Origin of the sequence: Streptomyces mutabilis (assembly GCF_046628145.1) — a bacterium.
Taxonomy (GTDB): domain Bacteria; phylum Actinomycetota; class Actinomycetes; order Streptomycetales; family Streptomycetaceae; genus Streptomyces; species Streptomyces mutabilis.
The window spans coordinates 2,712,969-2,770,639 of sequence record NZ_CP176874.1 but is presented as its reverse complement, the minus strand read 5'-3'; the positions used below and the strand labels follow the sequence as shown (position 1 = coordinate 2,770,639).

At 74.2% G+C, this 57,671-nt stretch carries 44 protein-coding genes, 1 tRNA gene and 1 pseudogene (1 of these 46 only partly in view); 21 read left to right on the top strand and 25 right to left on the bottom strand.

From position 1 onward, the window contains the following. The first annotated feature begins 160 nt into the window (after positions 1-160). A complete protein-coding gene (locus tag ACLIN4_RS12285) occupies positions 161-727 on the top strand; it encodes a tyrosinase family oxidase copper chaperone (protein ID WP_289903163.1) in 567 nt (188 codons plus the stop codon). Further along, on the top strand, positions 711-1,577 hold the full coding sequence (locus ACLIN4_RS12280; RefSeq protein WP_100049214.1) for a tyrosinase family protein: 867 nt from the start codon (positions 711-713) through the stop codon (positions 1,575-1,577). Before ACLIN4_RS12285 ends, ACLIN4_RS12280 begins: the two co-directional genes overlap by 17 nt. A gap of 64 nt (positions 1,578-1,641) precedes the next feature. Here the strand turns inward: ACLIN4_RS12280 and ACLIN4_RS12275 are convergent, their stop codons facing one another. Then, positions 1,642-1,938, bottom strand: coding sequence for a chaplin (locus tag ACLIN4_RS12275; RefSeq protein WP_100049217.1), 297 nt, complete (start codon positions 1,936-1,938; stop codon positions 1,642-1,644). 298 nt (positions 1,939-2,236) lie between these two features. On the opposite strand from ACLIN4_RS12275, the gene ACLIN4_RS12270 reads away from it, so the two are divergent. Beyond that, the gene (locus tag ACLIN4_RS12270) at positions 2,237-2,854 is read left to right on the top strand and encodes a DUF2087 domain-containing protein (protein WP_382088515.1); all 618 of its coding nucleotides are present in this window, start codon (positions 2,237-2,239) and stop codon (positions 2,852-2,854) included. Here the strand turns inward: ACLIN4_RS12270 and ACLIN4_RS12265 are convergent. Together ACLIN4_RS12265 and ACLIN4_RS12260 are read right to left on the bottom strand one after the other, a co-directional pair. Next, positions 2,827-3,873, bottom strand: coding sequence for a D-2-hydroxyacid dehydrogenase family protein (locus ACLIN4_RS12265; RefSeq protein ID WP_411576752.1), 1,047 nt, complete (start codon positions 3,871-3,873; stop codon positions 2,827-2,829). The genes ACLIN4_RS12270 and ACLIN4_RS12265 overlap by 28 nt on opposite strands. A 29-nt stretch (positions 3,874-3,902) precedes the next feature. Continuing rightward, positions 3,903-3,978, bottom strand: a tRNA-Arg gene (locus ACLIN4_RS12260). 321 nt (positions 3,979-4,299) lie between these two features. On the opposite strand from ACLIN4_RS12260, the gene ACLIN4_RS12255 reads away from it, so the two are divergent. From ACLIN4_RS12255 to ACLIN4_RS12225, 7 genes are all read left to right on the top strand, one after another. After that, on the top strand, positions 4,300-5,907 hold the full coding sequence (locus ACLIN4_RS12255) for a dynamin family protein (RefSeq protein WP_289903165.1): 1,608 nt from the start codon (positions 4,300-4,302) through the stop codon (positions 5,905-5,907). Positions 5,908-6,576: 669 nt separating this feature from the next. Then, positions 6,577-8,355: a YfjP family GTPase gene (locus ACLIN4_RS12250; RefSeq protein WP_354671064.1), complete on the top strand. Its 1,779-nt coding sequence runs from the start codon at positions 6,577-6,579 to the stop codon at positions 8,353-8,355. A gap of 261 nt (positions 8,356-8,616) precedes the next feature. Further along, positions 8,617-9,084, top strand: coding sequence for a single-stranded DNA-binding protein (locus ACLIN4_RS12245; RefSeq protein WP_107478205.1), 468 nt, complete (start codon positions 8,617-8,619; stop codon positions 9,082-9,084). A 263-nt stretch (positions 9,085-9,347) separates the two neighbouring features. Then, entirely contained in the window at positions 9,348-10,757 is a 1,410-nt protein-coding gene (locus tag ACLIN4_RS12240) for a Cys-Gln thioester bond-forming surface protein (RefSeq protein WP_411575775.1), read from the top strand. 564 nt (positions 10,758-11,321) lie between these two features. Further along, entirely contained in the window at positions 11,322-12,986 is a 1,665-nt protein-coding gene (gene ettA, locus ACLIN4_RS12235; protein ID WP_100048824.1) for an energy-dependent translational throttle protein EttA, read from the top strand. Positions 12,987-12,992: 6 nt separating this feature from the next. Then, positions 12,993-13,403, top strand: coding sequence for an acyl-CoA thioesterase (locus ACLIN4_RS12230; RefSeq protein ID WP_100048825.1), 411 nt, complete (start codon positions 12,993-12,995; stop codon positions 13,401-13,403). Further along, positions 13,400-14,089 carry a hypothetical protein gene (locus ACLIN4_RS12225; protein ID WP_289903170.1) on the top strand — a complete coding sequence of 230 codons (690 nt, stop codon included), beginning with the start codon at positions 13,400-13,402 and terminating at the stop codon, positions 14,087-14,089. Before ACLIN4_RS12230 ends, ACLIN4_RS12225 begins: the two co-directional genes overlap by 4 nt. A 26-nt stretch (positions 14,090-14,115) precedes the next feature. On the opposite strand, the gene ACLIN4_RS12220 is transcribed toward ACLIN4_RS12225, so the two are convergent. From ACLIN4_RS12220 to ACLIN4_RS12205, 4 genes are all read right to left on the bottom strand, one after another. Continuing rightward, positions 14,116-15,072, bottom strand: a complete 957-nt coding sequence (locus ACLIN4_RS12220) for an ABC transporter ATP-binding protein (protein WP_289903171.1) — start codon at positions 15,070-15,072, stop codon at positions 14,116-14,118. Between the two features lie 208 nt (positions 15,073-15,280). Beyond that, positions 15,281-18,001, bottom strand: a complete 2,721-nt coding sequence (locus ACLIN4_RS12215; protein ID WP_411575774.1) for an FtsX-like permease family protein — start codon at positions 17,999-18,001, stop codon at positions 15,281-15,283. Beyond that, positions 17,998-21,372 carry an FtsX-like permease family protein gene (locus ACLIN4_RS12210; protein ID WP_411575773.1) on the bottom strand — a complete coding sequence of 1,125 codons (3,375 nt, stop codon included), beginning with the start codon at positions 21,370-21,372 and terminating at the stop codon, positions 17,998-18,000. Before ACLIN4_RS12210 ends, ACLIN4_RS12215 begins: the two co-directional genes overlap by 4 nt. Positions 21,373-21,524: 152 nt before the next feature. Then, positions 21,525-21,938, bottom strand: coding sequence for a globin (locus tag ACLIN4_RS12205; RefSeq protein WP_100048829.1), 414 nt, complete (start codon positions 21,936-21,938; stop codon positions 21,525-21,527). A 63-nt stretch (positions 21,939-22,001) separates the two neighbouring features. Between ACLIN4_RS12205 and ACLIN4_RS12200 the strand changes: the two genes are divergently transcribed. Continuing rightward, a complete protein-coding gene (locus ACLIN4_RS12200; protein WP_411575772.1) occupies positions 22,002-22,979 on the top strand; it encodes a methyltransferase domain-containing protein in 978 nt (325 codons plus the stop codon). Positions 22,980-23,010: 31 nt separating this feature from the next. On the opposite strand, the gene ACLIN4_RS12195 is transcribed toward ACLIN4_RS12200, so the two are convergent. The 11 genes from ACLIN4_RS12195 to ACLIN4_RS12145 all read right to left on the bottom strand — a co-directional run bounded on the left by ACLIN4_RS12195 (position 23,011) and on the right by ACLIN4_RS12145 (position 39,705). Next, a complete protein-coding gene (locus ACLIN4_RS12195) occupies positions 23,011-24,777 on the bottom strand; it encodes an FHA domain-containing protein (protein WP_411575771.1) in 1,767 nt (588 codons plus the stop codon). 48 nt (positions 24,778-24,825) lie between these two features. Next, positions 24,826-26,172 carry a VWA domain-containing protein gene (locus tag ACLIN4_RS12190; RefSeq protein ID WP_100048831.1) on the bottom strand — a complete coding sequence of 449 codons (1,347 nt, stop codon included), beginning with the start codon at positions 26,170-26,172 and terminating at the stop codon, positions 24,826-24,828. A gap of 115 nt (positions 26,173-26,287) precedes the next feature. Next, positions 26,288-27,853, bottom strand: coding sequence for a PP2C family serine/threonine-protein phosphatase (locus ACLIN4_RS12185; protein WP_411575770.1), 1,566 nt, complete (start codon positions 27,851-27,853; stop codon positions 26,288-26,290). A 3-nt stretch (positions 27,854-27,856) separates the two neighbouring features. Beyond that, positions 27,857-30,586: a serine/threonine-protein kinase gene (locus ACLIN4_RS12180; RefSeq protein ID WP_411575769.1), complete on the bottom strand. Its 2,730-nt coding sequence runs from the start codon at positions 30,584-30,586 to the stop codon at positions 27,857-27,859. A 22-nt stretch (positions 30,587-30,608) separates the two neighbouring features. Further along, the gene (locus ACLIN4_RS12175; protein ID WP_398010756.1) at positions 30,609-31,949 is read right to left on the bottom strand and encodes a hypothetical protein; all 1,341 of its coding nucleotides are present in this window, start codon (positions 31,947-31,949) and stop codon (positions 30,609-30,611) included. A gap of 72 nt (positions 31,950-32,021) precedes the next feature. After that, positions 32,022-33,071, bottom strand: coding sequence for a glutamate ABC transporter substrate-binding protein (locus ACLIN4_RS12170; protein ID WP_107480362.1), 1,050 nt, complete (start codon positions 33,069-33,071; stop codon positions 32,022-32,024). Between the two features lie 59 nt (positions 33,072-33,130). Further along, positions 33,131-34,588, bottom strand: a complete 1,458-nt coding sequence (locus ACLIN4_RS12165; protein ID WP_411575768.1) for a hypothetical protein — start codon at positions 34,586-34,588, stop codon at positions 33,131-33,133. Positions 34,589-34,769: 181 nt separating this feature from the next. Further along, positions 34,770-35,741 (bottom strand): N-acetylglucosamine kinase, encoded by a 972-nt coding sequence (locus ACLIN4_RS12160; protein WP_289903180.1) that lies wholly within the window; start codon positions 35,739-35,741, stop codon positions 34,770-34,772. Further along, positions 35,732-36,997 (bottom strand): 6-phospho-beta-glucosidase, encoded by a 1,266-nt coding sequence (locus ACLIN4_RS12155; protein WP_289903181.1) that lies wholly within the window; start codon positions 36,995-36,997, stop codon positions 35,732-35,734. Before ACLIN4_RS12155 ends, ACLIN4_RS12160 begins: the two co-directional genes overlap by 10 nt. Before the next feature lie 197 nt (positions 36,998-37,194). After that, positions 37,195-38,409, bottom strand: coding sequence for an ROK family transcriptional regulator (locus ACLIN4_RS12150; RefSeq protein WP_411575767.1), 1,215 nt, complete (start codon positions 38,407-38,409; stop codon positions 37,195-37,197). Positions 38,410-38,607: 198 nt separating this feature from the next. Continuing rightward, complete coding sequence (locus ACLIN4_RS12145) at positions 38,608-39,705, bottom strand: mechanosensitive ion channel family protein (protein ID WP_107479998.1); 1,098 nt, start codon at positions 39,703-39,705, stop codon at positions 38,608-38,610. Positions 39,706-40,014: 309 nt separating this feature from the next. On the opposite strand from ACLIN4_RS12145, the gene ACLIN4_RS12140 reads away from it, so the two are divergent. Further along, positions 40,015-40,551 carry an HNH endonuclease gene (locus tag ACLIN4_RS12140; RefSeq protein WP_100049383.1) on the top strand — a complete coding sequence of 179 codons (537 nt, stop codon included), beginning with the start codon at positions 40,015-40,017 and terminating at the stop codon, positions 40,549-40,551. A 58-nt stretch (positions 40,552-40,609) separates the two neighbouring features. Here ACLIN4_RS12140 and ACLIN4_RS12135 read toward each other — a convergent pair whose 3' ends face one another. The 3 genes and pseudogenes from ACLIN4_RS12135 to ACLIN4_RS12125 form a co-directional block, all read right to left on the bottom strand. Further along, positions 40,610-40,738, bottom strand: coding sequence for a hypothetical protein (locus ACLIN4_RS12135; RefSeq protein ID WP_289903183.1), 129 nt, complete (start codon positions 40,736-40,738; stop codon positions 40,610-40,612). 163 nt (positions 40,739-40,901) lie between these two features. After that, on the bottom strand, positions 40,902-41,558 hold the full coding sequence (locus ACLIN4_RS12130) for a class I SAM-dependent methyltransferase (protein ID WP_382024394.1): 657 nt from the start codon (positions 41,556-41,558) through the stop codon (positions 40,902-40,904). A gap of 321 nt (positions 41,559-41,879) precedes the next feature. Next, positions 41,880-42,171: pseudogene (locus ACLIN4_RS12125) on the bottom strand (ABC transporter permease); the annotation flags it as partial. Between the two features lie 238 nt (positions 42,172-42,409). On the opposite strand from ACLIN4_RS12125, the gene ACLIN4_RS12120 reads away from it, so the two are divergent. Genes ACLIN4_RS12120 through ACLIN4_RS12110 form a run of 3 tightly spaced genes read left to right on the top strand, consistent with a single transcriptional unit; the run spans position 42,410 to position 45,354 of the window. Next, positions 42,410-42,715: a hypothetical protein gene (locus ACLIN4_RS12120; protein ID WP_043372889.1), complete on the top strand. Its 306-nt coding sequence runs from the start codon at positions 42,410-42,412 to the stop codon at positions 42,713-42,715. Positions 42,716-42,724: 9 nt separating this feature from the next. Continuing rightward, positions 42,725-45,049: a 4-alpha-glucanotransferase gene (malQ, locus tag ACLIN4_RS12115; RefSeq protein ID WP_411575766.1), complete on the top strand. Its 2,325-nt coding sequence runs from the start codon at positions 42,725-42,727 to the stop codon at positions 45,047-45,049. Between the two features lie 23 nt (positions 45,050-45,072). After that, on the top strand, positions 45,073-45,354 hold the full coding sequence (locus ACLIN4_RS12110; RefSeq protein ID WP_100047322.1) for a hypothetical protein: 282 nt from the start codon (positions 45,073-45,075) through the stop codon (positions 45,352-45,354). A 120-nt stretch (positions 45,355-45,474) separates the two neighbouring features. On the opposite strand, the gene ACLIN4_RS12105 is transcribed toward ACLIN4_RS12110, so the two are convergent. Then, positions 45,475-45,987 carry a MarR family winged helix-turn-helix transcriptional regulator gene (locus ACLIN4_RS12105; protein WP_107476630.1) on the bottom strand — a complete coding sequence of 171 codons (513 nt, stop codon included), beginning with the start codon at positions 45,985-45,987 and terminating at the stop codon, positions 45,475-45,477. A gap of 104 nt (positions 45,988-46,091) precedes the next feature. On the opposite strand from ACLIN4_RS12105, the gene ACLIN4_RS12100 reads away from it, so the two are divergent. The 3 genes from ACLIN4_RS12100 to ACLIN4_RS12090 are packed head-to-tail and all read left to right on the top strand — an operon-like array spanning position 46,092 to position 48,933. After that, the gene (locus ACLIN4_RS12100) at positions 46,092-47,042 is read left to right on the top strand and encodes an EamA family transporter (RefSeq protein ID WP_107476629.1); all 951 of its coding nucleotides are present in this window, start codon (positions 46,092-46,094) and stop codon (positions 47,040-47,042) included. A gap of 35 nt (positions 47,043-47,077) precedes the next feature. After that, positions 47,078-48,001, top strand: coding sequence for a DMT family transporter (locus ACLIN4_RS12095; RefSeq protein ID WP_100047325.1), 924 nt, complete (start codon positions 47,078-47,080; stop codon positions 47,999-48,001). Between the two features lie 29 nt (positions 48,002-48,030). Continuing rightward, complete coding sequence (locus ACLIN4_RS12090; RefSeq protein WP_107476627.1) at positions 48,031-48,933, top strand: LysR family transcriptional regulator; 903 nt, start codon at positions 48,031-48,033, stop codon at positions 48,931-48,933. A 160-nt stretch (positions 48,934-49,093) separates the two neighbouring features. On the opposite strand, the gene pepN is transcribed toward ACLIN4_RS12090, so the two are convergent. Continuing rightward, positions 49,094-51,676, bottom strand: a complete 2,583-nt coding sequence (pepN, locus tag ACLIN4_RS12085) for an aminopeptidase N (protein WP_290014228.1) — start codon at positions 51,674-51,676, stop codon at positions 49,094-49,096. A gap of 113 nt (positions 51,677-51,789) precedes the next feature. Here pepN and ACLIN4_RS12080 point away from each other — a divergent pair, with 113 nt between their 5' ends. Continuing rightward, the gene (locus ACLIN4_RS12080) at positions 51,790-52,281 is read left to right on the top strand and encodes a DUF1203 domain-containing protein (protein ID WP_107476632.1); all 492 of its coding nucleotides are present in this window, start codon (positions 51,790-51,792) and stop codon (positions 52,279-52,281) included. On the opposite strand, the gene ACLIN4_RS12075 is transcribed toward ACLIN4_RS12080, so the two are convergent. Beyond that, positions 52,278-53,294 (bottom strand): aspartate-semialdehyde dehydrogenase, encoded by a 1,017-nt coding sequence (locus ACLIN4_RS12075; RefSeq protein WP_289903185.1) that lies wholly within the window; start codon positions 53,292-53,294, stop codon positions 52,278-52,280. The two genes, ACLIN4_RS12080 and ACLIN4_RS12075, sit on opposite strands and share 4 nt — an antisense overlap. A 354-nt stretch (positions 53,295-53,648) precedes the next feature. On the opposite strand from ACLIN4_RS12075, the gene ACLIN4_RS12070 reads away from it, so the two are divergent. Further along, positions 53,649-54,179 (top strand): RNA polymerase sigma factor, encoded by a 531-nt coding sequence (locus ACLIN4_RS12070; protein ID WP_100047338.1) that lies wholly within the window; start codon positions 53,649-53,651, stop codon positions 54,177-54,179. A gap of 1 nt (position 54,180) precedes the next feature. Further along, the gene (locus tag ACLIN4_RS12065; RefSeq protein ID WP_411575765.1) at positions 54,181-55,071 is read left to right on the top strand and encodes a hypothetical protein; all 891 of its coding nucleotides are present in this window, start codon (positions 54,181-54,183) and stop codon (positions 55,069-55,071) included. A gap of 90 nt (positions 55,072-55,161) precedes the next feature. Here the strand turns inward: ACLIN4_RS12065 and ACLIN4_RS12060 are convergent, their stop codons facing one another. Then, positions 55,162-57,671, bottom strand: the 3' portion of a protein-coding gene (locus tag ACLIN4_RS12060) for a S8 family serine peptidase (protein WP_411575764.1). Its footprint extends 787 nt past the window's final position; 2,510 of the gene's 3,297 nt are visible here — the last part of the coding sequence; its start codon lies beyond the right edge, outside the window — the gene reads right to left on this strand; the stop codon is at positions 55,162-55,164.

Here is a 57,671-nt window from a genome sequence, read left to right as displayed (position 1 = left end):
CGTGAGAAACCCCCGGCGTACACGCCGGGGGCCGAAGCGTGTACCCGAGTACTTCCGCCGGGGTCGGCGGCCGGTGCTCCGTGCGGCCCCACGAGCGGTGACCGCGGGGGCCGCCGCTCGGCCGGCGGTAGGGGCACCGGAAACGGACGAGGAGCGAGCCATGATCGTCGATGTGGGCGGAGCAGCGAGCGGCGCGGCAGGGGACGCGACGGCTCCCGCGAGAGGCGGGCCCGGTCACGGGACACGGCGCGGGATGCTGCGGGGACTGCTCGCCCCGGCCCTCGCCATGACACTGACCCCCTTGGTCGCGGCCTCCCGGCCCTCCCCGGCGCCCGGCGCCGCCGAGGACACCGTCACCAGGGCCGGCGCACGGCCCGCCCGCCCCGAGCCGCACGCCGCAGGGTCCGCCGGGAGTGCCGGGAGCGCCGCGTTCGACGAGATCTACCGGGGCCGCCGCATCCGGGGTGCCAGGGCGGTCGCGGGGCACGCCGTCGCCGCCGGTGCCTGGCATGTCACCGTGGACGGCCGGCCGCTGCATCTGATGCGCCGGGCCGACGGCGGCTGGCTGAGCATGATCGACCACTACCGGTCGTACCCCACCCCCCTCGACGCGGCCCGCGCCGCCGTGGACGAACTCGGCGGCGAGCGCCTGCGCGAGGCACCGGCCGGTGACGGCCCACACCACTTCGGGCACGGTTCTGGGGGGCACCGTGGTGTACACGCGTAAGGACGTCACCACGCTGACCGGCACCGAGAAGCGGCGGTTCGTCGACGCGCTGCTGGAGACGAAACGCCGCGGTGAGTACGACGAGTTCGTGCGCATCCACATCGAGTACTACGTTTCCGACGGCGAGCACGGGCTGCGCACCGCCCACATGGCCCCGTCCTTCCTGCCGTGGCACCGCAGGTTCCTGCTGGACCTGGAGCAGGCGCTGCGCCGGATCGACTCGTCGGTGACGGTGCCGTACTGGGACTGGACGAAGGACCGCACCACCTCGTCCTCGCCCTGGACCGCCGACCTCCTCGGCGGCACCGGGCGCCGCTCCGACCGCCGGGTCACCACCGGGCCGTTCGCCCACGCCACGGGCAACTGGACCATCAAGGAGAACGTCACCGGCACCGAGTACCTCACCCGGGACCTCGGACGCTCCGGCGACCCCATCGAGCTGCCCACGAAGAGCGACCTGGAGTGGGCGCTCGACGACCCGGTGTACGACACCGCGCCCTGGGACTCCACGGTCCGCAAGGGGTTCAGGAACAAGCTGGAGGGATGGGGCACCGGCCGCGGCAGCGCCTCCTGGCGCAACCACAACCGCGTGCACCGCTGGGTCGGCGGTGCCATGGTCGGCGGCGCGTCCGTCAACGACCCCGTGTTCTGGCTGCACCACGCCTTCGTCGACCTTCAGTGGTCCCGCTGGCAGGCCCGGCACCGCGACACCCGCTACCTGCCCGCCGAGCCGCCCGGCCCGGGCGACGCCCAGCACGGTCGGGTCGTCGCGCGGCACGAGCGGCTGCCGCCCTGGGACGTGACGCCGGACGAGCTGGAGGACCACAGCCGGATCTACCGGTACGCCTGAGCGGACGAGGCGGACACGGGAGAGCCCCGGCCTGGCCGGCCGGGGCTCTCCTGCACTACGGGACTCAGCCCTTGTGGCCGCCGTGCTTGCCGTCCTCGCTGTGCTTGTCGTCCTTCTCGACGTCACCGTTCACGCAGGTGTTGCCGAAGGCCGGGTTCAGCGCGCCGACCAGGTTGACGGTGTTGCCGCACACGTTGACCGGCACGTTGACCGGCACCTGGACGACGTTGCCGGACAGGACACCGGGCGAGCCGACGGCCGCCCCCTTGGCGCCCGCGTCCGCCATGGCCAGGCCGGTGCCGCTGAGCACGACGGCACCGGCGCCGAGCGCGACACCGGTGGCCTTCGCGATGCGAGACATCACGTTCTCCTTCTGACTCGGGTAGTACGACGGCAGGACGCGCCACCGCACTGCCGGTTCAACGCGACGGGTCGGAGAGGGGTAACGGGGGAATGTGAGGATCACCCTTTTTGAACAAGAGTGTGGGGGAAGAGGGTATTTGGGCGCGTGGGGACTCCGGGGCGGCTTCGGGGTCTCTGGACCTCTGGCGCGACTGGGGCGACTGGGGCGAGGGTGCCTGGGCGCCAGAGGCGTCGGAGTCGTCGGTGGGCCGAAAACCGTTCGGTCCCGTGCCGGGGTGTCCATTAGCCTCCCGGGCATGACTGACGACCTACCCGACCAGGCCGGCCCGTTCCCCGGCGTCGTCGCGCAGTCCGGCGTGACCGCGCTGCCCGCCCTGTTCGCCGACGAGGGCCGGGTGCGCGCCTTCGCGGCCGTTGCCCTGGGGGCGGGCAGCGCGGCGGAGGTGGCCCGGGCGGCCGGCCTGACCTCGAAGGTGACCGCCGCCGCACTGCGCCGGCTGCGGGAGCACGGTCTGGTGACGTCCGGGGACGGCGGCGGCCTCGTCGTCGCGCACGAGCGTTTCGGGGAACTGGCCCGCGCGGGCCGGCCGGCCGCGGAGACCGCCGGGCACACCGGGGCCGACGACCGGGCGGGCCTGATCGTGCGGACCTTCGTCAAGGACGGGCGACTGGTGCGGCTCCCCGCGCGCTGGACGCGCAAGAAGGTGGTGCTGCGGCACATCGCCGAGCAGACCTTCACGCCAGGCGTGGAGTACCCGGAACGCACCGTCGACGAGAAGCTGCGCGCCTGGTGCGACGACGGCGACGTCGACCATGTGACGCTCCGGCGCTATCTGGTGGACCTGGACCATCTGCGCCGGAGCGGCGGAACGTACTGGCGGCCGGATCAGTCCGTCCGGGCCGGAATCGCCTGAGCGTCCGGGCCCTGGGCGTCCGGGGCCGCGGCGGGGGCAGCGGGAGCAGGTGCCGGTGACGTGGGCAGGCGGCGTACGGGGGAGCCCGCGAGGTAGGCCCGGATCGCCTCGACCGCCTGGCCGTAGTACGTGGCGTAGTTGGCGCGCGAGACGTAGCCCAGGTGCGGCGTCGCGAGCAAGCGCGGGGCGGTGCGCATCGGGTGGTCGGCGGGCAGTGGCTCGGTGTCGAAGACGTCCACGCCCGCCCCGGCGATCCGGCCCTCGCGCAGCGCGGCGAGCAGGGCGTCCTGGTCGACGATCGCGGCGCGCGAGGTGTTGATCAGGTAGGCGGTCGGCTTGAGCAGGGCCAGTTCGGCGGGGCCGAGCAGGCCGCGGGTGCGGTCGCCGAGGGCCAGGTGGACGGAGACGAAGTCGGCCGTGGAGAGCAGGGCCTCCTTGGAGGGGGCGAGTTCGACACCGACCTCGTCGGCGCGCTCCTCGGTGAGGTTCTGACTCCACGCGCTCACCCGCATGCCGAAGGCGAGGCCGACCCGCGCCACCCGGCTGCCGATCTTCCCCAGGCCCAGCAGCCCGAGCCGGCGGCCGTGCAGGTCGGCGCCGACCGTCCGCTGCCAGGGGCCGCCCTCGCGCAGTCCGTTGCTCTCCTGGACGATGCCCCGGGCCAGGCCCAGCAGCAGGGCCCAGGTCAGTTCCACGGGCGGGGTCGAGGAGGACGCCGTGCCGCACACGGTGACGCCGTGCGCCTCGGCGGCGGCGTAGTCGATCACGCTGTTGCGCATGCCGGAGGCGACGATCAGTTTCAGCCGGGGCAGCCGGGCGATCAGCGACGCGGGGAAGGCGACGCGTTCGCGCAGCGTGACCACGATGTCGACGTCGGTGAGCGCCGCGGCGAGGGCGTCCTCGTCGGTGAAATGGGTGTCGAAGGACACGACGTCGACATCGTCCGCGACCGGCGACCAGTCGGCGATCTCGGTCGCCACCTGCTGGAAGTCGTCGAGCACCGCGCAGCGCAGTCGCACGTCGTCCGGTCCCTCCGCCAAACGGGCAGTGGCGCCCCCGGCAGGACTCGAACCTGCGGCCAAGCGCTTAGAAGGCGCCTGCTCTATCCACTGAGCTACGGGGGCCTGGTGTGGTGGCCTCGTTCGTGGTGCCCGGGTGTGGGCTGATCCGTGACGTTGCCGGGGACAAGGATAGGGCTCCCGGCTCCATGTCCCTGATGCTTCCCCTCCGTGGCTCGATGTGGAGGTTCGGTGAAGCGGTTCCGATAATCGCAGGCAGGTACGAATCGTGCATCGCTTTTGACGTCTCACGCATCGGGTGTTGTGCACTCGTTATGCCTGGACTGTGCTCGCGTCCCAGTAATCCCTTCCGCCTGAAGTGTCCGGTCGGCGCGCAGGCATACTCATATGCTTCAGAATTCCCCTGAAATTGGGCATTCTTCACATGTGGTGACCTTGGACGTACGGCCTCAGCTGCTCGACGCACTCTCCGCCCTGCGCGACCGTGTCGCGGCCGCACGCTTCCCGCTGCCCCTGGCGGGGGCCCCACGCGCGCGTGCCAACCGTGACGAACTGCTCGCACAGCTCGACGACTACTTGGTGCCCCGGCTGAAGGAGCCCGAAGCGCCCCTGCTGGCCGTCGTCGGCGGCTCCACCGGCGCCGGGAAGTCCACGCTGGTGAACTCCCTGGTGGGCCGCCGGGTCAGCGAGGCGGGCGTACTGCGGCCCACCACCCGCACGCCGGTGCTGGTCTGCCATCCGGAGGACCATCACTGGTTCAGCGGTATGCGGGTGCTGCCCGACCTGACGCGCGTGTGGGTGCCCCACCGGGAGCCCGACGACGACCTGCTCCTGCCGGGCGAGAATCCCACGCGCGTCCTGCGCGTCGAGACCGCCGACAGCCTCCCGCCGGGCATCGCCCTCCTGGACGCGCCGGACATCGACTCCCTCGTCGCCGACAACCGCGTCCTGGCGGCCGAGCTGCTCTGCGCCGCCGACATCTGGGTGATGGTCACCACGGCCGCCCGGTACGCCGACGCCGTCCCGTGGCATCTGCTGCGTACCGCCAAGGAGTACGACGCCACCCTCGTCACCGTCCTCGACCGGGTGCCCCACCAGGTGGTGGCCGAGGTGTCGCGGCAGTACGCCGCGCTGCTCACCAAGGCCGGGCTCGGTGACGTCCCCCGCTTCACCGTCCCGGAGCTGCCCGAGTCGGCCTGGGGCGGCGGGCTGCTGCCGGCCAGCGCCGTGGCGCCGCTGCGGACCTGGCTCGCGCACCGGGCGCAGGACCTCGGTGCCCGGCACGACGCCATGGCCCGTACGGCCCACGGCATCCTGGACTCCCTCAAGTCCCGGATGCCCGAACTGGCCGGTGCCACCGCCGCGCAGTACGCCGCCGCGCTCCGGCTCACCGCCGCCGTCGACGGCGCCTACGACGGCGAGCACGCGCGCGTACGGGGCAGGTTGCAGGCGGGAGCCGTGCTCGCCGGGGACGCGCTGAAGCGGTGGCGGGCGTTCCCCCTCGACTGCACCCCTGAGGAACTGCTCGACTCGCTGGTGGAGAGCCTCACCGCCCTGCTGCTGTGCTCCGTGACCGCCGCCGACGAACGGGTCGACGAGGCCTGGCGGCGCGAACCGGCCGCCGCCGCCCCGGAACTCGCGGGCCGCGACCCGGCGCCGGAGAGCGCCGAACACCGCATCGGGATGGCCGTTCGGCGGTGGCGCCGGGAGCTGGAGGAGTACGCCGAGGACGAGGTCCGCGAGCTCGACCGGAACCTGGCCCCGGACCCCGCCGTCGTGGCCGCCCTGGTCGCCACCGTGCTGCTGGGCGGACGGCGGGGGCGCAGCGCCGGGGAGCGGCTCGCCGAACGGATCGGCGCCCACGGCGCGCTGCGGCTGCGTGACCGGGGCGGGCGGCTGCTCGACGAACACGTGGACCGGGTCCTGCACGTCGAGCGCGAGCGCAGGCTGGCACCGCTCGACGGGCTCGAGGTCCATCCCGAGCCCCAGGCCGAACTCATCGCCGCGCTGTCCGTACTGCAGAAGGAGAGGTGACCGGTGACCGCCGTCACTGATCAGGACCCCACCGAGCACACCGGCCACACGACCGGGGAGGCGGGCCGGGCAGCCCGGCCGGACCAGGCGGGTCGGGCGGACCAGGCCTCGGCCCAGGGGAGCCGGGCGGAGCAGGCCTCGATCCAGGAGGGACGGTCGGAGCCGGCCTCGGCCCGGGCGGGTCGGGCGGACCGGGGAGGCCGGTCGGGTCAGCCATCGGCGCGGCCGGCCGACGAGCCGGGCCGGGCGGGCGCGACGGGCCGGACGGGCCGGACGGGGCCCGGGAACGGCCGGGAGCCGGACCGGGACGCCACGGAGCGTGCCACCGCGCGGGGGGACGATGCCGGGGACGCGACCGGAGAGGACGCCGAGGGCACAGGGCGGGGCGCGCCCTCGCAGGAGCGCGGGGGCGAGCGCCACTCACACGGGTTGCACGCGCGTGTGACGGACGCGGCGGTGTCACGGCGTACGGAGCGTGACCGGGGGCGGGACGGGGCGTGGGGCCGGATCGGGGAATCGAGCCGGGACCGGAACGGAGATGGGGGCGCGAAGCGCCGGGCGGCTTCGGAGCGTGAGGCGGCCGCGGGGCACGAGTCGGTCTCCGGGCATGCGGTGACTTCTTCCGGGCGTGCGGTGGCTTCCGGGCATGCGCTGACTTCCGGGCGCGCGGTGGCTTCCGGGCACTCGGCGGTCTCCGAGCGCGCGGTGGGTGGACCGCTCGGTTCCGCGGACGGAGGCGAGGGCGCCTGGGGCGACGGACTGATCGCGCGGCGGGTGGACGAGAAGAACGGCGGAACGGACCCGTACTCCGTCGTACCGAGCAGGCCCGCCGGTTCCTCGGCCGCCCTGATGCCGTTGGCGTACGACGGACAGCTCAGGTCGCGGCTGGACGCGCTGCGCGAACTGGTGGGCCTGTCCCGTACCCGGCTGGACACCGAAACGCTGGGCGAGGCGGGCCGGGTCCTGGACGAGGCCGCCGCGCGGCGCAGGCTCTCCGGGCAGCACACCGTCGTCGCCATCGCGGGCGCCACCGGCAGCGGCAAGTCGCAGCTGTTCAACACGCTCGCCGGGGTGACGATCTCCGAGACGGGCGTCCGCCGGCCGACCACCGCGGCGCCCATCGCCTGCAGTTGGAGCGACGGCGCGGCCAGCCTCCTGGACCGGCTGAGCATCCCCGGCCGGCTGCGCCGCCGCCCGATCCAGCACCCGGATTCCGAGTCGCCGCTGCGCGGGCTGGTCCTGATCGACCTGCCCGACCACGACTCGGCGGCCGTGCAGCACCGCGAACAGGTGGACCGCATCCTGCGGCTCGTCGACGCCGTGATCTGGGTGGTCGACCCGGAGAAGTACGCCGACGCCGTGCTCCACGAGCGCTATCTGCGGCCGATGGCAGGCCACGCGGAGGTCACCTTCGTCGTCCTCAACCAGGTCGACCGGCTGCCCGGGGAAGCCGCCGAACAGGTCCTCGACGACCTGCGGCGCCTGCTCGACGAGGACGGCATCGCGCTCGGAGAGCACGGCGAACCCGGAGCGACCGTGCTCGCCCTCTCCGCGCTGACCGGCGAGGGCATCGGCGAACTGCGCGAGACGCTCGGCCAGTTCGTCGCCGAACGACAGGCTCCGGCACGCCGCATCTCGGCCGACGTGGACGCCGCCGCGCGCGACCTGCGGCCCGTGTACGTCACCGGACAACGGACCGGGCTCAGCGAGGAGGCGCGGGAGGAGTTCGCCGACCGGCTCGCGGACGCGGTGGGCGCCACCGCGGCGGGCGAGGCGGCCGAACGCGCCTGGCTGCGCAACGCCAACCGCGCGTGCGGCACCCCCTGGCTGCGGCTGTGGCGCTGGTACCACGACCGGCGCGAGCCCCCCACGGGACGGCTTCAGCTGCGCGCCCAGGCGGACGAGGAGGCCACGGCCCGGCAGCGCGTCGAACAGGCGGTGCGTACGGTGTCGGAGCGGGCGTCGGCAGGATTGCCGGCGCCGTGGGCGCAGGCCATGCGCGAGGCCGCGGTCCGCGGTGCCCAGGGGCTGCCCGAGGCCCTGGACGAGCTGGCGGTGCGCACGGGACTGCCGCCGGGCCGCCCGCCGCGGCCGGGCTGGTGGCCGGTGGCGGTGCTGGCCCAGGCGTCCATGACCCTCCTTCAGGTGGTGGGCGGACTGTGGCTGCTGGGGCAGATCATCGGGTTCGTGCCGCCGAATCTCGGCGTGCCGGTGCTGCTGATGCTGGCCGGGATCATCGGCGGCCCGCTCATCGAGTGGAGCTGCCGCATCGCGGCACGCGGCCCGGCCCGGCGCTACGGCCACGAGGCGGAACGCCTGCTGCGCGAGGCGGCCGCGGGGTGCGGACGTGCCAGGGTGCTGGACCCGCTGGCGGCGGAGTTGCTGCGGTACCGGGAGGTACGGGAGCAGTACGGGCGGGTCACGGGGGTGGGGGCCGCGGCGAGGTAGCGGCGGGGGAGCGGCGATCGCCGGTCCGCCGCCGTCCGCCGCCCGCCGTCCGCCGCCCGAAGGAGTGGCGGAGTTTTCCACAGTCCCGGAGCCGGTCCACAGGCCTCAGCGCGCCGGCCCGGACGGAGGCAGTCTGACCTCGGGCGATCGCGACGGACGCGGTCGTCACGGCAACGGCGGCGGCGGGAGCACGCGGAGGTGGTGCCCGCCGCGCCGGAGCAGCCGTACGGGACGCGCCCGTACGGGGAGGGAGGACTCGCGATGAACGAGACGATGATCTGCGCGGTGGGCAACGTGGCGACCCAGCCGGTGTTCCGGGAGCTGGCGAGCGGGCCGTCGGCGCGGTTCCGGCTGGCGGTCACCGCGCGCTACTGGGACCGGGACAAGAGTGTGTGGACGGACGGCCACACCAACTTCTTCACGGTGTGGGCCAACCGGCAGCTCGCCACCAACGCGTCGTCGTCGCTGGCGGTGGGCGACCCCGTGGTGGTCCAGGGCCGGTTGAAGGTACGCACGGACGTGCGCGAGGGGCAGAGCTGGACCTCGGCGGACATCGACGCGGTGGCGATCGGCCACGATCTGGCACGCGGTACGGCGGCGTTCCGGCGCGCGGGCAGGGCCGAGGCGGCCGCCTCCCCACCGCAGCCGGAGCCCAACTGGGAGACACCGGCCCCGGAACCGGCCGCTCCGGCCACCGCACAGCGGCCGGAACCCGCGGCCGTGGCGTGACGCAGGCATCCCGCCGCGACTGACCGAAGCGCGGCTTATCGGCGAATACGCCTCGGATGCGCGCGGGTTGATTTGTCGATAAGCCCTGCTCAAGGCCCTGTCGGCGATAACGATTCCGATTCGGATCATCGCATGGACGAACATCACCGGCGGACACGGTGCGTCATGTCCTTAGGATGCCGAACGAGCCCCGAGGGGCTGCTGATTCTGCTGGTGGGACCGTGCCCCCCCACGCCAACGGGTCCTGCTCGAAGGGGAATTTGGTGTTTTCATCGCTCGCTGTGCTGTCCCTGCCAGGCCGAGGAGCGGCGCGACTCGCCGTCACGGCGTTGGTGTGCGCGCTCGCCGCCGCAGGTGTGGTGACCGGCGCCGGTCCGGCGGCCGCGGCACAGGACGGGGCGGCACAGGGGCAGGGCGGGGCGACGGCCACCATAGGCGGCCTCAAGACGCACGGCACCGCCGTCATCCACGGCGCCACCGGCGACCAGGAGGTGCCGGCCGGCCTGTTCGAGATGTCCGTCGACGGCGGCGGCATGCTGCAGACGTACTGCGTCGACATCCAGAACCCCACGCAGAAGGACGCCAAGTACCGCGAGACGGCCTGGAGCGGCACATCGCTGGGCACCAACAAGGACGCCGGCCGCGTCCGCTGGATCCTGCAGAACTCCTACCCCCAGGTCAACGACCTCGCCGCGCTCGCGAAGAAGGCAGGCGTCCGCGGCGCCCTCACCGAGCAGGACGCGGCGGCCGGCACGCAGGTGGCCATCTGGCGCTACTCGGACGACACGGACGTCGAGGCCACCGACCCCGAGGCCGAGCGGCTCGCCGACTACCTGGAGATGAACGCCCGCGACCTCGCGGAGCCGACCGCGTCGCTCTCCCTGGACCCGCCCGCGGTCTCGGGCCGCCCCGGTGAGCGGATCGGCCCGGTGACGGTGCGCACCAACGCCGACGGTGCGACGGTGACCCCGCCGGTCGACGCCACCGCGGGCGGCGTGCGGATCGTCGACCGGAACGGCGCCCCCGTCACCTCCGTCACCGACGGCACGCAGATCTTCTTCGACGTGCCGGAGGAAGCGGACCCCGGCACCACCGGACTGACCGTCCAGGCCTCGACCACCGTTCCGGTCGGCCGCGCCTTCGCCTCCGAGAGCCGCAGCCAGACCCAGATCCTGGCCGGTTCCAGCGAGTCGACGGTCACGGCGACGGCGATCGCCACCTGGGCCGACCAGGGCGCGATACCCGCCCTGTCCGCGCGGAAGAACTGCGCCGAGGGCACCCTGGACATCACCGCGTCCAACAAGGGCGACGAGGACTTCACCTTCGAGCTGCTGGACACCGAGTACACCATCGCGGCGGGCGAGTCCCGGACGGTGACGGTCCCGCTGCCGGAGGACCGGCCCTACGACTTCACCGTCCGCGGCCCGGCCGGGTTCGAGCAGCGCTTCTCCGGCGTCCTCGACTGCCGCACCCGGACCGCGGCCCTCGGCGACACCACCCACGCCCTCACCGAACCGGCCCCCTCCACCCCGGTCGAGCCCCCCAGCCCGAACCCCAACCTCGCCGAGACCGGCAGCTCCGGCGTCACCCCCCTGATCGGCGGCACGGCCATCGGCCTCGTCGTGATCGGCGGCGCGGTACTGCTGGTCCTCCGCCGGAGGAACGAGCAGTGACCGCGGGTGCTTCGGCACCGGCGAGGGAGTGAAGGCGGGGGAGGCGCAGGCACCAGGGCGAGAGGGGTGCCCGCGCCAGTGCTCCGTAGGAGGGGGTGAGCCGTGGGGACGGCGTTCGCGACCATGATGCTGGCTGTTGCAGCCCCACTGATCACTCTGTGGCTTGCCTGCGCAGTGCTGGGAGTCCACGGCTTGCTGCTGGGACGCATGCCGGGTCGATGGCTGCAACGCCATGTGGGGCAGCCGAGAGTGTGGGGAGCCGGCGCGTTGTCGGTGGCAGCCGGCGGCTTCTCCCACCCGACCGTCGCTGTCATCGGCCTGGGCCTCATCGCCCTGGGGCACGCCATGAAGCCGAGTCCTTGACCGGTCGGGCCGTCCTTGGGCCCGTGCGAAGGTGCCCGAGGCCGATCGACGGCGACCGACAGTGACAGGTGGGGCTCCGGTGGCATCCAGGAAACCCCAGGTCAGAGCCCCCGCAGGGAACGCGTTTCCTCCCAGGGGTGGCGGTGCGGCAAGATGGGGTGTATCTGCCCACTGCCTGATCAAGCTGCCGGACGGTTTCTCTTGGCTGAGTTCATTTACACCATGCGCAAGGCGCGCAAGGCGCACGGCGACAAGGTCATCCTTGACGACGTCACGCTGAACTTCCTTCCCGGTGCGAAGATCGGTGTGGTCGGTCCGAACGGTGCCGGTAAGTCCACCGTTCTGAAGATCATGGCGGGGCTGGAGCAGCCGTCGAACGGCGACGCGTTCCTGTCGCCGGGCTACACGGTCGGCATCCTGCTGCAGGAGCCCCCGCTCAACGAGGAGAAGACCGTCCTGGAGAACGTCCAGGAGGGTGTCGCCGAGGTCAAGGGCAAGCTCGACCGGTTCAACGAGATCGCCGAGCAGATGGCGACCGACTACTCGGACGCGCTGCTCGAGGAGATGGGCAAGCTCCAGGAGGAGCTCGACCACGCCAACGCCTGGGACCTCGACGCCCAGCTCGAGCAGGCCATGGACGCGCTGGGCTGCCCGCCCGGCGACTGGCCGGTCGTGAACCTCTCCGGTGGTGAGAAGCGGCGTGTGGCGCTGTGCAAGCTGCTGCTGGAGGCCCCCGACCTGCTGCTCCTCGACGAGCCCACCAACCACCTCGACGCCGAGTCGGTGAACTGGCTGGAGCAGCACCTCGCCAAGTACGAGGGCACCGTCGTGGCCGTGACCCACGACCGGTACTTCCTGGACAACGTGGCCGGCTGGATCTGCGAGGTCGACCGCGGCCGCCTGCACGGCTACGAGGGCAACTACTCCAAGTACCTGGAGACCAAGGCCACCCGCCTCAAGGTCGAGGGTGCGAAGGACGCCAAGCGGCAGAAGCGCCTCAAGGACGAGCTGGACTGGGTGCGGTCGAACGCCAAGGGGCGGCAGGCCAAGTCCAAGGCGCGTCTGGCGCGGTACGAGGAGATGGCGGCCGAGGCCGACAAGATGCGGAAGCTGGACTTCGAGGAGATCCAGATCCCGCCGGGCCCGCGGCTGGGCAACGTCGTCGTGGAGGTCAACAACCTCAGCAAGGCCTTCGGGGAGAAGGTGCTGATCGACGACCTCAGCTTCACGCTGCCGCGCAACGGCATCGTCGGTGTCATCGGGCCGAACGGCGCGGGCAAGACCACGCTGTTCAAGATGATCCAGGGCCTCGAGGAGCCGGACTCCGGTTCCATCAAGGTCGGCGACACGGTCAAGATCTCCTACGTCGACCAGAGCCGCGAGAACATCGACCCGAAGAAGACCCTGTGGGCGGTCGTCTCCGACGAGCTGGACTACATCAACGTGGGCCAGGTGGAGATGCCCTCGCGGGCCTACGTCTCCGCCTTCGGGTTCAAGGGGCCGGACCAGCAGAAGCCGGCCGGCGTGCTCTCCGGCGGTGAGCGCAACCGCCTCAACCTCGCGCTCACCCTCAAGCAGGGCGGCAACCTGCTGCTCCTCGACGAGCCGACCAACGACCTCGACGTCGAGACGCTCTCCAGCCTCGAGAACGCCCTGCTCGAGTTCCCCGGGTGCGCCGTGGTCGTCTCCCACGACCGGTGGTTCCTGGACCGGGTCGCCACCCACATCCTCGCCTACGAGGGCGAGTCCAAGTGGTTCTGGTTCGAGGGCAACTTCGAGTCGTACGAGAAGAACAAGATCGAGCGGCTGGGGCCGGACGCCGCGCGTCCGCACCGCGCCACCTACAAGAAGCTGACCCGGGGCTGATCGATCTTGCGGCACATCTACCGCTGCCCGCTGCGCTGGGCGGACATGGACGCGTACGGCCACGTCAACAACGTGGTCTTCCTCCGCTACCTGGAGGAGGCCCGTATCGACTTCCTGTTCCGCCCGGAGAAGGACTTCAAGCAGGGGTCGGTGGTGGCGCGCCACGAGATCGACTACAAGCGGCAGCTCGTCCACCGGCACCACCCGGTCGACATCGAGCTGTGGGTCACGGAGATAAGGGCGGCTTCCTTCACGCTCACCTACGAGGTCAAGGACGGGGACGTGATCTACGTCCGCGCCTCCACGGTGATCGTGCCGTTCGACTTCGAGGCGCAGCGGCCCCGGCGGCTCACCGCCGAGGAACGGGAGTTCCTGGAGGAGTACACGGACGCCGAGGAGGGGGCCGTCGCCGCATGACGGTCCTCCACCTCGCCGACGAGGGGGAGGCCGCGGACCTCGCGGCCTTCCTCTCCCGGCTGCTCCACTACGACCGGTCGGCGGCGGTCCGCCTCCAGGCGGCCGGTACGGCGCTCGCCGTCTTCGGGCGGCCCCCCTCCTTCGAGGTGCTGGCCGTGCGCGCGGTGCGGCTGGCCAAGCCGTACGAGAACGGGCTCGACGTCACGCTGGACGTGACCGTGTCCGCCGGTGAACTGCTGGAGACGGTGGACGAGCAGGCGGCCACCGCCGGTGTCCCCGGCGCGGTGACCGGGCCCCCGTGGGCCGGGGTGCTGCCCCCGCGCGGCGGCTGGCGGCCCGAGCCGGGGCTGCCCGCCCCGGACGCACTGCGCGCGCTGGTCGCCGCCGCGGTGGCGGAGTTCCGCGCGCGCACGGGCGAGCTGACGGCAGAGGACCGTACACGGACCGAGCTGGACCGGATCGGGCGGGAGATATGGTCCCGGACGGTCGGGGACACCGGTCTGCCGGTGCGGGCCGTGCACGCGGCCCAGTCACTGGGGTTCCTGCGGCCTCCCGGGGCGTCCGTGTCCGGCGAGGACGCGCCGAAGCTCTTCTCCTCGGGCGCGTGGCTGCGGCTGCGCACGCCCTACGGCTCCGTCGCCCTGCGCAGGGCGGGGACCGGGGCGCTGGGCATCAGCGTGCGCTGACGGACCGAGGGGGCGGTGCGGGGCGCTCAGGCTCCGTCGCTGTCGTCCGGCCGCACGGCGATGTGGTCGGGTTCCAGTTCCAGGGCCACGCGGTCGCGCATGTCCAGGGCCCGCGTGTACTCGGCGGGCAGCTGGAGCCGGCCCGCGCGGTCGAGCATGGCGTACTCGCGGGCCACCACCCTCTCGTGGCCGGTCGCGGCGTCCACCTCGCTGCGGCGCAGGACCTCCGTGGAGGTGCGGCCGTCGCGGATGGCGACCGTGCGGCTGACCTCGCCGGCCACCGCCTGGTCGTGGGTGACGATGACGACGGTGGTGCCGAGGCGTTCGTTCGCGGTGCGGAAGGCGGCGAAGATCTGCTCCGCGGTGTGCGAGTCCAGCTCGCCCGTGGGCTCGTCGGCGAGCAGCACCGCGGGGTCGTTGGCCAGGGCCACGGCGATGGCGACCCGCTGCTGCTGCCCACCGGACATCTGGTGCGGACGGCGGTCGCGGCAGTCGGCGATCCCCATCAGGTCCAGGAGTTCCAGCGCCCGCTCGGCGCGTGCCGCGCGGCGTGTGCGGGTGCCGGCCAGCTGCATCGGCAGGGCCACGTTCTGCGCTGCCGTCAGGTAGGGCATCAGGTTGCCCGACGTCTGCTGCCAGACGAAGCCGACCACCGTACGGCGGTAGGCCAGCCGGTCCTTCGCCGTCATCGCCAGCAAATCCCGGCCCGCGACCCGGGCGGCGCCGGCGGTGGGCGTGTCCAGGCCCGCCAGGATGTTCATCAACGTCGACTTGCCGCTGCCCGAGGCGCCGACCAGGGCCATCAGTTCGCCCTCGCGGACCAGCAGGTCGAGGCCCTGGAGGGCCTGCACCTCCACGCCGTCCGTGCTGAAGATGCGAACCACGCGGTCGCAGGTGATCAGGGCGTCATGGCCGTAGGCGGGACGGTCACGGGAGGCGGTGGCGCGGTCGGCCAGTTCGGCGAGGGTGGGGTCGGTCGTCATCGCGGTCCTCGTCTCCTCTGCGGCGCTGTCTTCCGGCGTTCCGTCGTCTGCGCCCGTCGGCAGCCCGTTGTCTTCGCCGGCGGCGTCCTGTCGGCTTCGCCGGGCGGCGTCCTGTCGGTTTCGCCGGGCGGCGGCTTGTCGGTTTCGCCGGTCGGCACCCTGGCTCCGCCGGTCGGCACCCTGGCTCCGCCAGGTCGGCATCCCGCCCTCACCGCCCGTCCCCCGCCCGCAGCTCCGCGACCGCGCCGCGCCGGCCCGACCACCACGCCTGCCCCGCCGCCACCCCCACCGTCAGCACCAGCACCGCGAACGCCGGAACGGCCAATGACCACGGGTCCGTGCGCAGTTCGGCCCGGCCCGCCGAGGGCGAGGACGCCGCCAGGGCGATCGTGGTCAGGTCGATGCCGGGGGAGAGCAGCCGGATCGCCGCCCAACCGGTCAGGATGCCGCCCGCGACGGCCGGCACGGCCTGGGGCAGGGACTCCAGCACGAGCAGGCGGCGGCCCTGGGCCGGGGTGAGGCCCATGGTGCGCAGGCGCGCGAGGAGGGCGGTGCGTTCGGGGGCCGCGCCGGCGAGGGACAGCAGCAGCGCCAGGGCGGCGTAACCGGCGCCCGCCGCGACGGCGGCCGTGTAGACGTGCTCCGCGCCGGACTGCAGGGGTGAGTCGACGTACCCGGCCCGCTCCTCGGACCGCAGGTGCACGGACGCGTCCTCGCCCGCCGCCCGCCGCAGCGCGCCCGCGTCCGGGCCGTCGCCGGACAGCAGCAGCGCGGTCGGCCGGGCCGCCTGCGCGGAGAGGCCGGCCCGGTCCACCACCAGGAAGTCGTCGCGGAAGACGGCCGGTGTGCGGTCGCGGACCACGGTGATCCGGAGGGTGACGGACGTGCCGTCCTCCATCCGGACCGGGAAGGGCGCGGTGCCGAACCGTTCGGCGACCATCGGGGAGGCCAGCGCAGGGAGCGGGTCCTCGGAGCCGTCCCGCCGCGTCAGCTCGTCCGGCGCGAACCCACCGAGGCCCGTCCGCGCCGCCAGCGCCGCGTAAGCGTCCGGATCCACGCCCGCGACCGGCAGCGACTGGCGGCCGTCCGCGGCCTTGGCCTGGTAGGCGATGCTCACCTCGGTGAGCCCCCGCACGCCGGGCACGTCCCCGAGGCGGTCGGACAGGCCGGACGGCAGCGGTCCGGCCGTCGCCTCGACGCGGGCGTCGGCGCCGACGGCGAGCAGCGCGGCCCGGTCCCGGGCGTCCGACACACCGGCCAGGACCGAGCCGCCGAACGCGGCGGTGGTGAACGCGGTCAGCAGCGCGAGCAGCGGCAGCGCGGCGGAGACGGACGTACGGCCCGCACGGGCCAGCGCCAGGTACCCCACCGCGCCGCGCAGCCGTCCGGCCGGGCGGGTCAGGCGGCGCAGCACCGGCGGATGGAGGCGGACCAGCACCAGCGCGGCGATCACCCCCACCAGCACCGGCGCCAAGGACACCAGCTCCCCGGAAGTGCCCGTCGCACCGCGCCGGCGCAGCAGCTCGACCGCGCCGAGCGCCAGCGCCACGGCCGTGAGCTCGGCGACCGTACGGCGCCGGGACGCCCGGGCCGACGCCACGTCCCGCCGGCCGCCGTGCACCCGTACGGCACGGTGCGCGGCGGCGGCCCGCAGCGGCAGCGCGAGACAGGCCACCGCGGTGACCGCGCCCGCGGCCCAGAGCGCGGGCAGCAGCCGGGCGCCGGGCAGCGCGAGCACGGCCACGGCGAGACCGAGGGCGCCCGCGGGCAGCGCCACGACCGCCGTCTCCGCCAGCAGCCGTCCCGTCATGCCCTTCAGGGACACGCCGCGGGCCCGCAGCAGCGCCAGTTCGGCGCGCCGCCGACCGGCGGCCAGGCCGCCCGTCATCAGCAGGACCACGGCGGCGACCGTGCCGGCGCCCGCCGCGGCGACGGCGACCAGCGGACCGATGTCGCCGCGGAGCCGGTCGTACGTGGTGAACACCGAGTCGAGGCCGGTCTCGACCTCGGTGAACGGGCTGAGCATCGAGCGCAGCTGCTCCGTGCCCGGCCCGGACTCCAGCGAGGCCACCGAGGCGCCGAGCCGGTCGAGGTCCCGGCCGTGCAGCGCGTCCGTGTCGGGCGCCAGGTGCCAGTAGCGGACGGGGTCGCCGTCCGTGCCCAGCAGCGCCGGCGCCGCCTCGGGCGGGAGCAGCAGGCCGCCGCGCCAGAACCTCGGGGCGTTCGGGTCGCCGCCGGGCGTCCGCACCAGGGACGGGGCGCGCAGCACGGACCAGACGGACCAGTGCGGCCCGTCGGGATCGCGGGGCGCGACGATTCCGGTGACGTGGACGGTGAGTTCGGCGCTCGCGCGCACATGGATGACCGAACCCGCCTCGATGCGCAGCGTGCGGGCCGTCTCCTCGGTCACCGCCGCCTCCACCCGGTCGGTCGAGGCGGTCACCGGCCCGCCGGTCATCCGGGGCAGCCGGCCGGACCGCAGCCGGGCGTGGCCGGCGAGGTCGTTCGGGGTGGCGAGGACCATCCGCGCGGGCAGTCCGTCGGGCCGGGGCAGCCACTCGTCCGCGGCGGTCAGGTCGGTCGTGGTGCGCACCCCGTACGCCGACCGGGAGCCGTCGACGGCCAGCGGGCTTTCCACGGTGTCCACGATCGACTCGTAGGAGCCGGCGACGCTCTCGGGACGCAACGCGTCCTCCTGGTCCGCCGGTTCCAGGCCCAGGCCGGGGTCGGCGGTCACCTGGACGCTGCTCTGCCCGGCGTGGACCTGCTCGACGGCCCGGCTCAGACCGGTGTCCGCGTACCGGTCCAGCGCCCGGGGGAGAGCGGCGGCCAGACACGCCGTCAGCGCCACCAGCAGCGCCAGCGCACCCGCGGCACCGGGGGCGGCGCGCAGCCGGGTGCGTACCCAGGGGGCGGTCACCGGGGTCACCTTCCGCCACCTCCGTGCTCCTTGAGCGTCACCGTCGGATCGGCCCGGCGCAGTGCCAACGCCGCGGTGACCAGCAGCGGGACCAGCACCGTCGCGGCCAGCAGCACCGCGACCCGGTCGTACGGCAGCGTCACGTGCACGCCGGGGACCGGCCGGGCGGCCTGCGGGGTCAGCACGGTCAGCGGGATCACCGCCCGGGTCAGGACCGCGCCCAGGGCGGCACCCGTCACCAGCGCCAGGCCGACCAGTACGCCCTGCTCGGCGGCGACCGTGCGGGCCAGCCTCGGGCGCGAGGCGCCCAGGGCCCGCAGCACCGCGAACTCGGTGCCCCGCTCGCGCAGCGACCCCGCGGCGCTCACCGCGAACCCGACCGCGGCCAGCGCCGCCGCGACCCCGGCCGCCGCCGCCCACGCGGCCCCGGGACCCGCGCCGAACGGGTCGTCGCGCAGCCGCTCGGCGACCTCGTCGCGCACCAGGACCTGGGACGGCGCCGTGTCCGGGAAGGCCCGCAGCGCCGCGACGGCCCCGTCCGCCTCCTCCGGCGCGGTCCGCAGCCACCACTCGGTGGGCGCGAGCCCGGTGCCGTGCGCGCTCTGAAGCTCCTGGTTCACCGCCCGCAGGTCGACCAGCAGGGCCCCGCCGAACCGCTCCGGGTCGGTCTCCGGGGCGGTGGTCGGCAGCTCCCGTACCGAACGCGCGATCCGCACCTGGACGCGTTCGCCGCCGAGGGTCACGTCGACGCGCTGCCCGGTGCGGGCGCCCGTCGACTCCAGGAAACGGTCGGTGGCGACGGCGGTCACCTCGGGCGGCCGCGGCCCGGAGACCCTCAGCCGAAGGGTCAGGACCGAGGAGGGCCGGGTCGGGTCGTTCTCGGAGTGGCCCGTGGCGTACTCGACCGTGAACGGCTGCGCCCGCAGCACCCGCGGTGGGGCCGAGGCGGCCCCCTCGGCGGGTCCGAGCGACGGCCCGGTGACCTCCGACTGCCCCGTCCAGTCGCCGGGCAGCCGGACCCGCCGTGCGGTGCCGTCGGCGGACGTGGCGGTCACTTCGCGTACGGTCAGCCGGTGCTGCTCCCCGTCACCCGTCGGCCGGGTCATGACCAGCTCCACACCGGTCAGGGTCAGCGGGCCGGACGACACGTCCATGGTGAGGGTGTGTTCCCGGCCGTCTGCGGCCAGGCGCCCGGCCCGCAGCCGGTACGGGGTCCCCCAGCGGTCTTCGACGGTCACCGTCACCTCCGCCGCCATGCCGGCCGGGGACCGGCCGGAGCCCGGCCCGGCGTCGCCGGGGCCGCCGAGGGGTGTGCCGACGTCCCAGCCCGCCAGGGTCGCGGTCAGCGACAGCGCCGCCGTCCCCGCGGGGACCCGCGCGCCGGCGGACGGACGGCCGGGCGCCAGGCCCGACAGCAGGTCCGGCAGCGGCTCGCCGGCCAGGTCGGAGCGCATCAGCATCGTGTCCGCCACGCGCGAGGTGTCCAGCGCCAGCACGGTGGCCGTCCGGTCGCCGGACAGCGACATCGTGGTGCGGGCCGCCGGAGCCACCTCCGCCACGCCGGGGACGGCCGCGTACCGGTCGGTGCGGCCGGGGACCGACTCGGCGGGGGCGGTCACCCGTACCGGCGCGCCGGTACGGAAGTCGGCCTGGTCGTCCTGGGAACGGGACCAGGAGGCGCTCTGCCCGATGGCCATCGTGCCGAGCGCGACGGCGAGCACCAGCAGCAGCACCGGGCCCGCCCCGCGCATCGGACGGCGGCTGAGCTGCCAGCCCGCCAACGCCGTCGCAAGCCCGCGCCCGCTCGCCGCCCGGCGCTCGGCGAGCCGCGCGACCAGTGGCAGCAGTCGCAACGCCAGGACCGTCCCGGCCAGCAGGGCCAGCGCGGGCGTCACGACGAGTAGGGGATCGACGCCCAGCGTGCCGGGGTCACCGCCGGTGCCGTCGGGGACCCCGGTCACGCTCGCGCCACCGGCCGCGGAACCGGTGCTCGCGTCCCAGCCGGAGGTCTGCCGGTCCAGTTGCCAGTAGGCGACCCCGGCCAGCACCAGCAGCGCCACGTCCGCGCCCGCGCGCAGCGGAGCGGGCAGCGTCCTCGCCCGGCCGCCGGGGCCCGCCGCGGAGGTCAGCGCCGGCAGCGTCACGGCCAGGGTGCACCCGAGCGCCGCGAGGACGGCCACCAGCCACACCGCGCCGCTGCCACCGGCCGAGGACTCCCACCGCAGCCCGATCCGGGCCAACGGCCCCTGCCCGGCCAGCAGCCGCGTCAACGGCCCGGCGAGCAGCGGCGCACAGACCAGCGCGGGCACCACCAGCAGCAGCGCCTCCAGCGCGGAGACCCCCACGAGTCGGGCCCGGGAGGCGCCGCGCGCCCGCAACAGCCGTAGCTCTCCCGCGCGTTCGACGCTCAGCAGCCGCGCCACCAGCAGCAGCGCGCCGCCCGCGAGGAGGGCGAGCTGGAGGGCGATGACCAGGACGGTGGACCGGGCGACCACCAGCGAGCGGTCGAGACGGTCCAGGATCCCCGGCAGCCCGGTCCCCGCCTCGGTCGTGCCGCTGAGCACCGGTCTGCCGCGCAGCCACGTCGTGCCCTCGAGCGCCGCCCGACGCAGGGCGTCCGTCCGGCCGGCCGTCAGCGACGAGTAGTCCGCCATCGCCAGCCACCCCGACGGGCCCGCGCTGACCGTGCCGCCGCTCAGCACGCCGGACGGGGCGAGCAGTGGCCCGTACGTCGTGAAACCGCCCTGCTCGACGCCGCGCCCGTCCAGGTCGTCCAGCCGCCAGTACGGTGCCCCGCCGTCGACCGGCCGGTACAGGCCGGTGACCACCACCCGGACCGCGGGACCGTCGAGGCGGTCGGTGAGCGTGAGCCGGTCGCCGGGCCGCACGCCCAGCCGCTCGGCGGCGGTCAGCGGCAGCGCCGTCTCGACGGTCCCGCCGGCCGGGCCCCGGGGCATCCGGCCCCGGTCGATCCGGACCTGCGTCGGGTCGAGCGCCGCGAAGTACGTCAGGTCGGGGTTGCCCTCGGTCCGGGACCCCGGGGAGGGCGGCAGCGCGTACGGGCCGGAGCGGACCAGGGTCCGTACGGTGTGCGGCAGGCCGGCGAAGGTTCTGGCGGCCCCCTCCCGCACCGCCGCGTCGGCGTCGGAGCGCTGCGCGCCCGGCACGTCCGCCTTCACGACCAGCGCGGCGTCGGCGGCGTTGCGCGGGTCCGTCAGGGCGTGCCGCAGGGCGGCGTCGCCGACGGCACCGGAGAACGCGGTGAGCGTGGCCAGCACCGTCGTGGTCATCAGGACGGTGAGCAGGGCCGCCGCGAGCAGCAGACGGTGCGCCCGCGCGCGCAGCAGCACGAACCCCGCAAGCCCCCCGAACCCCGCCACCGATCCCCCGACACCCGTTGTCAGACCTTCGGGCGAGGATCGCAGAGGGGACGCGCCGCTGGTAACCGTTCGAAAGGCGGACTTGACCGGATCGTGACCGGATTCCGGCGCCGAGAGACCGGAATCCGCGCATCAGCCCCCGGCGGGCTCGCTCAGCCCTGCGTGTTGATCATGGAGGCCGCCGCGTACGTCAGGTACTTCCACAGGGTCTGCTCGTGTTCCTCGGACAGACCCAGCTCGTCCAGGGCCACCCGCATGTGCTTCAGCCAGGCGTCGTGCGCCGCACGGTCGACGGCGAACGGGGCGTGGCGCATCCGCAGCCGCGGGTGGCCGCGGTTGTCGCTGTACGTCGTCGGACCGCCCCAGTACTGCATGAGGAAGAGCGCGAAGCGCTCCTCGGCCGGACCCAGGTCCTCCTCCGGGTACATCGGCCGCAGGATCGGATCCTCGGCGACCCCTTGGTAGAAACGGTGGACGAGCCGGCGGAAGGTCTCCTCCCCGCCGACCTGCTCGTAGAAGGTCTGCTCCTGAAGCGTGCCGCGCCGAATCTCATTCACGTCGTCCATGGTCTCAGACGCGTGGACCTAGGACTTGAGGATCAGGACCCGCCGGGGCCCTACTGTGGAGGCATGGGCGGGCACCCGGATCTGGACGGCCTCGCCGCCTCCGCGCGGGCGGAGCTGGTGCGGGAGATCGAGCTGAGCGGCGCCTGGGCGGCCGACCCGGTGTGGCGGGACGCCTTCGCGACCGTGCCGCGCCACCTGTTCGTGCCGTACTACTACGTCGGCGTCCGGGGCGGCTACGAACGCCGCTGGGGCGAGCACCCCGACCCCGGCGCCCGCGAGCGCTGGGTGCGCGGCGCGTACGCCGACGCCCCGCTGGCCACCCGGCTGCGCGACGGCGAGCTGCTCTCCTCCAGCAGTCAGCCGTCGCTGATGGCGATCATGCTGGTGGAGCTGGGCGTGAGGGACGGCGACCGGGTCCTGGAGATCGGCGCCGGCACCGGCTACAACGCCGCCCTGCTCGCCCACCGGCTCGGCGACGACGCCCTGGTCACCACCGTCGACCTGGACCCCGAGATCACGGAGTCGGCCCGCCGGCACCTGGCCGCCGCCGGATACCACCCGGCCGTCGTCACCGGTGACGGCGCCCGCGGGGTGCCCGAACGAGCCCCCTACGACCGCGTCCTCGCCACCTGCGCGCTGTCCTCCGTCCCGCGCGCCTGGCTCGCCCAGTGCCGGCCCGGTGGCCGCATCCTGACGCCGCTCGCCACCGGCCTGGTCGTCCTGACCGTCCGCGACGCCGGGCACGCCGAGGGGCGCTTCCTGCACACGCCCGCGTACTTCGTGCCGTTGCGCGGGGGCTCGGACCGGGCCGAGCCGGAGACGCCGGGCCTGGGCGGGGTGCCGCGCCGGGCCCGGGAGGACGACCTCTTCCGCTTCCTGCTGGCGCTGAGCCGGGGCAGCCTCGACCCGCAGGAGGCGTACGCCCTGTGGGCCCGCGAGGACGCCCCGCGCCGCGAGCGCTACGGCATCACCGTCAGCGGCGAACGGGCCTGGGCGTGGCTGGACGACCCGGAGGGCCCGTACGCCTGGCCGTTCACCTGACCCGGCCGCACCGGGTCAGGTGATCCGGCGGCTAGCCGCGGCGGATGGTGATCGTCGTCCAGGCGCCGACGTGCACCCGGTCGCCGTCCTGGAGCGGCACCGGCACGAAGGGCTGGATGGGCTCCTCGCCGCCGTTGACCGTCGTGCCGTTCGTCGAGTTCTGGTCGACGACCGCCCAGTTCCCGTCCGGCTGCTGCACGAGCACCGCGTGCTGGTGCGAGACGCCCGGGTCCTCCGGCGGCACGGCCAGATCGATGTCCGGGGTGTCGCCGGTGGAGTGCCGACGGCGTCCGATGGTGATCTGGTTGCCGCTGAGCGTGCGCTGCTGCTCGGGCGAGTACGCGGGCAGGTTCAGGCCCGCGGCCTCGGGGCCGGAGCGCTGCATCATCGCCATGAAGTACTCGCGGTCCGGGCCGATGGTCGCCGTCCACGTCGCCGGTCCCTGGGGCCGCTGCGGCTGCTGCGGCTGGTGCGGGAACCCGTAGCCGCCGCCACCGCCGGGCGGGGGAGGCGGGGCCTGGGTGGTGCCGGGCTGCGGGTAGCCGTAACCGCTGCCCTGGGCCGGACCCGGGCCGTTCGGCCCACCCGGACCACCGGGGCCACCGGGGCCACCGGGTCCGCCCTGTCCGGCGGACGACGGAGGGGGGAGCACCCAGTCGTCGTCTCCGCCGCCGAAGGAGGGGCCGCCCTGCTGCGGGCGGTTGGTCTCCTGCGGGAAGGCGGGCGGGGCCGGCGGACCGGACTGCTGGTAACCCTGCGGAGCACCCCCCGGGGCACCGGGACCGGGCGGCGGCGGAACCGGCCGCGACGGGTCGGCGCCGAACGAGGGAGGTGCGGGCGGGCCGGAAGGACCGTTGGGGCCACCAGGCCCACCAGGCCCACCAGGCCCACCGGGTCGGGACGAGGCGCCGGGGCCACCCGGGCCGAAGGGGTCGGAGGGGTTGCCGGCTCCCGGACCGCCGGGGCGGCCCGGTCCTTCGGGACCACCAGGTCCGCCGGGGTTGAAGGGGCCGCCGGGGCCGCCGGGGCCATTGGGGCCACCCGATCCGAAGGGGCCACCTGGGCCGCCCGAACCGCCGGGTCCGTTGGGTCCGCCGGGCCCATTGGGACCACCGGATCCGAAGGGGCCGCCAGGGCCGCCAGGGCCGCCAGGGCCGCCAGGGCCACCAGGCCCGCCGGGACCGCCGGGCCCATTGGCACCGCCAGGTCCGAACGGGCCACCGGGACCGCCCGAGTCACCGGACCCGCCAGGGCGACCACCGGGACCACCCGGGCCGCCAGGACCGCCGCCCGGTCCACCCTGCCCCGACGGGTCGCCGCCGAAGGGCGGGCCCGGCGGGATCGGCTCCGCCGGCCGGTTCATCTGGGACGGGCGGGAGCCCTGGTAGTCGTACGAGTCACCGCCGCCGTACGACGGGCCCGACGGCGGCTGCGGGAAGCGCGGCCCCGGGCCACCGGACGCCTGCGGGCGCGGGGCGGCCGGGGTGTACGAGGTGGCGGTGTTGGTGAGGAAGTTCCACCGGCACTCCTCGCAGAACGGCGCCCCGCCCTCACGCGGCGTGCGGCACTGCGGGCACAGCTGCGGCTCGGCACCGGGGCCACCGGGACCGCCCGCCGGACCACCGGGCCCACCGGGACCGCCGCCCGGGCCACCGGGGCCGGCCGGCGGCGGGAAGCCGTAGCCGCCGCCCGGGGGCGGAGGCGGGGGAGGGGGCGGCACGGCACCGGCCATGCGGTGACCGCAGACCTCGCACCAGTCGTCGGAACCCGACTGGTGTCCGTTCGGGCAGGTCGGCATGTCGGTGCTTCCCCCTCTTGCGGGCTTGATGGACCGTGTTGTCCTGCGTCACTTCTTTACACGAACAGTCTTCGTCGACCGAGTCTCGAGAGTCATCTCGTCGGCCTCCTCGACCTTCGCTTTGAGTCGCACAGTACCTGCCACCGCGTCGACCACGTCCACCACCTTCGCAAGCAGTTTCGCCGTATCCGCGTTTCCGGAGGCTCCCGCGAGCTGAACGGCCCGGCCTAGTTTGGCCGTTGCTCCGTCGATGTCTCCCGCTTTGCGGAGATCGAGCCCCTGTTGGATGACTTGCGCCAGTTCGGCCTGCCCGGTGTAGTGGGCGACCTGGGGGTTGATCGACGTGGAGGCTGCCATGTCGTCGGTCCACACGGCGCGCACCAGACCCTGGGCGCCGAGGCTCTGGACCGTGCCGCCGGGCTCCGGAATGACCAGGGAGACGCGGGCCGCCAGCATCTCCTGGCCGAGGTCCGCGGCCGGTACCTCCACGCACACGTGGTAGTCGCGGGACTCGTCGCCCCAGGAACCGGTGGGGTAGTCCCCGGCGCGCGGGCCCGCCTCGGCGCGGCGGCCGGTCAGCTCCTCGACCGTGGGGGCGACCTGCTTGACGAACTTCACAGTGGTGCCCACGGGGGTCCACAGGCGCAGGGCGACGTCCGCGACCTCCTTGCCCATCGCCGTCTCCATCATCTGCGTGAAGTCGGCGGTGAGAGAGGCCGGGTCGGCGACGATGTCGGCGGTGCCGAGCAGGGCGGAGGCGATCCCTGTGACTTCTTTCACTTCCCAGTCGGTGCCCACGCCCCGCGCGTCACAGGTGAAGCGCCCGGCGCAGGCGTCGAGCGCGGCCTTCAGGTCCTCGGGTGACTCGTGTTCGTTGCGGCCGTCGGTGAGCAGGATGCCGTGGCGGATGGCGACGTCCGCGGTGGCCAGCAGCCGGTCGGCCAGCCGCAGCCAGGTGCCGATGGCGGTGCCGCCGCCCGCGCTCAGCCTGCGCAGCGCCTGCTTGGCCTGCTCCCGGGTGGTGGCGTCGGCGACCGCGAGCCGCCCGTCGCCCGGATAGACCTCCTTGGCCACGTGCGTGCCGCCGATCACCGTGAAGTGCACGCCGTCGCGCAGGGTGTCGATCGCGGCGGCCGTCGCGTCGCGGGCGTTGCGCATCTTGGTGGGCGGGTAGTCCATCGAGCCCGAGCAGTCGACCATGAGCGCCACTGCCGCGGACGGGCCCTGGCCCGGCGAGTACAGGTGGGGCGCGGTGACCGCGCTCCCGATCGTGCCGCCACCGGTCGCGGTGACCGTCACGATGGCGTTGACCTCACGGCCGCCCTCGGGCAGGTACTCGTTCTGGTAGACGTCCACCGAGAACTGCGGCACGTTCGACTTCGAGAAATTGGCCATGCCCGATCGCATCCCCCTCTACGTCCCCACGGCGGTGGGGTGACGGCTGATGGCGCGGGCCGCCCCCTGCGGCCCGCGAGACCGCCCGGCGCGCATGCCTGCCCGTGCGGGGGCCTCAGGCCGATCCTGCCCCTTGCGGCGGCACCGGGAACGGCAGGAGGGCCACTGTTACGTTGTCGTGGCCCCCGCCGTCCAGGGCGTGACCGACCAGGACGCGGGCGCTGTGCAGGGGGCGCGCGGCGGCGTCCAGGGGCACGGCGTCGGCCATCTCCTCGGCCGACTCCGCGTAGTTCCACAGGCCGTCCGTGCAGACCACGACCACACCGGGCCGGTCCGGCTTGAACGCCGCGGTGTGCGGCTCCAGTTCGTAGGCGTCGGCGCCGAGCCACCCGGTGATGGCGTGGGCGCGTTCGTCGGCGTAGGCCTCGGCCTCGCTCATCAGGCCGGCGGCGACCATCTGCGCGGCCCACGAGTCGTCCTCGGTGAGCCGGGCGGGCGGGGTGCTCCGGTCGACCGGCACCCAGTAGACGCGGCTGTCGCCGACCCAGCCGACGACCAGCAGGCCCGCGGCCACCACGGCGCCGACCAGGGTGCAGGCGGGCGCGTTCTGGTGCGGGGCCTGCTCGCGGGCCGTCTCGGGTTCCTCGGCCAGCGCGTTGACGGCGTGCGAGGCGGCGAGGATGGCGTCGTGCATGGCCTGTTGCGGATGCGTGCCGCGCGGCAGGGCGGCGAGCAGCGACTCACCGGCCGCCCGGGACGCGGCGAGTGACGCGTCGTCGGGGCGGGTGGCGCTGGAGACGCCGTCGCAGACGATCGCCACGCTCGCGGGAGCGCCGTCGGGCAGCGCGGTGCAGCCGACGGAGAACGCGTCCTCGTTGCGGTGGTGCCGCAGGCCGCGGTCGCTCACCGCGGCGACGGGGCCGGACTCCTGCTCCATGTGGTCGCGTTCGCGGGGCTGGGCGTGGCCGCAGTTCTCGCAGTAGCCGTCGTTGTCGACCCGGCCGGCGCGGCAGGCCACGCACACCTTCTCGTTCGCGGCGGGTGCGGCGGGTGCGGCGGGTGCGGCGGGTGCGGCGGGTGCTGCCGGTGCCGCGGCCGGTGCCGCGGGTTCGGCGGGCGCGGCGGCCGAGCGGGGGTCGGGCGCCTGCAGCGGGTACTCCTCGGGCTCTCGCCCGTCGCCCCGCCCGTAGTCCTCCCGCCCGTAGTCCTCCCGCCCGTAGTCCTCCCGGCCGTAGTCCTCCCGCTCGTGGTTCCCCGGGCCGTACTCCTCTCGCCCGTAGTCCTCCGGGCCTGCCCGGTGGTCGAACCGCGCCCCGGGCGCGGCCGGTTCGGGCGCCGTCGGCGGCATGGGCGGCGCGGCCGACGGCATCGGCGGCGCGGCCGGTGGCGGCGGCAGCGGGGAGCCGCCCGAGTCGGTGCCCGGGACCTCGGCCGCCGCGTGCACGGGGGCGGGCCGGCCGAAGCCGTCCGAGTCCCGGGCCACGGGCCAGTCCACGCCGTCCGGCGCCGAGGACGGCGGGGGCACCGCGCCGTTCATGGCGATCGTCGGGCTGTCGTCGGGCCGTGCGGGCACGGCGGACAGGTCGTATCCGCACGCACCGCAGAAACGGTCACCCGACTCGAGGGGTTCCTCGCAGCTCGGGCACTTCGACACAGCGGCCTGCTGGGGCATCTGCGACATCAACTACACCCACGTTCGGGGGCGGTAACGATTGGCACGTTCCACCAGGTCGATCCTCTCCTCGCCGCCCCGCGCCAGCCGGGCCAGCGTGCGGTACGAACGCTCCAGGCCGAAGCGCAGGCCGCGTTCGTCCAGGCCGCTGCCGAGCAGCGTCCGTCCCCCGGCGGCGGGAGGGACGGAACCCCGACCTCCGGAGAGTACCCAGTCCAGCGCGCAGCCGAGGACCTCGGCCGACAGCTGTTCGCGCCGCGCCGGGTCCAGACCGTACACGTCCAGCGCCTCGACCTGCCGCGCGGCGGCGGTCAGATCGTCCAGGAACGCCACGTCGCCCGCCGCCGCGGTGCGCTGCCGCAGCCGCGCCCGTACGGCCGCCACGCGCGCGCCGGTGTAGTGGATGGAGGACTCCGGCACCGACTCCAACGTCCGTACCGCACCGGCCCGGTCGCCACCGGCCAGCTGCACCCGGGCCAGCCCGAACGCCGCGCTGACGTGGCTCGGGTCGGAGGCCCACACCAGGCGGTAGTACTCGGCGGCGTTGTCGAGCTGACCCAGCACCTCCGCGCACAGGCCCAGCGCAAGCTTGGGCGCGATCTCGCCCGGGAACGCGTCGTAGATCGCGTCGAAGGCCAGTGCGGCGCCCTCGTGGTCGCCGGTCACCAGCGCGGTCAGCCCCCGGTACCAGACCACCCGCCAGTCGTCGGGCCGTTCGCCCTCCAGCGTCCGGAGACCATCCAGGGCGCCGGGCGCGTCGCCGCTCTCCAGCCGGGCCCGGACCTGCCGCAGCCGCGTCTCCGTGGACGGAGCGGGCGCCGCGGCCAGCGCGGTCAGCAGCTCGGCCGGCGCGGACGCCATCAGGCCCGCCAGGAAACCCGCGTTGGGGTCCCCGGCGTCGACCCGGGGCACCGGCAGCGCGAGGGCAGCGGTGGGGGCGTCGGCCTGCTTGACCAGGCCGGGGACGGTGGCGCCGGGCCCGCCGCCCGCGCCGGCCGTGCTCACCGCGCCCGGCAGCGAGGCGCTCGCGCCCGTCCCCGCGGGCGGGACGGCGCCCGTGCCCGCCGGTCCGCTGGCGCCCGTGCTCGTCCCGCCGGGGGCCCCCGCAGCCGCACCCGTCCCGCCGGGCGCCCCGACCGCGCCGCTCGTACCGCCCGGCAGCGCGGGGCCGGTGCCCGCGCCGCCCGTCAGCCCGGCCGCCGCACCGGCGCCGCGCCGCCTGCCCCCGACCTCGCGCGCCCCGAGCCGGGACACCTCACCGTCGAGCCGCGGGAACAACTCCGTGTCCGTCACCCTGACTTCGGGCCCGAACAGTGTGGACACGGCGGGCCGGGAGCGGCCCGTCTGCAGCGAGACCACCTCGCGCAGCACGCCCGTCAGCTGCTCCGCCATCTCCTGCGCCGAGGCGAACCGCCGCGCCGGATCGGGGTCGGTGGCCCGCACCAGCAGCCGGTAGAACGACTCGTACCGCCGGAAGACGTCGATGGTGTCCGGGTCCGGCAACGAGTCGGCGTAGACGGTCGTGTAGCCCTGGAAGTCGAACGTCAGCACGGCCAGCGTGCGTCCGACCGTGTACAGGTCGGACGCCACCGACGGGCCGACGTCGGCGACCTCCGGTGCCTGGTAGCCGACCGTGCCGTAGATGGCGGACTCCTCGTCGTCCATCCGGCGCACCGCGCCCATGTCGATCAGCTTGAGCTGGTCCTCGCTCTGGATGGCGTTGTCGACCTTGAAGTCGCAGTAGAGGAGGTTGCGGCTGTGCAGGTGACCGAGCGCCTCCAGCGTCTCGATGCCGTACGCGCAGGCCTGCTCCACCGGCAGCGGGTCCCGCCGCCCCTCGGGGGTGCGCCGGCCGTTGGCGATCTCCTTCAGGGACTTGCCGCCGACGTACTCCATGACGATGTACCCGTCCAGCGAACCCGTCCGCTGGTCGAGGTGCTCGACGAAGTTGTAGATCCGCACGATGTTCGCGTGCTCGATCTCCGCGAGGAACCGCCGCTCCGAGATCGCCGCCGCCATCGCGTCCTGGTCACCGGTGTCCAGCAGGCCCTTGAGGACCACCCAGCGGTCGGAGACGGCCTTGTCGACGGCGAGGTAGATCCAGCCCAGCCCGCCGTGCGCGAGGCAGCCCACCACCTCGTACTGGCCGTGCACCACGTCCCCGGCCCGCAGCTTGGGCACGAACGAGTACGGGTGCCCGCACTTGGTGCAGAAGCCCTCCGTGCGCCCCGGCCGCTCCCCGCGCGCCCGCCCGACCGGCGCCCCGCAGTCCGAGCGCGAGCAGAACCGCTTCCGCTCCGGCACCTCGGGATTGTCCAGGACCATCGCGCGCGGGTCGGGGCGCGGGATCGCCGGGACCTCGACCAGACCGGCCCCGAGCCGGCCCCGCGCGGAGGCACCCGCGCCCGAACCCGAGCTGCGCACCGACACCGAGCGTCCCGTGGACCGGCCCGACACCGACCGCGAGAGCCGCCCCGACACCGACCGCCGGGACTTCGAGGACTGCGACGACGTACGCGAACTGGGCCCGCTGGACCGGGAACTCCCGCTGCCCGCCGAGCCGCGTGAACCGCGCGAGCCCCGCCCGCCGCCGGTGACGCCGGTCGGCGACGAGCCGATCATGCCGCCCGCGGCGACGACCGGCGCGAGACCGCACGTGTCGCAGTACAGCTCGCCGCCGCCCACGTCCTCGTAGGCCCCGTCGCAGCCGGGACGCTGACACGTCCGCCCTGCCTCACTCATGACGCTGCCTCCCCCTCGTCGCTCACGCGCCGGGCCCCCGTCCGGTCCGGTCCACCGGCCCGCCCTGACCGGGCACGCGCGGGGCGGAGCCGAGCAGTTCGGCCGCCGCGTGCTGGTAGCGCAGTACGGCCTGCTCGGCGACGCGCAGGTCGCAGGGCGCGCTCCACAGCATGCGGCGCGCCTTCTCGTACTTCTCGGACAGCTCGGGGTCCTCGGCGAGGCCGAGCCGGGCCACCTTCGCCTTGTACGCGTCCAGCCGGCCGCGCAGCTCGGCGCGGACCGCGAGCGGCGCGGTGACCGCCGTCAACGACTCCCGGGCGCGCAGCAGTTCGTCCTCGGCCTTCTCCTCCAGGGACTCCAGGAGCGGGGACAGCCGGTGCCACTGGGCGTGCCTGCGGTACTCGGCGGCCGCCGCCAGCTGCTCCTGGAGCGCGGTCGGCGGACCGCTGACCACCGGCACCTCCGTCGCGGCGATCTTCGCCAGCACCTCGCCGCGCGCGGTGCGGGCCTCGGCGAGCGTGCGGTCCGCGCGGGAGAGCACGTCCCGCAGCCGTACGATCCGCTGCTCGGCGTCCTGGCGCACGGCCAGCACGGCGTCGATCTCACGGCGCACGTCCTCCAGGGCGCGCGCCTCCCGGTCGTACACCGTGGTGTCCGGGCGGCCGCCGCCCGGCGCCGAACTGCCCTCGGCGGGCAGCCAGAAGGCCAGCGGGTCGGACACGACCTGCTCGCGCAGCCTCGTCAGGGTGCGGGTGATCCGCTCCAGGTCGTCGCCGGCCGGGTGCTCGCCGGGACGGACGCCCACGGAGTGCGCGAGTTCGCGGGTGCGCCTCAGCTCGGCGGCGAGTAAATCGATCCGCGCGGGCAGCGCCGACCACACCGCGTCGGCGGCGACCACCATGTCCAGGGAGGTCGCGTACAGCTGGTTCATCCGGTCCACCAGCGTCGCCAGCGAGTACCGCTCGCTGAGCCGGCCCGGCCCGCCGTCCGGGGTGGGGGCCGCGGCCGTGGCGGCGCCGCCGCCCGCCACCGTGACGGCCTCGCCGCGCAGCAGTTCGGTCAGCTCCGCCAGGTCCTCGCGGCTGGACCAGCGGCGCCGGGCCCGGATCTCCCGCGCGGTGCGCAACGCGCCCGAGTACGCGTCGAAGTAGGTCCACAGCAGCGTGATCGACGCCTCCGCGGCGGCCCAGCGCTCGGCGGTCACCCCGGTCAGCTCGGCGCCCTCGAGGAGTCTGCGGCCCGCGTGGTCCTGGAGGGCGAGGAGCGAGGTCTCGATCGCCTCGTGCTCCGCGCCGAGCCGCGCCAGCGCACGGTCCACCTCGTCCCGGTCCATCACCGGCCCGGTGGGTCCCGTGTCGCCCATCGATCACCTCTCGCTGTCGCGGACTTGTGCGTTGTCTGTTCCCGCCGCGCGTCCCCGCGGTGCGGCGGTCCTTCAGTTCTCGCGCAGATACTGCGGCGGGGTCGGTGGCTCCGACTTCGCCGCGTCGCCGCCCATGGTCCTGGACAGCCACCGTTCGTACGAGCGCTGCCAGCCCTCGGCCTCGTCCGCGCGCCACTGAACGAGGATCTGGTTGACCCGGCGTACCAGATCGTCGGCGTCCTTCTTCATCGCCACGCCGTAGTACTCGGTGGTGAAGGCGTCGCCCTTCAGTTCCACCGTGGGGTCCTGGGCCGCCTGGCTCGCGGCGAGCGCGCCGTCGGTGACCACCGCGTCGACCTCGCCGAGCTGGAGCCGCACCAGGCAGTCCAGCTGGTTGGGCACCGTGGTGCGCAGGTCGACGCCCTCGGCGAGCCTGCCGTCCGCCCGGTCCTGCTGGAGCGTGCTCAGCGCCGTCGAACCCGCCGCCGTGCAGATCTCCTTGCCGGCCAGTGTCCCGTCGTAGCCGGTGATCTCCGACGACTTGGGCGCCAGCACCTGCTGGCCGGTGCGGAAGTAGGGGGCGGAGAAGGCGACGTCCCTCAGGCGGTCGCAGTTGATGGTCATGGTGCGGACCACCATGTCGACCCGGCCGTCCTGGATCGCGGGTATGCGCTGGTCGGTGGGGATCGCCTTGAACTGCACGGCGTTCCGGTCGCCGAGGATGTCCTCGGCGATGCGGCGCACCAGGTCGATGTCGAAGCCCTCCAGCTCGGCGTCGCCGCCGCTGTTCGGGTCCCGGTAGCCCCAGTGGTAGCTGTTCTGGTCGACGCCGACGATCAGCTTGCGCTTCTCACCCTCACGTCCGCGGATCTCGTCGATGGTGGGGCCGTTGTCGCCGGCCGGGGGCAGGGTCTGCTTCTCCGGGTCCGTGCACTCCTCGGCGGCGCGCGCCTGGCCGCCGTGGGCGACGCCGTGGCCGCCGCTGTCCGCGCCGTCGCTCCCGCCGTCGGCGCGGGCCACCGGCAGGAGCAGGGCGAAGAGCACGGCGAGGGCACAGGCGACGGCCATCGCCCCCACTCCGCCCCAGCCCTTCAGGCCGGTCCGCAGTCGTCGTGCGCGCATCCTCACGCCTCCTTTCACGGGTTCCCCTTCCCACCCGTCCGCCGGACCCACGCCCCGCCTCACCGGTACTCCGAGAGCCTGCGCCCGATGCCCAGCAGCGCGCCGGCCGCGCCCAGCCCGGCGAGGACACCGGCTCCCTGCGGCAGGTACCCCATCGCGTCCAGCCCGTCGCCCGCCGCCTGCGCGAACTCCCGTTCCTCGTGCTCGAGGGCGGTGGCGAGGGAGGCGTCGACGCCGTCGAAGCACTCTGCGGTGGCGCCCTTGCCACCGATCACCAGGTCCAGCGCCTGCTGGTAGTTGCCGTTCTCGTCCTGCTCACGGGCGGCGGCGTGACGCTTCTTCCACTCCGCCATGTTCCCGTTCGCCGCGGTGACCGGGCGTTCGCCCGCCTCGTCGTCGGCCAGCAAGGCGGCCCGGGCCAGGCCCTTGCCGAGCGCGTCCATGTTCTTCCCGAAGTCGAAGTCGTAGGCGTCGACCGTCTCGTCGCCGACCTTCTTCGTCTCCGCGCCGCGCGCCACCAGCGTGAGGTTCTCGTTGCCCCGCGCCTTGAGGGAGGCGATCCGGGCGTCGTGCAGCACGTTCAGCGAGCGCACGCCGTGGTCGTGGGAGTCGCCCAGGTTCGACCGCGCGACACCGTGGCCGACGACCAGCCAGAGCAGGACGACGGCGGCCGTGGCCGTGGCGGTGACCAGGCCTTGGTTGAGGACCCGGTTGGTGCGCCGGTAGTTGCGGTGCTGTGCCCAGGCCAGGGCGGCGAGCGTGAGGACGCCGAGACCGATGGCGGCCCACGGGTAGGACTCGGCGTCGTCGTAGTCGGCGCTCAGCCGCCGGTTCTCCGTCTTGTAGAGGTCCTCCGCGGCGGGGAGCATCTCCTGCTGCATCTTCTCGTTGGCGTAGCGCAGGTAGGCGCCGCCGACCGGGAAGCCCTGCCGGTTGTAGGTGCGGGCGCGCTCGATGAGGCCCTTGTACTCGGGCAGCAGGCGGTTGAGCCTGGTGATGACGTCGGCGGAGGGCGAGTCGGCGTCGGAGTTGGCGGCGGCCGTCACCAGCCCCTCGGCGGCCGTGCGGATGCCCTTCTCGTACCGGTCCCGGGACTCCTCGGTCTCCTGGCCGCCGGCGAGGAACCCGCTGGAAGCCGCGGTGTTGGCCTCGGCGAGGGAACGGTAGATGTCGGCCGCGTCCGAGGTGAGCGGCTGGCTGCGGTGCAGCACGTCGTCGGCCGCCGCGGACCGCTCGTGCATCTGCCAGGCGGTGACCGCGCCGAAGGCGACGACCAGCGCGGCGAGCAGCGCGCCGATGATCCGCAGCCGCCCCGGCTCGGTGACGGCGGCCGCGCGCAGCCGGTCGACGCCCTCGGCGAACGCGGTGCGGCGGGGGGCGGCGGGCGGGGCAGGGGGCCCGGCGGGAGCGCCGCCCCGCTGCGGCGGGACGGACGAGGACCGCGGCGGTACGGCGGGCGGGGTCGGCACGCCCGTGCCCGGCGGTGGCGCCGCGCTCCCCTTCGGCGGTCGATTCACTGCTGACCTCCCCCATGGTCATCCGTCGCCGCAAGTATCGCTGCCCGTACCGACATTCGCACCGGCCTTCACCCGATCTTGATCCGATCCGGGCGCAACGCACCACCCCTGCCCATGAATACGCCACCGGAACCGGTCCGGTTCCCCGGACCGGTTCCGGTGGCGCGGCACCGCCCGGGGCTCAGCCGGCGAAGTGGTCCCGCGCCCGCGCGTGCGCCTGGGGCGCCGCCCCCGTCCGGTCCAGCCCCAGCAGCACCGCGCCCAGCACCGGCCGGGTCGTCACCACGCGCGGTACGGCCTCGGGAGCGCGGGCCGCCAGCAGCTCCCGTATCCGGTCGTCGAGCCGCGGATGCCGGGCCGCCAGGACGCTGCCGCCCAGCACGACCGGCGTCCGCTCGGCCAGCAGGTCCAGCCGGGTCAGCGCGACCACGGCCATGGCGACCACCTCGTCGGCCTGCCGGTCGACGATCGCCCGCGCGATCGGGTCGCCGCCCGCCGCCGTCGCGAACAGCACGGGCGTCAGCTCGTGCCGCCGGGCGGGTTCGATCCGGCGCAGGTGCAGGGCCTCGACGAGGGCGTACATCGAGGCGAGCCCGAAGTGGGCGGGCAGTGTGCGCGCCAGCTCGGTGGGCTCCCCGCGGCCGTCCTCCGCACGCGCCGCGTGCCACAGCGCCTCCTCCGCCAGCCCCCAGCCGCCGCCCCAGTCGCCGGACAGCCGCCCGACGGCCGGGAAGCGGGCGGTGCTCCCGTCGGGGCGCATGCCGACGCAGTTGACGCCCGCTCCGCACACCACGGCGACCCCGCGCGGCTCGTCGACGCCGGCCCGCAGGACCGCGAACGTGTCGTTGCGTACGTCCACGCTCGCGCCCCACGCGCGCGCGTGCAGCGCGGCGGCCAGCCGCTCCTCCTCCACCGGCAGGTCGGCGTTGGCCAGGCATGCCGAGACGTGTTCGACGAAGGTGACGCCGGCTGCCGCGAAGGCCCGCGCCACCGCGTCCGCCAGGGCGTCCACGGCCCGCTCGACGCCCACCGCGGGCGGCCGGAAGGCGCCGCCGCGAGCCGTGGCGAGGACCTCCCCGTCGGCCGCCACCACGGCCACGTCGGTCTTGCTGTTCCCCGCGTCGACGGCGAGGAGAGTCCCGGTCAGGCCCACGCCAGGTGCTCCCGGTTGTGAGCGATCAGCCGGTCGGTGAGCTGCTCGGCGTAGGCGTACTGGCCGACGAGGGGGTGGGCGAGCAGCGCCCGGAACACCCGCTCCCGGCCGCCGCGCAGGGCCGCGTCCAGGGCCAGGTCCTCGTACGCCGTCACGCTCGCCATCAGCCCCGCGTACAGCGGGTCCACGGCCGCCACCGGCAGCGGGGTCGCCCCCTTGGCGCCCACCGCGGCCGGCACCTCGATCACCGCGTCGTCGGGCAGGAAGGGCAGCGTGCCCCGGTTGTACGTGTTCACCACCTGGTGCGGGGAGCCCTCCCCGCCGAGCAGGGCGGCGGCGAGGTCCACGGCCGCCTCGGAGTAGTAGGCGCCGCCGCGCCCGGCGAGCAGGCCGGGCTTCTCGTCCAGGGCCGGATCGCCGTACATCTCCAGCAGCTGCCGTTCCATCGCCGCCACTTCGGCGGCCCGGGACGGCTTGGTGCGCAGTTCGTCCACGACCTCGTCGTGGGCGTAGTAGTAGCGCAGGTAGTAGGAGGGGACGACGCCCAGGCGGTCCAGCAGGGGCCGGGGCAGCCGCAGGTCGGCGGCGACCGCCTCCCCGTGCTCGGCCAGCAGCCGGGGCAGCACGTCCTCGCCCTCGGGGCCGCCGAGGCGGACGCCTGTCTCCCAGGTGAGGTGGTTGAGGCCCACGTGGTCGAGGTGGACGTCGGCGGGCGCGACGCCGAGCAGCGCGGCGAACTTGCGCTGCAGCCCGATCGCCACGTTGCACAGGCCGACCGCCCGGTGTCCGGCCCCGAGCAGGGCGCGGGTCACGATGCCGACCGGGTTGGTGAAGTCGATGATCCAGGCGCCCGGGTTGGCCCGCCGGACCCGCTCGGCGATGTCCAGCACCACCGGCACCGTGCGCAGCGCCTTGGCGAGGCCGCCCGCGCCGGTGGTCTCCTGGCCGACGCAACCGCACTCCAGGGGCCAGGTCTCGTCCCGCTCCCTGGCCGCCTGGCCGCCCACGCGCAGCTGGAGCAGCACGGCGTCGGCGCCGTCCACCGCCGCGTCCAGGTCGGAGGTGGTGACCACACGGCCGGTGTGGCCCTGCTTGGCGAAGATGCGGCGGGCGAGGCCACCCACCAGCTCCAGCCGGTCCGCCGCCGGATCGACCAGGACCAGTTCCTGGACCGGCAGGGTGTCCCGCAACCGGGCGAACCCGTCCACGAGTTCGGGCGTGTAGGTCGAACCGCCGCCGACCACGGTGAGTTTCATGCAGTCATCAACCCTTCGCTCATCTTTTGGATCCGGTCAGCGTGGCGCCTTCGGCGAACGCCTTCCGCGCGAGGAGGAACACGAGGATCACGCAGCGCTTCGACTACGGCGCCGCCTGCGTGGTCGCCCTCGTGCCGTTCGCGCCGGCCGCGGCGTTCACGGCGCTGCCGATGCGGCGGGTGCCGCGTGGGGCCGGGTCAGCGAGAGGTGTCGAAGACCTCGTCGTGGGTGGTCGCGAGCGCGCTCTCCAGTGCGCCGCGCAGTACGGGGTCGGCGGTCACGCCGCCGAGGACGAGACGGGGGCGGGACGCGGCCAGCTCCTCCAGCTCGGTCTGGACCAGGGCGCGCAGCGGCTCGCCGCCCGCCGTGAGCGCGGTGCCGCTGAGGACCACCAGCTCGGGGTCCAGAACGGAGGTCAGGGAGGCGAGGCCGGTCGCGAGGCGGGTGGCGTACGTCTGCAGGAAGCGGCGGTACGGGTCGTCGCCGGAGCGTTCGGCGGCCGTGGCGAGCAGGGCGGCGGCCGACTCGGTGTACGGGCCGGACGGCACCGGACCGACGCCCAGCTCGCTCGCCAGCCTCGGCACCGCCTGCGCACCGGCCAGTTCCTGGAAGCCGCCGCTGCCCGTCCGGCTGACCTTGCGCACCAGCGGGGCACCCGGCACGGGCAGGAACCCCACCTCGCCGGCGCCGCCGGTCCAGCCGCGGTGCAGCCGGCCGCCGAGGACCAGGGCGGCGCCCAGGCCCTCCTGGTTCCACAGCAGGACGAAGTCCCCGTGGCCCCGGGCGGCCCCGAGCCGCTGCTCGGCCACCGCGGCCAGGTTCACGTCGTTCTCGTACTCGACCGGCATCGGCAGGGCGGCCGCGAGTTCCTCGAGGAGGGTGGGGGAGTGCCAGCCGGGCAGGTGGGAGGCGTAGCGCAGCCGCCCGGTGCCCGGGTCGAAGGCGCCCGGGGTGCCGATGACGAGACGGCGGACGTCGTCCCGGACGAGTCCGGCCGCCTTCACGGCGCCGTCGACGGCTTCGGTGACCTGCTGCACGACCGGGACGGCGGGGCGCCCGCCCGGGGTGGGCAGCTCGTAGCGGCCGACCGTGCGCCCGGTGACGTCGGCGACCGCCGCGAGGAGCCGGTCCGGGCTGACGTCGAGTCCGGCGGCGTACGCCGCGGCCGGGTTCACCTCGTAGAGCCGGGCGCCGGGACCGGGGCGCCCCTCGGTCGTGCCGCCCGCCAGCACCAGTCCCGCCGCCTCCAGGCGCGCCAGCAGCTGGGAGGCGGTCGGTTTCGACAGGCCGGTGAGCTTGCCGATCCGGGTGCGGGACAGCGGCCCGTGCTCCAGCAGGAGGTCCAGTGCGGCCCGGTCGTTCATGGCGCGCAGGACGCGCGGGGTGCCCGGCGTGCCGGCGGTTCCCGCCATGCGTGTCCACACCTGCCTCTCGGCCGATCAGCCTTCCGGCGGAGGAGGGTGAAGTCCGCCGGCGCCATCATGAGCGATGACTGTCAGGAAAGTTTCCTGTTGGGCGGGAAACGTAGGCCCGCCGGGGAGGAACCGTCAAGAGTCCGCCCCCGAGGCGACGCGGTCGTTGTCTCGGGGGCGGGAAGAGCGCGGGTGCCGCTACTTGGTGGTGCTCGGCGGCGGGATCGGGGACGCCGCGACGGACTGCGGGGAGACGGTGCTCGAGTAGGCCGACGGGGCCGCCATGCCCGCGGTCGGGTCGGGTGCCGCGGCCTCCTGCCCCGGCACCTCCGGCCTGCCGACGATCGGGATGCCGGCCGCGTCGAAGGCGCGCTTGATGCGCCAGCGCAGCTCGCGCTCGACGGTGAGGGACTTGCCGGGCATGGTCTTCGCGGAGACCCGCACCACCATGGAGTCCAGCAGTACGGAGTCCAGGCCGAGGACCTCGATCGGGCCCCAGAGCATCTCGTTCCAGGGCTCCTCCTTGCTCATCCGCTCGCCCACCGCGGCGATGGTCTCCCTCACCTTCTCCAGGTCCTCGTCCGAGCGGACGGTCACGTCGACGCCGGCCGTCGACCAGCCCTGGGAGAGGTTGCCGATCCGCTTCACCTCGCCGTTGCGGACGTACCAGATCTCGCCGTTGTCGCCGCGCAGCTTGGTCACCCGCAGCCCGACCTCGATGACCTCGCCGGAGGCCACGCCGGCGTCGATGCTGTCGCCGACGCCGTACTGGTCCTCCAGGATCATGAAGACGCCGGAGAGGAAGTCGGTGACCAGGTTGCGGGCGCCGAAGCCGATCGCGACGCCGGCGACACCGGCGGAGGCCAGCAGCGGGGCCAGGTTGATCTGGAAGGTGCCCAGCACCATCAGGGCCGCGGTGCCGAGGATGAGGAAGCTGGCCACCGAGCGCAGTACGGACCCGATGGCCTCCGAACGCTGGCGGCGCCGCTCGGCGTTGACCAGCAGGCCGCTCAGCGCGGTGCTGGCCCCCGTCCCGGCCCTGCGGTTCATCCGGTCTATCAGCTTGGTGATCGCCCGCCGGACCACCACCCTGAGCACCGCCGCTATCACCACGATCAGCAGCACCCGCAGGCCGATCGCGAGCCAGGTCGACCAGTTCTCCTCGACCCAGCCGGCGGCGTTCGACGCGCTTTCCTGGGCGTCCTGGAACGAGGGCACCGCCGGTGTCGACGACTCCGAGGGCGACGGCGACGGTGACGGACCGGCGGCCAGTAGGACGGCGGCGGACAGGGACACGACGGATACCTCCAGGTGCGGTGCCGCCCGCCCCCGGCGGGGGTCGCTCCAAGGTCACGGAATGGTCACCGGACGGGCGGAATCACCACACTAACGGGGCACCGTGTGCGGAACGGCGCGAAGTTCACAGGAGAGACCGCGCTCACCCGCGCTTGAACTGGTCACGGTCGTGGGGATGGATTCCCTGTGGTCGAAAACACTCCCAGCCCGTTACCGGGACATGGTGGCGCTTCCAGCGGCCATGAGGGGAGACTGACTGCAGATCGTCCCGGCGCGAGCCACGCGCCGCCGACGCCCAAGGAGGCACCCGTGCCGCATGTCCTGGTCCTCAACGCGTCGTACGAGCCACTCGGCGTCGTACCGCTCCGCCGCGCGCTCGTCCTCGTCCTCGAGAACAAGGCCGTGTGCCTCGAGGAGTCCGGCGCCTTTCTGCACAGCGCGACCGTCACCGTGCCCGCACCCAGCGTGGTCCGGCTCAAGCGGTTCGTGCGGGTGCCCTACCGGGGGCCCGTCCCGCTCACCCGCCGGGCGCTCTTCGCCCGCGACGGGGGCCGCTGCATGTACTGCGGCGCCGTCGCCACCAGCGTCGACCACGTCATCCCGCGCAGCCGCGGGGGCCTGCACGCGTGGGACAACGTGGTGGCGTCCTGCCGTCGCTGCAACCACGTCAAGGCCGACCGCCACCTCGGCGAGATCGGCTGGCGCCTGCGCCACAAGCCCGCCCCGCCCACCGGCCTGGCCTGGCGCATCATCGGCACGGGCCATAGGGACCCGCGCTGGCTGCCGTACTTGCAGCCGTACGGCGCGGAGGACGCCATGGCCCGGATCGACGGCATTTCCGCCTGACGATCCGGGCCTTTGTCCGCCGTGCGGCTGGGTGGGGGCTGCGGCTGGTGGGAGCGGGTCAGCGCACCCGGTTCTTCAGCGGCTCGGTGTCCAGGGCGATCCCGACGGGATCGGGCAGCGCGACCTCCTTGCCGAAGGGGAGCGCCTGCACGGTCTCGTACCGCCCGCCGTCCGGCCGACAGTGCACCTGACCTCGCAGGTGTCCCGGTCCTGCCGACGGTGCGCGGTTCCCGGCCCCGGCGCGCACGGTCAGCGCTCCGACCAGGAGCCGCCGCCGCTCCTGTGGCCCGGTGCTCCGCCTGGGGGCGTGGGTCCGGGCGTGGCTCGCGGGGAGCCGTGGCGGCGTTCGATCAGGGGTGACGCCAGGTGAGTGTGTAGCGCCAGAAGAGCCGGCGGCGCAGGCGTGCGCCGGGCAGGAGCGTACGGGCCTGTCGGACGATGTCGGCGAACGGCATGTCGGCCGGCCGGGTCCGGGCGGACATCGAGACGGGCGGGGCCGCGCTCCGCCCCCGGTTCTTGAGCCACCCCGCGGCGGCGTTCAGGGGGACGGCCGTGGCGCCGAGCAGGTGGTCCGTGGCGGTCTGCGGCCGGTAGAGGCCGACGACGACCAGCGTGCCGCCGGGAGCCAGGTGCCGGCGGAAGGCGGCGAGGGTCTCGGCGAAAGGCAGGTGGTGGAGGGTGGCGACGCAGGTGATGACGTCGTGGGGCCCGGCGGGGAGGCCCGTCGGGGCGTCGGCGACGGTGAAGGACGCGGCTGTCGTCTCGGGGGTCAGCAGGCGCGCCCGCGAGGTGATCTCCGGGTCGGAGTCGATGCCCCGGACCTCGTCGGCGCGGGTGGCGAGGAGCCGGACCAGATCACCGGTGCCGGAACCGACGTCCAGCGCGCTGCCGAACCGACCGGGGAGCCGTCGCAGGATCCACGGGTGGTAGTGGGCGTTGTGGTCCCACGGGTGAGCGGCGTTGAAGCGGTCGAGCGCTTGGAGCAGCCGGTGCGGCGGCGGTGTCATGCGGCTCCTTCCGTGCTTCGTCCCGGTGGATCCGTAGCCCGTGACGGCTCACGGCCGTCCCGGCTCCACGCCCTCGCCGGAAACCGTGAGCACTTCCACCCCAACTGTCATCGAGTCGCTCATGTGAGCCCTTCGATGACACATGGCCGCCGACTGCTCACGCTTCCGGAACGCTACCCGCCCCCGGCCCGAGCCGCGGGCCCTCATTCGGCACGGCCGCGACCGGGAGACGCGAGCGGCGGGGGCGGGCGGAGGTTCCCCGGCGGAGTCGCCGATCACCCTTGCCGCCGGCCGGCCTGCCCGCGCCCGGTCATCGGCCCCTCACGCGTACCGCAGCTCGCCCGGCCGCACCGAGCGCCCCAGCAGCGGCAGTGCCGTCGCCGTTGCCCGCAGGCGGACCCGTACACGGCGGGCGCGACCAGCAGGGAGTTCCGCGGGAGCGAGCCGTCGCGGCCAGGGACGAGTATCAGGAGCCGACCGCCATGCCGCCGGTGCCTGCCAGCAGCAGGGCGGGGGCGAGGGGGAGCGCGGTCTCCAGAAGCAGGGCCCGGTTCAGGACCGTACGGGGCACTCCCGCGGCGACCCGGGCGGCCAGGGCACGGCGGCGAATAGCCGGGACGTGGCTGGGGTGTTTTCCCGTGGAACTCCGGCGTTCGTGACCTCCGTCCGTCATGACCGGTTTGCGTGTTCTCCTGATGGGTTAGGTGACTGTTCTGCCCGTATTCGGTGAGATTTTTTGGGGGTGAGGTGTGACCAGGGCCACGTTGTCGGTATCGGGGCGTCTGTCCTCGCGCTGACTGGGTAGGGCTGCCGTAACCCGCCAAAAGCGTGCGCGACACAAGGAGGCCCCCGTGGCTGCACTGGCACCCCTGCTGCTCCCCGCCCCGTCCAAACCCGTGGCGGAGCCGTCCACTCCCTGGGCGGAGCCCTCCGCCGCCTCCGACACCCCTCACTACTGCGTCTTCGGCGCCACCGGGAGCTGCGCCGAGACCCCGCTCACCAGCGAACCGCCGCTGCCCGACGCCGAGCCCCTCACCAGCGAGTCGCCGTTCGCCGACGCCGTACCGCTGACCAGCGAGTCCTCGCCCGAACTCACGGCCGACGTGCCGGAGCAGGGCGGCCCCTCCTTCGCCGTCCCCGAACCCACGAGGTCATAGAGGTCGCAGATGCCAGCAGCCCGGCCGGCCGAGCCCCCCGCCGAGGACCTTCCCGAGGATCTGACCCGGCTCGCCGCCCTGCACGGCGTCGCCACCTCCTACCGCCCGTCCCCGGACCGCACCGTCACGGCCTCGGCCACCGCCGTCACCCTGGCCCTGGCCGCCCTCGGCGTGGACACGAGCGCACCGGAAGCCGTGCGTGCGGCGCTCGCCGCCCGCGACACCGAGCTGCGCCAACGCCTGCTGCCGCCCACCGTGGTCGCCTGGAGCGACGGCCCGGCACCGACCGCCCTCACCACCCTGCCCGACGGCACCCGGCTGCGTGTCGACACCGAGCAGGGCGACCACCGCACCGGCACGGTGGGTCACCTGGCCGCCGAGAACATCACGACCTCCTCGACCGGCGACGCCCGCGCGGACCGCCCGGTCGGTGCTGGAGCCGTGGACCACCCGAGAGGTGAGGCCCTCACGGACCGTCGGGCCGGTGAGGGTGCCGTCAGGCGGTCGGCCCGTGACGCCCTCGCCGGGCTCCCGCCCGGCGTCCACCGACTGACCGCCACCGCCCCCGACGGCCGGACCGCGCACGCCCACCTGATCGTGGCGCCCGCCCGGCTGCCCGCACCCGCCACCCGCTCCCACGGCCTCCTCGTCCAGCTCTACTCCCTCCTCTCCCACCGTTCCTGGGGGATGGGCGACCTCGGCGACCTCGGCGAGCTCGCCGCCTGGGCCGGACGCGCCCTCGGCGCCGGATTCATCCAGGTCAACCCGTTGCACGCGGCCGTGCCCGGTCCCCCCACCGACCCCTCCCCGTACCGCCCCTCCTCGCGCCGCTTCCCCGACCCGGTGCACCTGCGGATCGAGGACGTGCCCGAGTTCGCGCACGTCACCGACCACGAGCGCGCCCGGACGCTGCGGGAGCGGGCGGCGCGGCTGCGGGGCGGCGTACTGGAGAAGGACGCCCTCATCGACCGGGACGCCGTGTGGGAGCTCAAGCGCGAGGCACTGGAACTGCTCCGCGAGGTCCCCCTCGGCCCCGGCCGCCGCGCCGCCTACTGCGACTACCTCGCCGAACAGGGCACCGCCCTGGAGGACCACGCCACCTGGTACGCCCTCGCCGAGGTCCACGGCCCCGACTGGCACCGCTGGCCCGAGGGCCTGCGCGACCCCCGCTCGGCCGACACCGCTCGCGCCCGCACCGCCCTGATGGACCGCGTCGACTTCCACTCCCGTCTCGCCTGGCTCACCGACACCCAGCTCAGGGCGGCCCAGCACACCGCCCGCGAGGCCGGCATGCCGGTCGGGATCGTCCACGACCTGGCCGTGGGCGTACACCCGCGCGGCGCCGACGCCTGGGCCCAGCAGGAGCACTTCGCCGCCGGCATGTCGGTGGGCGCCCCGCCCGACGCCTTCAACGCCCGCGGCCAGGACTGGGGCCTGCCGCCCTGGCGCCCCGACCGCCTCGCCGCGTCCGGCTACGCACCCTTCCGCGGCCTGCTGCGGGGCCTGTTCCGCTACGCCGGAGCCCTGCGCATCGACCACGTCATGGGCCTGTTCCGGCTCTGGTGGGTCCCCGAGGGCCACCCGCCCACCGAGGGCACCTACGTCCACTACGACGCCGAGGCCATGCTCGCCGTCCTCGTCCTGGAGGCCTCCCGCGCCGGCGCCGTGGTGATCGGCGAGGACCTGGGCACCGTGGAACCCGGCGTCCGCGAGGCGCTGCGCGAACGCGGGGTGCTCGGCACGTCGGTGCTCTGGTTCGAGCGGGACTGGGAGGGCGACGGCCGCCCCCTGTCCCCCGAGCGCTGGCGCGCCGACTGCCTGGCCACCGCGACCACCCACGACCTGCCGTCCACCGCCGCCCGACTCACCGGCGAACACGTCGAACTCCGCGACCGTCTGGGGCTGCTCACCCGCCCGCTGGAGGAGGAACGGGCCGAGGCGTCGGCGGACACGGCCGAGTGGCTGGACGTACTGGCCCGGCTCGGCCTGCTGCACGGCACCGCCGGGGACACCGGAGCCCCCTCCGAGGAGGCGGAGATCCAGGCCGTCCACCGCTTCCTGCTGCGCACCCCCGCCCGCCTGGCCGGCATCTGGCTCCCGGACGCCGTCGGCGACCGCCGGCCGCAGAACCTGCCCGGCACCTGGGACCAGTACCCGAACTGGCGCCTGCCGATCGCCGACGCCGAGGGCCGCCCCGTGACCCTGGAGGATCTGGCCGCCTCACCGCGGCTGCACGCCCTGATCGACGTCGTACGGGAGCGCGCCGGGCACGGGCAGGAGCGCTCCGCAGGCCGTGCCCGGCCCCCGTACGGCACCCCGGGCGCGCGCCCCTGACGGCCGTTCGCTAACTTTGCACCGTGGACAAGAAGAACGCCCTGCGCGCCGGCGCCCTGGCAGCCGGTACGACGCTGATGATGCTGCTCATGTCGTCCCCCGCGCTCGCGCTGACCCGCGACGACGGTGACGACCCCGGCACGGGCCTGAGCGTCATCGAGACGCTGGGCCTCTACGTCCTGGCCCCGATCGCGCTGTTCGTGATCATCGCCGGCCTGGTCATGGTCCTGGACAGGTCCAAGGAGGAGCACCGGGTGACCTCCCGCAACATCAAGACCCGGCCCAAGGCCGACGCCAAGGCCTGACGGGCTCCACCCGACGGGCCCACGGCCCGACGGCCCACCTCAGCTGTACCGAGGGCGCCGGTCCTCCCGCACGTGGCGAACAGCCGCGCGCGGGCGGGACCGGCGCCTTCCGCATGTCGTCTACCTCTCGGTCGCCGCCAGCAGGTCCCGCAGCAGGTCGGCCAACTGGCCGGCCCGCCCGGCGTCGAGGGCGGCGGACAGGGCCTCCGTCTGTACGGCGAGGCCCGCGCCGACCGCCTCGTCGACCAGCTCCAGCCCGCGGTCGGTGAGCGTGACCCTGAGGCCCCGGCGGTCGTGCGGGTCGGGGGAGCGGCGCAGCAGCCCGGCCCGTTCCAGCTTGTCGAGGCGGCCCGTCATGCCGCCCGTGGTGAGCATCAGGGTCGCCGAGAGCTGCCGCGGCGAGAGCGCGTACGGCTCCCCGGAGCGGCGCAGCGTCGCCAGGACGTCGAACTCCCCGCGGGAGATGCCGAACCGGCCGTAGGCCTGCTCCATCCGCTCGCCGATCGCGCGCGAGAGCCGGTTGACCCGCCCGAAGACCTCCATAGCGGTGGTGTCGAGGTCGGGCCGGACCACTGCCCACTGGCCGATGATCGCGTCGACCGGGTCCTCGTGCTGCTCGGGGCGCTCACTCATGGGACGAGTATCGGCGCCGGCAAGGTCGGCCGCAAGAAAGTGGCTCGACGATAAGTAGCTTAAGAGTAAGCTACTTGCCGTCGACCTATCCGAAGGGGCTTCCCGTGGCCGCGAACCGTCCCGCCCTCATCGCCCTGACCGCCCTCGCCCCTGTCTCGTGGGGCACCACCTACGCCGTGACCACCGAGTTCCTGCCGCCCGACCGGCCGCTGTTCACGGGGCTGATGCGTGCCCTGCCCGCGGGCCTGCTGCTGCTCGCCCTCGCCCGGGTGCTGCCCCGCGGCGCCTGGTGGTGGAAGGCCGCGGTGCTGGGCGCGCTGAACATCGGGGCCTTCTTCCCGCTGCTGTTCCTCTCCGCCTACCGCCTCCCCGGCGGCATGGCGGCCGTCGTCGGCTCGGTCGGCCCGCTCTTCGTCGTCGGGCTCTCCGCACTGCTGCTCGGACAGCGGCCCACCACACGTTCCGTGCTCGCCGGGGTCGTGGCGGCGTTCGGCGTCAGCCTGGTGGTGCTGAAGGCGGCCGGGGCGCTGGACCCGCTCGGCGCGCTGGCCGCCCTCGCCTCCACCGCGTCCATGTCCACCGGCACCGTGCTCACCAAGCGGTGGGGCCGCCCGGACGGCGTCGGCCCGCTCGCCCTCACCGGCTGGCAGCTGACCGCGGGCGGCCTGCTCATCGCACCGCTCGCCCTCCTGGCCGAGGGCGCCCCGCCCGCCCTGGACGGCCCGGCCGTCGGCGGCTACCTCTACCTGGCGCTGGCCAACACGGCGGTGGCGTACTGGCTCTGGTTCCGCGGCATGGGCCGGCTCTCCGCCACCCAGGTCACCTTCCTCGGCCCGCTCTCGCCGCTGACCGCGGCCGTCGTCGGCTGGGCGGCGCTCGGCGAGACGCTGACGCCGGTGCAACTGGCGGGCATGGCGCTGGCGTTCGGGGCGACGGTCGCGGGACAGCTCACGCCGCGGGGCGGGACGCCGACCCGGCCCGGAACGTTCAGTTCTCCTGCAAAGAACAGTCGAAAAGATTCGATGGACCTGAGGAGTGCGCCGCTGCGACGGTAGAGCCACCGCGATCACCGTCCAGCGAAAGGACCTCCGTGGCCGTAGCCGACCGCCGGACCACCACCGCAGCAGTTGCCTCCGCACGGCCCGGCCCGTCCGCCCCCGTCGCCCTCGGCCTCGGGCTCGCCGTACTGGCCACCCTCGTCTGGTCCGGCAGCTTCGTCACCTCCCGGGCCCTCGGCGACAGCGTGCCGCCCGTCCAGCACGCGTTCTGGCGCTGGGTGGTGGCACTCGCGGTCGTCGCCCCCTTCGGCGCCCGGCGGGCCTGGCGGCAACGCGCACTCGTCCGGCGCCACCTCGGCTTCGTCCTCCTCGCCTCCCTGCTCGGCGTCACCGTCTACAACACCCTCGTCAACCAGGCCGGAGTCACCACCCCCGCCGCCAACATGGGCATGATCATGGCCGCCTCCCCGGTGCTGATGGCGCTCTGGGAACGGGCGGCCGGTGTACGGCTCGGCCCCCGCCGCGTCGCCGGGCTGCTCATCGCCTGCGTGGGCGTGCTGCTGCTGGTCTCGGACGGCGCGTCCTTCTCGGCCGGCGACCTGTGGATGATCGCCGCCGCCTGCTGCTTCGGTTCGTACAGCGCGCTGCTGCGCCGCAGGCCCGCCGAACTGGGCGGCGCGGCGTTCCTCTTCACGACCTTCCTCCTCGGCACCCTCATGCTGCTGCCCGCCCACGCCGCCAGCGTCGCCGTCCAGGGCGGCTTCTCCCCGACCCCGGGCACCGTCCTGCCCCTCCTCTACGTCGGCGTCGCCTCCTCGGCCGTCGCCTTCTTCGCCTGGAACCGGGCGATCTCCCTGATCGGCCCGACCCGCGCCGGGATCGTCTACTACCTCCAGCCGGTGTGCGTCGCCCTGCTGTCCTGGGCGCTGCTCGCCGAACCGACCGGCTGGGCGCAGGCCGGCTGCATGGCGCTGATCCTCGGCGGGGTCGTCCTCGGCGCGGGGGCGCGCACCTGACGGCGGCGCCCCGCCGATAGGTTGCCGCCATGGCCGACTGGGAGATCCGCAAGCTGCGGATCCTGCGCACGCTGCGGGAGAGGGGCACGGTGACCGCGACGGCCGAGGCGCTGAACATGACGCCGTCCGCCGTGTCCCAGCAGCTGACGAACCTCTCCCGGCAACTGGGCGTGGAGCTGCTGCGGGCCCGGGGCAGGCGGGTGGAACTGACGGACGCGGCCCGGCTGGTGCTGCGGCACGCCGAGGCGGTCTTCGAGCAACTGGAACGCGCCGACACCGAGCTGGCCGCCTACGTCCACGGAGACGCCGGCGAGGTGCGGGTCGGCGCCTTCTCCACCGCCGTACCCGCCCTGGTCGTACCGGCCGTCACCGCGCTGCGGACGACGCACCCCGGTGTCTCCGTGCGGGTGCGGGAGACCGAGGCGCAGGAGGCGTACGAGCTGCTGGCCGCGGGGGACGTGGACCTCGCCCTGTCGCTGGCGGCGCAGGCGCCCACCGCCGCCGACCCGCGCTTCACCCGCGTCCCGCTCCTCGCCGACCCGCTGGACGTGGCGCTGCCGGACGGCCACCCGCTGTCCCGCACGGAGGGCCTGCGGCTGGCCGACCTCGCCGCCGAGCCGTGGATCTTCGGCGGCAGCGGCCCCTGGTCCGACATCACCCGGGCGGCCTGTGAGACGGCCGGCTTCCGCCCGCACCGGGCCCACTCGGCGGCGGGCTGGACGGCGATCCTCGCCATGGTGGAGGCGGGCATGGGCGTGGCCCTGGTACCGCGGATGGCGGCGGTGCCCCGCGCCGGGGTGGCGATGCGCGAACTGCGCACCGACCGCCCGGTCCGGCACGTCGTGGCGGCCGTACGCAAGGGGGCGGGGGAGGGCGCCGCGGTCGGCACGGTCCTCACGGCACTGCGCACGGCGGCGGACGCACGTCCCTGAGCACACCGGGACGCACGTCCCCGGAACGGCACCGGGACCGGCGGTCGCGCGCATACCGCCCCGTGCCGCGAAGGACCCGCCGCGCGCACACCACCCCACACGCCTCGGGGGCGCCCGGCGCGGTGCCGGGCGCCCCCGAGGGCGTACTCGTGGCGACGGACTACTCGGCCGCCGCCGCGTCCGCCTCCTGCGCCCGCAGCGCGCGCTCGACGCCCGAACGGGACTCCGAGACCAGCCGGCGCAGGGCAGCGTTCGGCTCGGCGGAGGAGAGCCAGGCGTCCGTGCGGTCCAGGGTCTCCTGCGACACCTGCACCGCCGGGTACAGGCCGACCGCGATCTGCTGGGCCATCTCGTGCGAACGGGACTCCCAGACGCCCTTCAGCGCCTCGAAGTACCGCTCCGTGTACGGCGCCAGCAGCTCCCGCTGGTCGGTCTGGACGAAGCCGGCGATGACCGCCTCCTGCACGGCGTTCGGCAGCTTGTCGGACTCCACGACCGACTCCCAGGCCTCCGCCTTGGCCGCCTCGGTCGGACGGGCGGCACGCGCGGTGGCCGCGTGGCGCTCACCGGCGGCGGTCCTGTCCCGCTCGTACTCGCTCTGGATCTCCGAGCCGCCGAACCGGCCCACGGCCGCCAGCCGCTGCACGAACGCCCAGCGCAGCTCGGTGTCGACGGCCAGGCCCTCGATCGTCGTCGTGCCGTCCAGCAGCGCGTCCAGCAGGTCCAGCTGCTCCGGCGTCCTGGCCGTCGCCGCGAACGCCCGCGCCCACGCCAGCTGGTGGTCGCTGCCGGCCTCGGCGGCCCGCAGGTGCGCCAGCGTGGCCTCCGTCCAGCGGGTGAGCAGCGCCTCGCGGGCGGAGGGGGCGGCGTACTGGTCGATGGCCAGCTTCACCTGGCGGTGCAGCGACTGCACCACGCCGATGTCGGACTCCTTGCCGATGCCGGACAGGACCAGGGAGAGGTAGTCGCGGGTGGCGAGCTCCGCGTCCCGGGTCATGTCCCAGGCCGACGCCCAGCACAGGGCGCGCGGCAGCGACTCGGTGAAGTCACCGAGGTGCTCGGTGACGACGGCCAGCGACTGCTCGTCCAGACGGACCTTCGCGTACGACAGGTCGTCGTCGTTGAGGAGGACGACCGCCGGGCGGCGCTTGCCGACCAGCTGCGGTACGGCCGTCAGCTCGCCGTCCACGTCCAGCTCGACGCGGTCGCCGCGCACCAGCTTGCCGTTCGCGTCCAGGTCGTAGGCGCCGATGGCGATGCGGTGCGGCCGCAGCGTGGGCTCGCCCTTGGCGCCCGCGGGGAGCGCCGGGGCCTCCTGGCGGATCGCGAAGGACGTGATGACCCCGGCCCCGTTCTCGCCGTCCGTCTCGATCTCCGGGCGCAGCACGTTGATGCCGGCCGTCTCCAGCCACGCCTTCGACCACGTCTTCAGGTCGCGTCCGGAGGTCTCCTCCAGCGCGCCCAGCAGGTCGGACAGGCGCGTGTTGCCGAACGCGTGCCGCTTGAAGTACGCCTGCACGCCCTTGAAGAACGCCTCTTCACCGACGTACGCCACGAGCTGCTTGAGCACGGAGGCGCCCTTGGCGTACGTGATGCCGTCGAAGTTGACGAGCACGTCGTCCAGGTCGCTGATGTCCGCCATGATCGGGTGCGTGGACGGCAGCTGGTCCTGCCGGTACGCCCAGGTCTTCATCTGGTTGGCGAACGTCGTCCACGAGTGCGGCCACTTCGAACCGGGCGCGTCGGCCTGGCAGGCGGCCTCCGCGTAGGTGGCGAACGACTCGTTCAGCCACAGGTCGTTCCACCACTCCATGGTGACCAGGTCGCCGAACCACATGTGCGCCAGCTCGTGCAGGATCGTCGCCGCCCGCACCTCGTACGCGGCGTCCGTCACCTTCGAGCGGAACACGTACTGGTCGCGGATGGTCACCGCGCCCGCGTTCTCCATCGCGCCGGCGTTGAACTCCGGCACGAAGAGCTGGTCGTACTTCTTGAACGGGTACCGGTAGTCGAACTTCTCCTGGAACCACTCGAAGCCCTGGCGGGTCACCTCGAAGATGGCGTCCGAGTCGAGGTGCTCGGCGAGCGAGGGGCGGCAGTAGATGCCGAGCGGCACCGACTGGCCGTCCTTCTCGTACACGCTGTGCACCGAGTGGTACGGGCCGACGATCAGCGCCGTGATGTACGACGAGATGCGCGGGGTCGGCTCGAAGACCCAGACGTTGTCCTGGGGCTCCGGGGTGGGCGAGTTGGAGATGACCGTCCAGCCCTCGGGCGCCTTCACGGTGAACTGGAAGGTGGCCTTGAGGTCGGGCTGCTCGAAGCTCGCGAAGACGCGGCGCGCGTCGGGCACCTCGAACTGCGTGTACAGGTACGCCTGGTCGTCGACCGGGTCGACGAAGCGGTGCAGGCCCTCGCCGGTGTTGGTGTACGCGCAGTCGGCGGCCACGCGCAGGATGTTGCGGCCCGGCAGCAGCCCCGCGAGGGCGATGCGGGAGTTCTGGAACACCTCGGCGGGGTCGAGGGCGTCGCCGTTCAGCGTCACCTCGTGGACCGTCGGCGCGACCAGGTCGATGAAGGACTCGCCGCCGCCCTCGGCGACGTCGAAGCGCACCGTGGTCACGGACCGGTAGGTGCCGCCCTCCTGCGCGCCGGTGAGGTCGAGATCGATCTCGTACGAGTCAACGGTCAGCAGCTTCGCCCGCTGCTGCGCCTCTTCGCGAGTCAGGTTTGTGCCAGGCACGCGGTCATCTCCTCGTTATGTGTGGGTTGCGCCATCCTTCCACGCGGCCGGTACCGAACGCGATGTCCATTTCCCGCCGGTGCGCGGACCGGGCACGCGTGAGCCTGGGTTCCATGCAGCACTACACCGCACGGCCCGTGCCACCGGCCGCCCTGAAGGAACTGCGCACCACCGACGACGCGGGCCGCCCACCCGCCGCGCGGACCGACGACGAGGGCGGCGCCCCGCTGCGCTGCTGCCTGCGCCGCAGCCGCCCGGGGGAGAGGATCGCCCTCGTCTCCTACGCCCCGCTGCGCCGCTGGGCCGCGCGGACCGGCGCCGACCCGGGCGCGTACGACGAGCAGGGGCCGGTCTTCGTCCACGCCGGGCAGTGCGCGGGCCCGGAGGCCGACGGCCTGGCCTTCACCGACGCGCACCGCGTCCTGCGCCGCTACTCCTCCGACGGGCACATCCTGGGCGGGCGGCTGGTCGAGGAGCCCGACGCCTTCGCACCGGCCCTCCGGGAAGCGTTCGACGACCCGGCCGTGGCGTTCGTCCACGTCCGGGCCGTCGAGTACGGCTGTTTCCTCTACGAGGTGAGGCGGGGCCGGCCCCAGGGGGCCTAGCCCTTGAGCTCCGCCGCCACCAGCTCCGCGATCTGGACCGCGTTCAGGGCCGCGCCCTTGCGCAGGTTGTCGTTGGAGACGAAGAGGGCGAGGCCGTTGTCGACGGTCTCGTCCTGGCGGATGCGGCCCACGTACGACGGGTCCTGGCCGGCCGCCTCCAGCGGGGTCGGCACCTCGGTGAGCGCCACGCCGGGGGCGCCGGCCAGCAGCTCCTTGGCGCGCTCCACGGTGATCGGGCGGGCGAAGCGGGCGTTGATCTGGAGGGAGTGGCCGCTGAAGACGGGCACGCGCACGCAGGTGCCGGAGACCTTCAGCTCCGGGATCTCCAGGATCTTGCGGGACTCGTTGCGGAGCTTCTGCTCCTCGTCCGTCTCGTGCAGACCGTCGTCCACGATGGAGCCGGCCAGCGGCAGCACGTTGTACGCGATCGGCGCCACGTACTTGTCCGGCTTCGGGAACTCCACCGCGGAGCCGTCGTGGGTGAGCTTGGGCGCGTCCGCGCCGACCTTCTGGACCTGCTCGAACAGCTCGTCCACGCCCGCCAGACCGGAACCGGACACGGCCTGGTAGGTGGCGACGACGAGCGCCTGGAGGCCCGCCTCCGCGTGCAGCGGACGCAGCACGGGCATCGCGGCCATCGTGGTGCAGTTCGGGTTGGCGATGATGCCCTTGGGGCGGTCGGCGATCGCGTGCGGGTTGACCTCGGACACCACCAGCGGGACCTGGGGGTCACGGCGCCAGGCGGAGGAGTTGTCGATCACGACCGGGCCCTGCGCGGCGACCTTCTCGGCCAGCGCCTTGGAGGTGGCGCCGCCCGCGGAGAACAGCACGATGTCCAGGCCGGAGTAGTCGGCGGTGGCCGCGTCCTCCACCGTCACGCCGTCCAGCTCCTTGCCGGCGCTGCGGGCCGAGGCGAAGAGCCTCAGTTCGGTGACCGGAAAGTTCCGCTCCGTGAGGATCCTGCGCATGACCGTGCCGACCTGACCGGTGGCTCCGACGATTCCGACCCTCACGGTGACTCCTTCTCCGTTGTGCGCGTGTCTTCACGCGCGCTTTGCTCGGCCGAGACTTTTCCATCATGCGGCGCGGCCCGGCCCACCTGTCCAATTCTTTGCGCGGTGTGCCCGCGCACTGGGACGAGGGGGCTCGGGCAGTGGGTGCGGTACTTTCGCGAAAACCCCGGCTGAGCTGCAGAAATTCCGCCGACCTGACCCCGCGCCGCAAGCTGTGCTGTTCCGCCCCTGCCCATCCCTTCCCACCCCACACGACGATGTGACGTATGCCTCTCGCCGGGGCGGGTGCGGTCCGGCGAACGTTTCGGGCCGCCGCGGCGTCATAGGGGAAACGCGGTGAGGGGAGGGGTGGCCGTGCTGCGCGGAAGGGCCCGCCGCGGCCAGGGGGACGCCGTACTCGACGATCCCCTGGACGCGGCCCAGGAACGCAGGGTGCGGGCGGTGCTCGCGCTCGGCGGCGTGCCGCAGGCGGACCTGCCGGACGGGGTGCAGCAGGTCCGCCTGCGGCTGCTGGAGCGGACGGCGAGCGGCCGGGAGGCGCCGCGCGACGTGTCCGCGTGGGCGGCGGTCGTCGCCTCCAACCTGGCCATGGACTGGCACCGGGCCAGGCGCCGCCAGGCCCGGCTGGGCGAACGCCTGGCCGCCCTGCGCCAGAGCGACCAGCCCTCCGGGGAGGACACCAGCCTGCTCTCGCTGGCCGTCGCCCAGGGCCTCGACGAGCTGCCCGACGTCCAGCGCCAGGTCGTCGTCCTGCGCTTCTACGCCGACCTGCCGGTGCGCGGCATCGCCGAGGAGCTGGGCATCCCCGAGGGCACGGTCAAGAGCAGGCTGCACACGGCGGTACGGGCGCTCAGGGCCCGCCTGCACGAGGACGAGGTGGTGTGAGATGGCCGCCGGACAGAATCCCGACGGGCGGGACCTCGCCGGAGAGAATCCCGCCGGGCGGGACCCTGTCGAACGGCACTCCGCCGAACGGTACCCCGTCGGGCACGACGCGCTGATGGCCGCGATCACGGGCGAGCCGCTGCCGCCCGGCGCGGGCGCGGACGCCCACGGCGCGTACCGGTCGGCGGCGGCCGACGTGGCGCTGCTGCGGGAGCAGCTGGACGTCCTCGGACGCGTCCTGAGCGAACCGCCCGCTCAGCGGCAGGACGCAGGGACGGCACTGCGCACGGTCGTCCACCGCCCCCGGCGGCGCTCGTTCCGCCTCGCCCTGGGAGTCGTCGCGGCCGCCTGCGCGGGTGTCGTCGTCACGGGCCTGGGATGGCTCGTGGTGCAGACCGGCGGCGGCACGGACGACGCGGGCGGCAAGGCGGCGTCCGGCGTCCAGCAGGACGGCTCCGCCTCGGGGGCCGCCCCTGACCAGGAGGCCGCGCCCGTCTTCGGCACCCCCCGTTACCTCGCCTGTGCCCGTCTCGTCGCCGAGGGCACGGTGACCGGCGCCGAGCCGGTCCCGGGGCAGGACCGGCACCGGATCACGCTCCGGGTGACCCGCTCGTACGCCCCGGCGGCGAGCGCGCCGCCGCGAGCGAGCACCGGATCCGGGACGAGCACCGGACCGACGGCGAGCCCCGGGCCGCGGACGGGAACCGAGCCGGTGACCTTTCTCCTGGACGACGCCACCGCCCGGCTCCGCCCCGGCGACCGGGCGCTGGTCGGCGTCCTGCGGGACGGGACCGGCGCCGACACGGTGATCACCGGCGAGCGGAACATCGCCACCGCCCGCACCTTGATCACCGCCTCCCTGCCCGAGTCCCGGACCCTCACCTGCGACTGACCCCCGCAGGAAGCAGGAAGCAGGAAGCCGAAAGCCGAAAGGGGCGGGCGCCCCGCAGAGCACCCGCCCCTTCACACGCACCGCACCGGACTACGGCACGACCTTCCCGATCCGCACGCTGCCGAGGCCCGCGGCCGTGCCGTGGGCGTTCACCAGCTGGACCCGGCCGAAGAACTCACGGCCCTCCGGAGCGGCGGCCAGCGCCGTGACGCTGCCGGAGACCGTCGCGGTCTCGCCCGTGCCGAGCTTCACCGGCGCCGAGCCGTCCACGGTGACCGAGCCGAGGGTGGCCGCGAAGTACACGTCCCGGTAGTCGTACTCCGTGCTGCCCGACGGCACCGCGTAGCCCACGACCTCGACGGTGTACGCGCCGGCGGCGGGCTTCGGAACGGAGACCGACTCCTCCGAGTCGCCGTCGGCGGACTGGCCGACGACGTTGCCGTCCTTGTCGTAGACCGTCAGGTCCAGGTCGGCGGCCGCGTCGGAGACGCCACCGATGGCCACGTCCAGCGACTCGGCGCCCTCGGGCACCTCGACCGTGGACCTCTTCGTCTCACCCTGCGCGATCGACGGGCGGGACGTCTCGGCCGAGCCGAGCGGGCCGCCGACCAGCTTGCCGTCGATCGGGCCGTACCGGTTCGTCACCTTCCAGGCGGCGTCGGCCGGGGTGCCGACCTTGGCCTCGGGCACGGTCACGACCTCCGGGTCGAACACCGCGCCGAGGACGGCGACGTCCAGCTCGTACGGGTTGTCCAGCAGCGGCGAGGTGCGCCGCGACTCGACCTCGATCTCCCAGACGCCGGGCTGCGGGTCGGCGTACGCGCGCACGTCGGGCCGGCAACCGTTGCCGTCGAGGTAGTTGTTGTAGCAGTACGGCGTGGAGGTGTTGTCGACCGGGACGCCGTACGGGTGGATGGCGATGAACCGGGTCTGGCTGCCTTCCTTCAGGCCGCTCATCGCCACCTCGAGCGTCTTCGCGCCCTCGGGGACGGTCACGAAGTACGACTCGGTGCTGTTGCGCTGCACGGAGTCCTTCGCGGAGAAGTCGTACTCCAGCGGGGCCGAGGCCACGACCGTGGTGAGGACCAGCTTGTCGGTGCCCTCGGTGCGCGGGTCGTCGACCTCGAGGATCGCGCTCTTGATGCCCTCGGAGCGCGGCTTCGCCTGCACCTTGACGGTCACCGGCTCGTTCAGCGGCAGCTTCACCTCGTCGGAGCCGACGATCCGGAAGGTGCCGCCGGTGTTGTTCTCGAAGTGCAGCTCGTGCCGGATCGCCCGGTCCGCGCCGGAGGTGCGGGTGAGCGTGATCTCGTACGTCTTGCGCTCGCCGGCCTTCAGGCCGCCCTCGCGGTCGTAGAGGCCGGTGCCGTGGCCCGGCTTCTTCAGGAACTGGTCGATCGCGGTGTCGACCGGCGCCTCGACGGTGTACTCGTGGGCGGTGGCGCCCTTGCGGATCGACCGCCAGGCGTCGGGGATGTTGATCAGACCCGCGCCCTCCTCGTACGCCTGCACGCCCTTGATGTGGTCGGCGGTCGAGGTCAGCGCCGTGCGCAGCTTCGCCGGGGTCAGCTCGATGTCCGTCTGCTTCGCGGCCGACAGCAGCAGCGCCGAGGCGCCGGCGGCCTGCGGGGAGGCCATCGAGGTGCCCTGGAGCATGCCGTAGCCGGCGGGCAGGTCGTAGCCCGCCTCCGGGACCGGGGCGCCGGGCACCCAGGTCTGGATGGTGTTGACCGCCGCGCCGGGCGCGGTCAGCGTCGGCGTGAAGCCGCCGTCCTCACGCGGGCCGCGCGAGGAGAAGGGCATCATGGCGTACTTCTTCTCCACCGCGGAACCGTAGTTGGCGGCCCAGGTCTCGCGGGAGATGGAGGCGCCGACCGAGATCACCTTGTCCGCGAGCGACGGGTCGCCGATGGTGTTGGCGCCGGGGCCGGAGTTGCCCGCGGAGATCACCAGCTGGACGCCGTAGGTGTCGATGAGCCGCGTGTACAGCTCGGCGCGGGCGTTGTTGCCGTCGTTGAGCGCCGGGAGGCCGCCGATCGACATGTTGACGATGTCGACGCCGCGGTTGACGACGAGGTCGAACATGCCCTCGGTGAGCGCGACGTTGGTGCAGCCGCCGCTCCAGGTGCAGGCGCGGGACGAGACGATCTTCGCGCCGGGCGCCGCGCCGTCCATCCGGCCGCCGAACAGGCCGTTGGCGGCGGCGAGGCCGGCCACGTGCGTGCCGTGCGAGCCCTCGATGACGCCGATGTTGACGAAGTCGGCCTTCGCGCCGGCGCCGTTGAGGACGACGTCCTCGCGGATCTCGACGACGAACGGCTGGCGCTCGGCCACGTCCGTCTTCGGGTCGTCCGTGCCGAAGTACCCGACCTGGAAGCCGTCCTTGTAGGGCTTCATCGGGGTGTCGTCGGCGAAGTCGTTGTTGTTGTTCAGGTCGACGCGGACCGTGCCGGCCGCCTTGTCGTACAGCACGCCCCAGGAGTCGGTGGTGTCACCGTCCCGGTTGGCGTCGCCCGCCGCGTCACCGCCGGTGGTGTACGACTCCAGGAAGGTGCTCACCCGGTAGGAGCCCGCCGGGGCCGTCCAGGTCTTCCCGCCGT

Coding starts and splice junctions, on each gene's coding strand:
- ACLIN4_RS12285 (WP_289903163.1), top strand. CDS start 161: ATGATCGTCGATGTGGGCGGAGCAGCGAGCGGCGCGGCAGGGGACGCG.
- ACLIN4_RS12275 (WP_100049217.1), bottom strand. CDS start 1,938: ATGTCTCGCATCGCGAAGGCCACCGGTGTCGCGCTCGGCGCCGGTGCC.
- ACLIN4_RS12270 (WP_382088515.1), top strand. CDS start 2,237: ATGACTGACGACCTACCCGACCAGGCCGGCCCGTTCCCCGGCGTCGTC.
- ACLIN4_RS12245 (WP_107478205.1), top strand. CDS start 8,617: ATGAACGAGACGATGATCTGCGCGGTGGGCAACGTGGCGACCCAGCCG.
- ACLIN4_RS12225 (WP_289903170.1), top strand. CDS start 13,400: ATGACGGTCCTCCACCTCGCCGACGAGGGGGAGGCCGCGGACCTCGCG.
- ACLIN4_RS12220 (WP_289903171.1), bottom strand. CDS start 15,072: ATGACGACCGACCCCACCCTCGCCGAACTGGCCGACCGCGCCACCGCC.
- ACLIN4_RS12205 (WP_100048829.1), bottom strand. CDS start 21,938: ATGGACGACGTGAATGAGATTCGGCGCGGCACGCTTCAGGAGCAGACC.
- ACLIN4_RS12200 (WP_411575772.1), top strand. CDS start 22,002: ATGGGCGGGCACCCGGATCTGGACGGCCTCGCCGCCTCCGCGCGGGCG.
- ACLIN4_RS12195 (WP_411575771.1), bottom strand. CDS start 24,777: ATGCCGACCTGCCCGAACGGACACCAGTCGGGTTCCGACGACTGGTGC.
- ACLIN4_RS12190 (WP_100048831.1), bottom strand. CDS start 26,172: ATGGCCAATTTCTCGAAGTCGAACGTGCCGCAGTTCTCGGTGGACGTC.
- ACLIN4_RS12185 (WP_411575770.1), bottom strand. CDS start 27,853: ATGTCGCAGATGCCCCAGCAGGCCGCTGTGTCGAAGTGCCCGAGCTGC.
- ACLIN4_RS12180 (WP_411575769.1), bottom strand. CDS start 30,586: ATGAGTGAGGCAGGGCGGACGTGTCAGCGTCCCGGCTGCGACGGGGCC.
- ACLIN4_RS12175 (WP_398010756.1), bottom strand. CDS start 31,949: ATGGGCGACACGGGACCCACCGGGCCGGTGATGGACCGGGACGAGGTG.
- ACLIN4_RS12170 (WP_107480362.1), bottom strand. CDS start 33,071: ATGCGCGCACGACGACTGCGGACCGGCCTGAAGGGCTGGGGCGGAGTG.
- ACLIN4_RS12155 (WP_289903181.1), bottom strand. CDS start 36,997: ATGAAACTCACCGTGGTCGGCGGCGGTTCGACCTACACGCCCGAACTC.
- ACLIN4_RS12150 (WP_411575767.1), bottom strand. CDS start 38,409: ATGGCGGGAACCGCCGGCACGCCGGGCACCCCGCGCGTCCTGCGCGCC.
- ACLIN4_RS12130 (WP_382024394.1), bottom strand. CDS start 41,558: ATGACACCGCCGCCGCACCGGCTGCTCCAAGCGCTCGACCGCTTCAAC.
- malQ (WP_411575766.1), top strand. CDS start 42,725: ATGCCAGCAGCCCGGCCGGCCGAGCCCCCCGCCGAGGACCTTCCCGAG.
- ACLIN4_RS12105 (WP_107476630.1), bottom strand. CDS start 45,987: ATGAGTGAGCGCCCCGAGCAGCACGAGGACCCGGTCGACGCGATCATC.
- ACLIN4_RS12090 (WP_107476627.1), top strand. CDS start 48,031: ATGGCCGACTGGGAGATCCGCAAGCTGCGGATCCTGCGCACGCTGCGG.
- ACLIN4_RS12080 (WP_107476632.1), top strand. CDS start 51,790: ATGCAGCACTACACCGCACGGCCCGTGCCACCGGCCGCCCTGAAGGAA.
- ACLIN4_RS12065 (WP_411575765.1), top strand. CDS start 54,181: ATGGCCGCCGGACAGAATCCCGACGGGCGGGACCTCGCCGGAGAGAAT.